At 71.0% G+C, this 57,358-nt stretch carries 46 protein-coding genes and 2 tRNA genes (2 of these 48 cut by a window edge); 23 read left to right on the top strand and 25 right to left on the bottom strand.

Translation table 11 applies throughout. From position 1 onward, the window contains the following. A protein-coding gene (locus ACIQMX_RS22460) for a nuclear transport factor 2 family protein (protein WP_363078558.1) crosses the window boundary here: on the top strand, positions 1–153 show its 3' end. 213 nt of this gene lie to the left of the window's left edge; only the last 153 of its 366 coding nucleotides appear in the window; its start codon lies off the left edge, out of view; it ends in the stop codon at positions 151–153. 61 nt (positions 154–214) lie between these two features. Here ACIQMX_RS22460 and ACIQMX_RS22455 read toward each other — a convergent pair whose 3' ends face one another. After that, on the bottom strand, positions 215–670 hold the full coding sequence (locus tag ACIQMX_RS22455) for a cupin domain-containing protein (protein ID WP_402480762.1): 456 nt from the start codon (positions 668–670) through the stop codon (positions 215–217). 171 nt (positions 671–841) lie between these two features. Beyond that, positions 842–1,516: a winged helix-turn-helix transcriptional regulator gene (locus ACIQMX_RS22450; RefSeq protein WP_402480515.1), complete on the bottom strand. Its 675-nt coding sequence runs from the start codon at positions 1,514–1,516 to the stop codon at positions 842–844. Positions 1,517–1,600: 84 nt separating this feature from the next. On the opposite strand from ACIQMX_RS22450, the gene ACIQMX_RS22445 reads away from it, so the two are divergent. Next, the gene (locus tag ACIQMX_RS22445) at positions 1,601–2,812 is read left to right on the top strand and encodes a pyridoxal phosphate-dependent aminotransferase (protein ID WP_363078554.1); all 1,212 of its coding nucleotides are present in this window, start codon (positions 1,601–1,603) and stop codon (positions 2,810–2,812) included. Between the two features lie 30 nt (positions 2,813–2,842). Next, on the top strand, positions 2,843–3,460 hold the full coding sequence (locus ACIQMX_RS22440; RefSeq protein WP_402480512.1) for a peptidase: 618 nt from the start codon (positions 2,843–2,845) through the stop codon (positions 3,458–3,460). A gap of 326 nt (positions 3,461–3,786) precedes the next feature. On the opposite strand, the gene ACIQMX_RS22435 is transcribed toward ACIQMX_RS22440, so the two are convergent. Then, positions 3,787–3,873, bottom strand: a tRNA-OTHER gene (locus tag ACIQMX_RS22435). A 38-nt stretch (positions 3,874–3,911) separates the two neighbouring features. Further along, the gene (locus ACIQMX_RS22430) at positions 3,912–4,643 is read right to left on the bottom strand and encodes a hypothetical protein (protein ID WP_363078550.1); all 732 of its coding nucleotides are present in this window, start codon (positions 4,641–4,643) and stop codon (positions 3,912–3,914) included. Positions 4,644–4,844: 201 nt separating this feature from the next. On the opposite strand from ACIQMX_RS22430, the gene ACIQMX_RS22425 reads away from it, so the two are divergent. Then, positions 4,845–5,381 (top strand): DUF3574 domain-containing protein, encoded by a 537-nt coding sequence (locus ACIQMX_RS22425; protein ID WP_402480508.1) that lies wholly within the window; start codon positions 4,845–4,847, stop codon positions 5,379–5,381. A gap of 152 nt (positions 5,382–5,533) precedes the next feature. Further along, complete coding sequence (locus ACIQMX_RS22420; protein ID WP_363078547.1) at positions 5,534–5,842, top strand: hypothetical protein; 309 nt, start codon at positions 5,534–5,536, stop codon at positions 5,840–5,842. 13 nt (positions 5,843–5,855) lie between these two features. On the opposite strand, the gene ACIQMX_RS22415 is transcribed toward ACIQMX_RS22420, so the two are convergent. The 3 genes from ACIQMX_RS22415 to ACIQMX_RS22405 all read right to left on the bottom strand — a co-directional run bounded on the left by ACIQMX_RS22415 (position 5,856) and on the right by ACIQMX_RS22405 (position 11,424). Beyond that, the gene (locus tag ACIQMX_RS22415) at positions 5,856–7,157 is read right to left on the bottom strand and encodes an SWIM zinc finger family protein (protein WP_402480504.1); all 1,302 of its coding nucleotides are present in this window, start codon (positions 7,155–7,157) and stop codon (positions 5,856–5,858) included. Further along, positions 7,154–10,102: a DEAD/DEAH box helicase gene (locus ACIQMX_RS22410; protein WP_402480501.1), complete on the bottom strand. Its 2,949-nt coding sequence runs from the start codon at positions 10,100–10,102 to the stop codon at positions 7,154–7,156. The genes ACIQMX_RS22415 and ACIQMX_RS22410 overlap by 4 nt, the downstream gene beginning before the upstream one ends. Before the next feature lie 362 nt (positions 10,103–10,464). Continuing rightward, complete coding sequence (locus ACIQMX_RS22405; protein WP_402480498.1) at positions 10,465–11,424, bottom strand: slipin family protein; 960 nt, start codon at positions 11,422–11,424, stop codon at positions 10,465–10,467. Positions 11,425–11,683: 259 nt separating this feature from the next. Between ACIQMX_RS22405 and ACIQMX_RS22400 the strand changes: the two genes are divergently transcribed. Further along, positions 11,684–12,031: a hypothetical protein gene (locus tag ACIQMX_RS22400; protein ID WP_148015848.1), complete on the top strand. Its 348-nt coding sequence runs from the start codon at positions 11,684–11,686 to the stop codon at positions 12,029–12,031. A gap of 115 nt (positions 12,032–12,146) precedes the next feature. Here the strand turns inward: ACIQMX_RS22400 and ACIQMX_RS22395 are convergent, their stop codons facing one another. The 3 genes from ACIQMX_RS22395 to ACIQMX_RS22385 all read right to left on the bottom strand — a co-directional run bounded on the left by ACIQMX_RS22395 (position 12,147) and on the right by ACIQMX_RS22385 (position 14,755). Next, positions 12,147–12,695 (bottom strand): DoxX family protein, encoded by a 549-nt coding sequence (locus ACIQMX_RS22395; RefSeq protein ID WP_402480495.1) that lies wholly within the window; start codon positions 12,693–12,695, stop codon positions 12,147–12,149. A 69-nt stretch (positions 12,696–12,764) separates the two neighbouring features. Next, on the bottom strand, positions 12,765–13,460 hold the full coding sequence (locus ACIQMX_RS22390; protein ID WP_402480492.1) for a class I SAM-dependent methyltransferase: 696 nt from the start codon (positions 13,458–13,460) through the stop codon (positions 12,765–12,767). Between the two features lie 83 nt (positions 13,461–13,543). Next, complete coding sequence (locus ACIQMX_RS22385; protein WP_402480760.1) at positions 13,544–14,755, bottom strand: PucR family transcriptional regulator; 1,212 nt, start codon at positions 14,753–14,755, stop codon at positions 13,544–13,546. A gap of 183 nt (positions 14,756–14,938) precedes the next feature. Between ACIQMX_RS22385 and ACIQMX_RS22380 the strand changes: the two genes are divergently transcribed. The 3 genes from ACIQMX_RS22380 to ACIQMX_RS22370 are packed head-to-tail and all read left to right on the top strand — an operon-like array spanning position 14,939 to position 18,957. Beyond that, complete coding sequence (locus ACIQMX_RS22380) at positions 14,939–15,838, top strand: SGNH/GDSL hydrolase family protein (protein WP_363078129.1); 900 nt, start codon at positions 14,939–14,941, stop codon at positions 15,836–15,838. 3 nt (positions 15,839–15,841) lie between these two features. Beyond that, positions 15,842–17,833 (top strand): hypothetical protein, encoded by a 1,992-nt coding sequence (locus tag ACIQMX_RS22375; RefSeq protein ID WP_402480489.1) that lies wholly within the window; start codon positions 15,842–15,844, stop codon positions 17,831–17,833. A gap of 47 nt (positions 17,834–17,880) precedes the next feature. Further along, the gene (locus ACIQMX_RS22370) at positions 17,881–18,957 is read left to right on the top strand and encodes a tyrosine-protein phosphatase (protein WP_363078125.1); all 1,077 of its coding nucleotides are present in this window, start codon (positions 17,881–17,883) and stop codon (positions 18,955–18,957) included. 13 nt (positions 18,958–18,970) lie between these two features. Here the strand turns inward: ACIQMX_RS22370 and ACIQMX_RS22365 are convergent, their stop codons facing one another. Further along, positions 18,971–20,089, bottom strand: coding sequence for an ADP-ribosylglycohydrolase family protein (locus ACIQMX_RS22365; protein ID WP_363078123.1), 1,119 nt, complete (start codon positions 20,087–20,089; stop codon positions 18,971–18,973). A 78-nt stretch (positions 20,090–20,167) separates the two neighbouring features. On the opposite strand from ACIQMX_RS22365, the gene ACIQMX_RS22360 reads away from it, so the two are divergent. After that, positions 20,168–20,446, top strand: a complete 279-nt coding sequence (locus tag ACIQMX_RS22360) for a DUF6343 family protein (RefSeq protein ID WP_363078121.1) — start codon at positions 20,168–20,170, stop codon at positions 20,444–20,446. Between the two features lie 13 nt (positions 20,447–20,459). Here the strand turns inward: ACIQMX_RS22360 and ACIQMX_RS22355 are convergent, their stop codons facing one another. The 4 genes from ACIQMX_RS22355 to ACIQMX_RS22340 form a co-directional block, all read right to left on the bottom strand. Then, positions 20,460–20,828 carry a tetratricopeptide repeat protein gene (locus ACIQMX_RS22355; protein WP_350988721.1) on the bottom strand — a complete coding sequence of 123 codons (369 nt, stop codon included), beginning with the start codon at positions 20,826–20,828 and terminating at the stop codon, positions 20,460–20,462. Between the two features lie 173 nt (positions 20,829–21,001). Further along, positions 21,002–21,604, bottom strand: a complete 603-nt coding sequence (gene coaE, locus ACIQMX_RS22350; RefSeq protein ID WP_402480483.1) for a dephospho-CoA kinase — start codon at positions 21,602–21,604, stop codon at positions 21,002–21,004. A gap of 54 nt (positions 21,605–21,658) precedes the next feature. Further along, positions 21,659–22,597, bottom strand: a complete 939-nt coding sequence (locus tag ACIQMX_RS22345) for a PAC2 family protein (RefSeq protein WP_363078117.1) — start codon at positions 22,595–22,597, stop codon at positions 21,659–21,661. 82 nt (positions 22,598–22,679) lie between these two features. Continuing rightward, positions 22,680–24,203 carry a flavin monoamine oxidase family protein gene (locus ACIQMX_RS22340; RefSeq protein WP_402480757.1) on the bottom strand — a complete coding sequence of 508 codons (1,524 nt, stop codon included), beginning with the start codon at positions 24,201–24,203 and terminating at the stop codon, positions 22,680–22,682. 335 nt (positions 24,204–24,538) lie between these two features. On the opposite strand from ACIQMX_RS22340, the gene ACIQMX_RS22335 reads away from it, so the two are divergent. Next, a complete protein-coding gene (locus tag ACIQMX_RS22335) occupies positions 24,539–25,501 on the top strand; it encodes a nitrous oxide reductase family maturation protein NosD (protein ID WP_402480480.1) in 963 nt (320 codons plus the stop codon). A 95-nt stretch (positions 25,502–25,596) separates the two neighbouring features. Here ACIQMX_RS22335 and rpsA read toward each other — a convergent pair whose 3' ends face one another. Continuing rightward, entirely contained in the window at positions 25,597–27,111 is a 1,515-nt protein-coding gene (rpsA, locus tag ACIQMX_RS22330) for a 30S ribosomal protein S1 (protein WP_136330605.1), read from the bottom strand. A 401-nt stretch (positions 27,112–27,512) separates the two neighbouring features. Here rpsA and ACIQMX_RS22325 point away from each other — a divergent pair, with 401 nt between their 5' ends. Then, the gene (locus ACIQMX_RS22325) at positions 27,513–28,325 is read left to right on the top strand and encodes a class I SAM-dependent methyltransferase (protein ID WP_402480477.1); all 813 of its coding nucleotides are present in this window, start codon (positions 27,513–27,515) and stop codon (positions 28,323–28,325) included. A gap of 200 nt (positions 28,326–28,525) precedes the next feature. Continuing rightward, a complete protein-coding gene (gene hrpB / locus ACIQMX_RS22320) occupies positions 28,526–31,027 on the top strand; it encodes an ATP-dependent helicase HrpB (protein ID WP_402480475.1) in 2,502 nt (833 codons plus the stop codon). Here the strand turns inward: hrpB and ACIQMX_RS22315 are convergent. The 3 genes from ACIQMX_RS22315 to ACIQMX_RS22305 form a co-directional block, all read right to left on the bottom strand. Then, positions 31,014–32,012, bottom strand: a complete 999-nt coding sequence (locus ACIQMX_RS22315) for a DUF3068 domain-containing protein (RefSeq protein WP_363078110.1) — start codon at positions 32,010–32,012, stop codon at positions 31,014–31,016. The genes hrpB and ACIQMX_RS22315 overlap by 14 nt on opposite strands. 36 nt (positions 32,013–32,048) lie before the next feature. Continuing rightward, positions 32,049–32,186 carry an SPW_0924 family protein gene (locus tag ACIQMX_RS22310; protein WP_148015833.1) on the bottom strand — a complete coding sequence of 46 codons (138 nt, stop codon included), beginning with the start codon at positions 32,184–32,186 and terminating at the stop codon, positions 32,049–32,051. Between the two features lie 151 nt (positions 32,187–32,337). Next, positions 32,338–34,041 (bottom strand): lytic murein transglycosylase, encoded by a 1,704-nt coding sequence (locus ACIQMX_RS22305; RefSeq protein ID WP_402480472.1) that lies wholly within the window; start codon positions 34,039–34,041, stop codon positions 32,338–32,340. 186 nt (positions 34,042–34,227) lie between these two features. On the opposite strand from ACIQMX_RS22305, the gene ACIQMX_RS22300 reads away from it, so the two are divergent. After that, on the top strand, positions 34,228–35,103 hold the full coding sequence (locus ACIQMX_RS22300) for a DUF4184 family protein (protein ID WP_402480469.1): 876 nt from the start codon (positions 34,228–34,230) through the stop codon (positions 35,101–35,103). Between the two features lie 30 nt (positions 35,104–35,133). On the opposite strand, the gene polA is transcribed toward ACIQMX_RS22300, so the two are convergent. Further along, a complete protein-coding gene (polA, locus tag ACIQMX_RS22295) occupies positions 35,134–37,845 on the bottom strand; it encodes a DNA polymerase I (RefSeq protein WP_363078105.1) in 2,712 nt (903 codons plus the stop codon). A gap of 167 nt (positions 37,846–38,012) precedes the next feature. Here polA and ACIQMX_RS22290 point away from each other — a divergent pair, with 167 nt between their 5' ends. The 7 genes from ACIQMX_RS22290 to ACIQMX_RS22260 all read left to right on the top strand — a co-directional run bounded on the left by ACIQMX_RS22290 (position 38,013) and on the right by ACIQMX_RS22260 (position 47,175). Then, complete coding sequence (locus ACIQMX_RS22290) at positions 38,013–40,286, top strand: FdhF/YdeP family oxidoreductase (protein ID WP_363078103.1); 2,274 nt, start codon at positions 38,013–38,015, stop codon at positions 40,284–40,286. Positions 40,287–40,422: 136 nt separating this feature from the next. Then, complete coding sequence (locus ACIQMX_RS22285; RefSeq protein WP_363078101.1) at positions 40,423–40,893, top strand: hotdog fold thioesterase; 471 nt, start codon at positions 40,423–40,425, stop codon at positions 40,891–40,893. Positions 40,894–41,540: 647 nt separating this feature from the next. After that, positions 41,541–42,755: a branched-chain amino acid ABC transporter substrate-binding protein gene (locus ACIQMX_RS22280; RefSeq protein WP_363078138.1), complete on the top strand. Its 1,215-nt coding sequence runs from the start codon at positions 41,541–41,543 to the stop codon at positions 42,753–42,755. A gap of 100 nt (positions 42,756–42,855) precedes the next feature. Beyond that, positions 42,856–43,785, top strand: coding sequence for a branched-chain amino acid ABC transporter permease (locus tag ACIQMX_RS22275; RefSeq protein WP_363078099.1), 930 nt, complete (start codon positions 42,856–42,858; stop codon positions 43,783–43,785). A 5-nt stretch (positions 43,786–43,790) separates the two neighbouring features. Beyond that, on the top strand, positions 43,791–45,578 hold the full coding sequence (locus ACIQMX_RS22270) for a branched-chain amino acid ABC transporter permease (RefSeq protein ID WP_363078097.1): 1,788 nt from the start codon (positions 43,791–43,793) through the stop codon (positions 45,576–45,578). Between the two features lie 5 nt (positions 45,579–45,583). Further along, the gene (locus ACIQMX_RS22265) at positions 45,584–46,462 is read left to right on the top strand and encodes an ABC transporter ATP-binding protein (protein WP_363078136.1); all 879 of its coding nucleotides are present in this window, start codon (positions 45,584–45,586) and stop codon (positions 46,460–46,462) included. Further along, positions 46,459–47,175, top strand: a complete 717-nt coding sequence (locus ACIQMX_RS22260; protein WP_363078095.1) for an ABC transporter ATP-binding protein — start codon at positions 46,459–46,461, stop codon at positions 47,173–47,175. Before ACIQMX_RS22265 ends, ACIQMX_RS22260 begins: the two co-directional genes overlap by 4 nt. 73 nt (positions 47,176–47,248) lie before the next feature. Here the strand turns inward: ACIQMX_RS22260 and ACIQMX_RS22255 are convergent, their stop codons facing one another. Beyond that, a complete protein-coding gene (locus tag ACIQMX_RS22255; protein ID WP_326735623.1) occupies positions 47,249–47,899 on the bottom strand; it encodes a response regulator in 651 nt (216 codons plus the stop codon). 91 nt (positions 47,900–47,990) lie between these two features. On the opposite strand from ACIQMX_RS22255, the gene ACIQMX_RS22250 reads away from it, so the two are divergent. Beyond that, positions 47,991–48,073 (top strand) — tRNA-Leu (locus ACIQMX_RS22250). Positions 48,074–48,237: 164 nt separating this feature from the next. Here the strand turns inward: ACIQMX_RS22250 and pyk are convergent. Next, complete coding sequence (pyk, locus tag ACIQMX_RS22245; RefSeq protein ID WP_363078093.1) at positions 48,238–49,671, bottom strand: pyruvate kinase; 1,434 nt, start codon at positions 49,669–49,671, stop codon at positions 48,238–48,240. A gap of 345 nt (positions 49,672–50,016) precedes the next feature. Here pyk and ACIQMX_RS22240 point away from each other — a divergent pair, with 345 nt between their 5' ends. Beyond that, positions 50,017–51,816, top strand: a complete 1,800-nt coding sequence (locus tag ACIQMX_RS22240) for a bifunctional metallophosphatase/5'-nucleotidase (protein WP_402480462.1) — start codon at positions 50,017–50,019, stop codon at positions 51,814–51,816. 140 nt (positions 51,817–51,956) lie between these two features. On the opposite strand, the gene ACIQMX_RS22235 is transcribed toward ACIQMX_RS22240, so the two are convergent. From ACIQMX_RS22235 to pepN, 3 genes are all read right to left on the bottom strand, one after another. Continuing rightward, positions 51,957–53,375, bottom strand: a complete 1,419-nt coding sequence (locus tag ACIQMX_RS22235) for a lysine N(6)-hydroxylase/L-ornithine N(5)-oxygenase family protein (RefSeq protein ID WP_402480459.1) — start codon at positions 53,373–53,375, stop codon at positions 51,957–51,959. After that, a complete protein-coding gene (locus ACIQMX_RS22230; protein WP_402480456.1) occupies positions 53,372–54,778 on the bottom strand; it encodes a pyridoxal phosphate-dependent decarboxylase family protein in 1,407 nt (468 codons plus the stop codon). The genes ACIQMX_RS22235 and ACIQMX_RS22230 overlap by 4 nt, the downstream gene beginning before the upstream one ends. Positions 54,779–55,149: 371 nt before the next feature. Then, positions 55,150–57,358: the 3' portion of an aminopeptidase N gene (gene pepN / locus ACIQMX_RS22225; protein ID WP_363070574.1), read on the bottom strand. It continues 320 nt past the right edge of the window; 2,209 of the gene's 2,529 nt are visible here — the last part of the coding sequence; its start codon lies beyond the right edge, outside the window; the stop codon is at positions 55,150–55,152.

Below are 57,358 nucleotides of genomic sequence, written 5' to 3'. Positions count from 1 at the left end.
GAGTTCGAGGTGATGGACGTGCGGGCGGGCGTCGACACGCTGGTGATCGACTACCGCAACCAGATCGGGGGCCGGGTGTACGAGGTACTGACCTTCCGCGACGGCCTCGTGAGCGCCGGCCTCGGCGCGTACGGGGAGACACTCGCCCGCTGACGGTCGGCGCCCGGGGGCCCGGCGGCCGTCCCGGGGCGCCAGAGGGCGGCGCCTGTCACTCCTACTTCTTTCCGCAGTCCGCCGCATCGGCGTCGTCGGAGAGCGGGCTGCCCTCGGGCAGCAGATAGGTCACCCAGAGGACGACGGGTTCGGTGCCCAGATTGCGTCCGACATGGCGGTGCTTCGCGCCGGACGGCTCGATGAAGGACGTGCCCGCAGGGGTCACTTCGACCGTGCAGTCGTCCAGGGTGCGGGTCAGCGTCCCGGACTTGACCACGGCGATCAGCTGGCCGCGGTGGGTGTGCCAGCCCGTGGAGCCGCCCGGCTCGACCGTGATCGTGCGGAAGGTGACATCGGCGCGCCCCTTCGGTGCCTTCACCTTCAGTTTGCCCACCGAGGTGCCTTCCGCGACCACGGTGCCGCTCACCCCGCTGCCGGGGGTGGCGACGGCCGCCGCCGGGACGAGGCCGAGCGCGGCCACGCAGCCCCCGATGACGAGCGCCTTGCCCAGGCGCATCTCCTGCCCCCGCCACCTCCGAGGCCTCTGCTGTACCTGCTGTACCTGCTGTACCTGCTGTACCTGCTGTCTGCCGATTCTCACGGGCGACTCCTTCTCATCAGTGTCCCGGACATCCCAAATGCCCCGACACTACCCAGAAGTTGACCGATCGAATCACGCCATCGTCCGTCACGCGCCGCGCAGCTCCACGGCGAGCGCCCCCTCGCCGGACACCTCGATCCGTCCGCCCTTGACGGCCTCGGCGAACGTCAGCTCTCCCCGCCCGAGCGCCAGACAGAGCTCCGCGTCGAGAGCGATGCGCGCGTCGGCGCGGGCGGCGGGCCCGTCCCCGTAGACCGGCTCGCCCGGCACCGGCGTCCCCGTACGGACATGGAACTCGCCCTCGTCCAGGTGCACATCGACCACCCCGCCGGCCACTCCGCCGAAACCTTCCAGCGCCCGCAGCAGCGGAAGGGCGAACCAGTGGGCCCGGACCGCGTCCGTGGGCCGCCGTTCGGCCAGCGCCGGCGCCCCCCACTCGGCGAGCGCCGCGAGGACGGGCAGCAGCCCGTGCCCGCGCCCGGTCAGTTCGTAGACCGTGGCGGCGGCGGGCGGCGGCAGTCTGCGGCGGGTGACCAGCCCGCCGTGCTCCATGTCCTTGAGCCGGGAGGCGAGGACGTCCGTACTGACTCCGGGCAGGTCGGCGTGGAGATCGGTGTAGCGGCGCGGACCGGCCAGCAGTTCACGGACGATCAGCAGGGTCCACCGGTCGCCGACCGCGTCCAGGGCCCGGGCGCCGGCACAGAACTGGTCGTAACTCCGGCGGCGGGCCGGGCGGGTTGCGGGCTGTGGCTGACGTGGCATGCGACGCAGTCTAGACATGTTGTTGGACTTTCCAAGCCCAAGCTTGGTAAAACCAAGTATCGCAATCGGGTCGGGGAGGCACGCATGGAGTTCCGCCAGTCCAGCAAGCTCAACGAGGTGTGTTACGAGATCCGGGGCCCGGTCATCGAACACGCCAACGCCCTGGAGGAGGCGGGCCACAGCGTGCTGCGGCTCAACACGGGCAATCCGGCGCTGTTCGGCTTCGAGGCGCCGGAGGAGATCGTCCAGGACATGATCCGGATGCTCCCGCAGGCCCACGGTTACACGGATTCGCGCGGCATCCTGTCCGCCCGCCGGGCCGTGGCGCAGCGCTACCAGGCGATGGGGCTCACCGAGGTCGGCGTCGACGACATCTTCCTCGGCAACGGCGTCTCCGAGCTGATCTCCATGGCGGTGCAGGGGCTGCTGGAGGACGGCGACGAGGTGCTCGTCCCGTCCCCCGACTACCCGCTGTGGACCGCGGTGACGACGCTGGCCGGCGGGAAGGCCGTGCACTACGTGTGCGACGAGGAATCGGACTGGAACCCCGACCTCGCCGACATGGCCTCGAAGATCACCGATCGCACCAGGGCGGTCGTGATCATCAACCCGAACAACCCGACCGGTGCCGTCTACCCCCGCGAGGTACTGGAAGGCATCCTCGACCTGGCCCGCCGGCACGGCCTGATGGTGTTCGCCGACGAGATCTACGACCAGATCCTGTACGACGACGCCGAGCACCACAGTGTGGCGGTCCTCGCGCCCGACCTGGTCTGCCTCACCTTCAGCGGGCTGTCGAAGACGTACCGCGTGGCCGGGTTCCGCTCCGGCTGGATGGTGGTGTCGGGACCCAGGCAGCACGCCCGCAGCTATCTGGAGGGGCTGACCATGCTCGCCTCCATGCGCCTGTGCCCCAACGCGCCTGCGCAGTACGCCATCCAGGCGGCCCTCGGCGGCCGTCAGTCCATCCGGGAGCTCGTGGTGCCCGGCGGCAGGCTGTACGAGCAGCGCAACCGTGCCTGGGAGAAGCTGAACGAGATCCCCGGGGTGTCCTGCGTGAAGCCGAAGGGCGCGCTGTACGCCTTCCCGCGCATCGACCCGAAGGTGCACCCGATCGTCGACGACGAGAAGTTCGTCCTGGATCTGCTGCTGCGCGAGAAGATCCAGGTCGTCCAGGGCACCGGCTTCAACTGGTCACGGCCCGACCACTTCCGGATCCTGACCCTCCCGTACGCTGACGATCTTGACGCGGCGATCAGCCGCATCGGCCGCTTCCTGGCCGGGTACCGGCAGTGACCGGCCCCCGGGGATGAACGGAGACCGATCGTGAGCTGTCCCGCCTGCCGGGTCCCCGTGCACACCCAGTTCGCCTCGTTCGACCTGGTCGGGCCGATCGTCGAGGGCGGGCTGGACCCGGCATCCGACCCCGCCTGGGCGGACTCCGGCGCGAAGTCGCCGGCGGAGTACGCGCGCTGGGCCGGTCATCTGTGCGGAATGACCTGTCTGCGCATGGCGCTCGGCGCCGGCGCCCCGTCACTCTTCGCGCTGCGGGACGGAGCGCTGGAGTACAGCGCGTACACCGAGGACGCCGACGGCGGGATCCGGGGACTGGTCTACGCCCCGTTCGCCGCATACGTACGCGAGAGGCACGGCCTGGAGGCCACCGTCCACCGGCATCTCGCACCGGCGGAGATCCTGGAGCTGCTGAACGAGGGACGCTCCGTCATGGCGTCCGTGCACTACGCGATCCGTCACCCGCAGCGGCCCGCGCCGGGACGCGGCGGCCATCTGGTGCTGCTGACATCGCGCACGGCCGACGGGACGGGCGTGCACTTCCACAACCCGTCCGGTACGACGGCCGCGACCCGGGCGGCGGAGCTGCCGCTGGCCGGCTTCGAGCGCTTCTTCGCCGGGCGCGGGGTATCGCTGCGCGCGGCGAGGTGACGCACGCGCCCCGGAAACGGGAGCGGGCCCGAGGGCGTAGCCGGCCCCCGAGCCCTGTGATTGCCGCCTGTACGGCACGCCGGCACTTTTAAAGGTCCCGTGTCAGTTTTATGTCGCCGCGTCCTGCCTTTAGACGACCGCGGACCGAAGCTCCGCGGGCCGGAGTCGAACCGGCATCTCGACGCACACGGGCACGGGCCCGGTTGATCCGGCGATAGGCGGCGCATGCTGAGTCTGGAGCAAGAGTCTGAGATTGATCGCGGCCTGCCTCTGCCATTTGGGCCACCCCGGCCCGTGTCCGTACGGGATGTACGGAGGTGCGGAAGTGCCGGGGGGAGGAATCGAACCTCCACTTGGACCGCGTCGTCACGACAAACTTCAGTTTCAGCTTTGCGCTCCTCGCGCACCCCGGCCGCTTCGACCGCCGCCGGGGATTCCATGGTCGGTCACCTCATCCGAAGAGGTAACCGAAGACCGCATCACCCACCCGCTGGTCCGTGACGTCCACGCCGTTGGCCTCCTCGCGGGCGAACTTGACGGCCTGCTGGAGCTTCTCCACCCGGTCGAGCAGCTCGTTGATCCGCCGCGCGGGCAGCGCACCGGAGAACTTGACCGTGGTCCAGTAGCCGATGGGGATGTCCTCGTAGTACACCTCGACCTGCGCCGGGTGCTTCTCGGTGGCCTCCGCCTTCACGTGGTTGCGGGGGACCTTCTTCGTCCGCAGGGTCCGCACCGGCTCGGTCTTCCAGGAGTCGGTGGAGGGGTCCTGGTTCCACGCCTCGGAGGCGTCGAGCACCGGGAGCTTGCGGACGAAGGTGTTGATGTCCGTGAGCTGCTTCTCCAGGAAGAGCAGATACGACACCGGTACGCCGCTCACCAGGACGCGTCCGTCGACCGAGACGTCGGCACGGGCCGCGCAGTTCGCCCAGTCCTTCGTGGCGGTCACGTCGAAGAGGCGGGTCAGCGTCGCCGCGGTCTCCCGCAGCACGTCCTCGGCCTTGATCTGCACCAGGGTCGACTCGGGCGGCAACTGCTCGCCCTCCTCGTCCTTGGGCTGATAGGTCCGGGAGATGCCGGCCAGCAGACCGGCCTTCTGAAGGCCGTGATGCGCCGCCGTCAGGTCCTGGTGAGCCTTGGACTTGACGCCCTTCTCCACTGCGATGATCTGATTGAGTTTCGCCACGTCCAGGAAGCTAGCAACAGCAACACGCTTCGCACCAGGGGTTTTTGGCGCCCCGGATCCGCCCATGAGGCGCACGCCCCGCCCGTTCGGGTGGTTTCCGCGTGACGCCCCTGCGCCGCCGCTGCCGGGCGGGGGCGGCTTGCCACAGTGAGCCCCGCGCGTCCGCGCCTGCCCCCGCCTCCGGAACGAAGGGCTTCCCCCATGTCCCGCCTGCCCCACCCCACCGCCGCGCACGACCCCGGCTCGCCCGGCGGCGCCCCGGTCGTCCGCCGTCGCCCGCGTCGTCGTGCCGCCCTCGCCGCGGCCACGGCAGGCCTCGCGGCCCTGGCCGTGGGCACACCCGTCGCCTACGCCACGCTGGGAACCGGATCCTCCGCGGACGCCCGGCCGGCGGCTGCCGCGCAGGGCAAGGCCTACATCGAGACGCGGCTGTTCTTCGGCACCGAACGCCCGGACGGCGGGCCGGATGTGACCGACCGGCAGTTCCTGGCCTTCATCGACGCCGAAGTCACCCCGCGCTTTCCCAACGGGCTGACCATCCAGGACGGCCGGGGCCAGTGGCGGGACTCCAACGGGGTCATCGAGCGGGAGCGCAGCTACGAACTGACCCTGCTCTACCCGGTTTCCGAGGCCCGGCTGCGCGATCCGCAGATCGAGCGGATCCGCAACGCCTACGAGAAGGCGTACGCCCAGGACTCGGTGGCGCGGCTGGAGGAGCGCACGACGGCCGACTTCTGATCCCGGGCATCCCCCAGCCCCCTCGGCTCCCCTCGGACGATCCGCCCGGCACAGCATCCGGGCAGCCCGCCCGGCACAGCACCCGAGCCGTCGGGTACTGTTCCGCGGCCGGTGCCGGGGCACCGGACGTCGACCGCCAGGGAGCACGCCAGATGGGCACGCCCGTACGCCACTTCACCGCGACGACCGAGGAGGGACAGGTCTTCACGGTCAACATCGAGCGGGACTTCAGGTACGACCCGTACCGCGACTTCCTCGTCTGTACGCACTGCGACTGGTCGCCGTCGCTCCTGACGACCCGGCGGCTCCTCGACATGGCCGGGGAGCATCTGGCGTCCGCCCACGGTGCCGGCCGGGGGCTGGCCCAGCAGGACGACGAGTCGTTCCGCAAGGCGCGGCTGATCATGCTGCCCGTCGTCGCGGTGCTGCTGATCGGCCTGTTGGTCTTCCTGAACAGCTGAGCCGCCGGCCGGGTCAGCCGCCGCCGAGTTCCAGCAGCGCGCCCACCGGGTCGGAGTCCGGTGCGGCCCTGGGCCACCATGCGTCATCGCCCGCGTCGGACTCGTAGCCGTACCACCGGCCGTCGTGGCCGAAGCGGAGCTGGAGTGTGCCGCCGGGGTGGGTGAGGTGGTTGCGCCAGGGCTGGAAGCGGGGGAAGCCGGCTGCCGCGAGGGCCGGGCGGGCGCGGTCGAACGGGCCGGCCGGGGGGTCCCACGGTGTCTCCAGGACGGCGAGGCCCTCGGCTCCGCCCTGACGCCAGGCGGCGACGGCCCGGGCCAGGTCGGTGGTGTTGCGGCCGGTGGCGGACGCCAGTTCGCGGTAGAGGGCGCGGGTGCTGGCGGTGAGCCCGGCCGTGGGGCGGGCGGCCGCCAGCCGGACCGCGTCCTGCCACGCGGTGAGCCCGGCGAGCGGGTCGGCGCCGGTGACGAGCAGCGTGTGGGCGCGCGCGGCCGCGTCGGTGGCGAGCTGGTCGAGTGCCAGAGGGTCCCGGGCGCCGGGGAACTCGGGGTACGAGGGCGGCCGGCCCGGATGCGGCTCCACCGGGAAGGGTGCGGGCAGCGGCGGCAGGAAACGGTCGGCGAGCGCCTCCTGCGCGGGTACGGACGGGGTGGCGGGTGGAGCGGGCCGCTCCCGGGCGGAGTGGGCGGCGTTGCGACGGCCGAGGTCCTCCACGAGTGCGCGTTCGCCCCGGCCGCGCAGCAGCAGGAGGACGAACGGGTCGGCGTCCAGGATCCGGGCCATCTGGTAGCAGAGCGCCGCCACGTGCTTGCACGGCCAGCCGCGGTCGGGACAGGAACAGCCTGGGTCGAGGTCGTCCGCCGCGGGCAGCAGGGTGATGCCGGCGGCGGCCGCCGTGTCGGCGAGGGAGTGCGGCATCTCCTTGGCGAGCAGGGCGGCGAGGTGGCCGGGGCGGGCGGCGACCGCGTCGAGGAAGGTGTCCCAGTCGGGGTCGGTGAGCGTGCGCAGCCGGAGCTCGGCGCGGTAGGGCCGGGGGCGGCTGCCGTGCACGTAGGCGACGACACGTCCGGGGGTGACGGTGATCGCGGCGACGTTGCCGCTGTCCGCGTACGCGCGTCCGCGGGCCAGCCGGGGCGCGTCCGTCGAGAGGTCCTCCAGCGCCGTCACCCAGGCCCGGCCCCACCAGCTGTCCGCGAACGGCGCGTCGCCGCCGGAGGTACGCGCCGGCACGGCCTCGAAGGTCCGCCGCAGGTCGTCGGGGCCCGGCCGGGACCGGGCGACGGGCCGCGCTGCGGAAGAGGGGGTCCGGGGGCTCATGACGGCCTCCGGAGCGAGACGAGGTCGGCCAGATCACGGTCGCTGAGCTCGGTCAGCGCGGTCTCGCCGGCGCCGAGCACGGCATCGGCCAGTGCCCTTTTGGCCAGCAGCATCTCGCCGATGCGGTCCTCGACGGTGCCTTCCGCGATGAGCCGGTGCACCTGGACCGGCTGGGTCTGCCCGATGCGGTAGGCGCGGTCCGTGGCCTGCTCCTCGACCGCCGGGTTCCACCAGCGGTCGTAGTGGATGACGTGGGCGGCCCGGGTGAGGTTGAGCCCGGTGCCGGCCGCCTTGAGGGAGAGCAGGAAGACCGGGACCTCGCCGGACTGGAAGCGGTCCACCATCCGTTCCCGCTCCGGCACCGGCGTACCGCCGTGCAGGAGCTGGGAGGGAATGGCGCGCGAGGTGAGGTGGGCGGAGAGCAGCCGGGCCATCGTCACGTACTGGGTGAAGATGAGCACGGAGCCGTCCTCGGTGAGGATCGTGTCGAGCAGTTCGTCGAGCAGGGCGAGCTTCCCGGAGCGGCCGGTGAGGCGGGTGGGCTCCTCCTTCAGATACTGCGCGGGGTGGTTGCAGATCTGCTTGAGCGAGGCCAGCAGCTTCATGATCAGGCCGCGCCGGGCGATGCCTTCCGACGCCTCGATGTACGCCATGGTCTCGCGCACCGTGGCCTCGTAGAGCGTGGCCTGTTCGCGGGTGAGGAAGACGGGGTGGTCGGTCTCCGTCTTGGGCGGCAGCTCGGGGGCGATGCCGGGGTCCGACTTCTTGCGGCGCAGCAGGAAGGGCCGGACCAGCCGGGAGAGCCGCTCGACCGCTTCGTCGTTGGCGATGCCGGCTGCGGTTCCGGTGTTCTCCACGATGCGGGCGTGGCGGGCCCGGAAGGCCTTGAGGGGGCCGAGCAGCCCGGGAGTGGTCCAGTCGAGCAGTGCCCAGAGCTCGGAGAGGTTGTTCTCGACGGGGGTGCCGGTCAGGGCGACCCGGGCCGGGGACGGAATGGTGCGCAGCGCCTTCGCGGTGGAGGAGTGCGGGTTCTTCACGTGCTGCGCCTCGTCGGCGACGACCAGTCCCCAGCTGTGGGCGGCCAGCTCGGCGGCGCTGGAGCGCATCGTGCCGTACGTGGTGAGGACGAAGCCGCCGTCGGGCTCGGCGAGGGTGCGGTCGGTGCCGTGGAACCGCCGTACGGGGACGCCCGGTGCGAACCGGTTGATCTCCCGGTGCCAGTTGCCCAGCAGCGAGGCGGGGCAGATCACGAGCGTGGGTGCGGGGTGGGCGCGGTGCAGGTGGAGGGCGATGAGGGTGATCGTCTTGCCGAGGCCCATGTCGTCGGCGAGGCAGCCGCCGAGGCCGAGCGACGTCATCCGGTCCAGCCAGGCCAGACCGCGCAGCTGGTAGTCGCGGAGGGTGGCGTCGAGGCCGGGCGGGGGTGCGACGACGGTGTCGTCCTCGACGATCCGGGCGCGCAGTTCGGCCAGCGCGCCGACCGGCACCGCCTCGACCTGCTCGCCGTCCACTTCGGCGCTGCCGGTGAGGGCGACGGCGAGCGCGTCCACCGGGTCGAGCAGGCCGAGCTCCCGCTTGCGCGCCTTGCGTACGAGCGCGGGGTCGACGACGACCCACTGGTCGCGCAGCCGCACCACGGGACGGTGGGCCTCGGCGAGCACGTCCATCTCGGCCTCGGTCAGCTTCTGGTCGCCCAGTGAGAGCTGCCAGTTGAACGCGAAGAGCTGTTCGGCGTCGAAGAACGAGGTGCCGTCGGTGGCCGATCCCGGCGCGGGCCGCACGACCGCCTGTGCGGTGAGGGAACGGGCGAGTTCCCTGGGCCAGTGCACGCTCACCCCGGCGGCTGCCAGCCGCGCCCCGCCCGCGCCCAGCAGCTCGTACAACTCGTCCTCGGTGAGGGCCAGTACGTCGGGGACCGGCTGGTCCAGCAGTCGTTCCAGCGGGGCCCAGACGCGGGCGGCGCGGCGCAGGGCGAGCACGGCGTCGATCCGGGCCCGCGGGCCGAAGGGCTCGCCGGCCGAGCCGTTCCACAGGGCAGCCGCGTCGACGACGTAGGTGGGGTCGGCGAGGCTGTGCACCTGGGTGAGGGCGGCGCCGGCGTGCCGCGCGGGTGCCGGTGCGCCTTCGTCCCGGTCCTCTGCCGGGCCGGCCGGGTCCTCGGTGTCGAAGAGCTCGTACGCGGAGAGGTCCAGGCGCAGCGACACCCGGACGCCCGCGTCCAGTCCGGCCGCGACCTCCACGGCCCACTCCCGGACGCCGGGCAGATGGCGGCCCTCCCGGGCGGCGAAGGGCGCGCCCATGGCGAAGGCGGCAGCGGGGGTCCGGGGCAGGGTGTCGGCCACCGCGTCGAGGAAGGAGCTGATGAGCGGCTCGGGGTCGGGGACCTGGAGGGGCGTGCGGTCGGGGAGGGGGATCGCGTATCCCTCGGCGGGCATCGCCGCGGCGACCGCGCGCAGATGGGCGACGTCCTCGGCGTCACGCGGTCCGGCCCGCCAGGCGTCGTGATCGTCGGCGGTCAGCCCGGGCAGCATCCGGCCGCGGGAGACGAGGTGGAGCGCGTGCAGGGTGGCGGCGCCCCAGCAGCGGGTGGCGGGGTGCGCGGACCGCAGGTGGCGGGCCCGGACCAGCAGGGGTACGGCCTCGGCCAGGGGAAGCAGCAGGGCGGGCACCGTGCTCCGGTGAACGGCGCCGTGCTCGCCGAGGCGCCGGACGACGGTGATCTCGGACGTGCGCACGCCCGAACCGTCCGCCTCGGCGGGTCCGGACGTGCCTGCCCCGTTCCCGGTGCCGGGCGCCCACAGGTCCGCCCGGTCGGGCAGAGGGTGTCCTTCCGGGTCCCAGAACGCGATGCGGCCCTCGCGCGGGAGCGCGGCCGGCAGGAAGACCGCGGCGCAGCGCAGCAGGCGGCCGGTGGCCGTGTCGTGCGGTGACGGTGCGATGCCCATCGGCCCCTCCTGCTTCCCGTCCGGGCCCGGTGACGGGCCCTGGTGTCCTCGGTCCTCCGTGCCTGGTCAGCGCGGCCGGCACGGGAACCCTTCGACTCGCGAGTCTAGGCGGGGGGTCTGACAGCGAACCGGCCGCCGCCGTGCCCGCAACTCGTACGGGTCCGGGCGGCGGCCGGAGTGTGACCGGGCGCGACCGGTGTGACCGGGCCGTGCGGCGGACCGGTACGCAACCGGGCCGGGGCCGTGCGGCGGACCGACGCGCTACCAGGACCGTGCGGCGGACCGACACGCGACCAGACCGAGCGGCGGACCGACGCGCTACCAGGACCGTGCGGCGGGCCGGCGCCGGCCGGATCGGCGGGTCAGTGCCTGGCGAGGGGCTTCGAGCCGGTGGCGTGGGGCTGCCCCGAAGCCGGGGCGGGGGCCTCCGGCGGGGCGGGACGCGGTTGGCCGGGGGCCGACGCCGACGGGCTGGAGGGTTCGGCCGACGGGGGCGGGGTGGCGGGGTCGGGCGGGGCGGGCTTCTCCGGCGCGCGGTCCACGGCAGCCTGCGGCGGCGCCGCCTGCTGGGCCCGCTCCAGGAAGCGGAGGAGCTCCACCGGGAACGGCAGGACCAGGGTGGAGTTCTTCTCGGCCGCCACGGCCACCACGGTCTGGAGCAGCCTCAGCTGCAACGCGGCGGGCTGGGTGGACATCTCCGATGCCGCCTCGGCCAGCTTCTTTGACGCCTGGAGCTCCGCGTCCGCGTTGATGACCCGGGCACGCCGCTCACGGTCGGCCTCCGCCTGGCGGGCCATGGAGCGCTTCATGGTCTCCGGCAGCGAGACGTCCTTGATCTCGACCCGGTCGATCTGCACACCCCATCCCACCGCGGGACTGTCGATCATCAGCTCCAGGCCCTGGTTGAGCTTCTCCCGGTTGGAGAGCAGATCGTCGAGATCGCTCTTGCCGATGATCGAACGCAACGACGTCTGCGCCATCTGCGAGACGGCGAAGCGGTAGTCCTCCACCTCGACGACCGCGCTCGCCGCGTCGACCACCTTGAAGTAGATGACCGCGTCCACCCGCACGGTGACGTTGTCCCGGGTGATCCCGTCCTGCGCCGGCACGGGCATGGTCACGATCTGCATGTTGACCTTGCGCAGCCGCTCGACGCCGGGCAGCACCATGGTGAATCCGGGCCCGCGCACATCGTTGCGCAGCCGGCCGAGCCTGAGCACCACGCCCCGCTCGTACTGTTTGACGACCTTGGCGGCGGCCGCCATGTACACGGCACCTGCCGATACCGCCGCGACCGCTGCGACCACGAGCTCCTGGACCATGACGGCCCCCTGCCATCCGGGCACACCGTAACGAACGTCTATCTCGCACCGAACAATGCTCTAATGCCACGTTATGCCCCCTTTGGCCGACGGGCGAACCTCCGCCCGCCCTCCCGTCCCCCGCCCGGCCGTCTCCCGGATGCCGGGCCCGCCGGGAGCGGGCAGGGTGACCAGCGTCAGCACGTCGCTCCGCCGCGTACGGGGACGGCGTGACGGAGTGCGTACGGATGAGCCGGACGAGACAGACGAGGACCCGCCCATGCCCGTGATCGACCACCGACGCCGCCGTCTCGGCATCGCCGCCGGGACCGCGCTCCTGACCCTCACCGTCGCAGGCTGCTCGGGCCTCGGCCGGACCGCTGTCGGTCCGGTCATCTACACGACCGAGCGGGACGCCGTGATCATGGTGAACAGTCCCTCGGTGAAGGGATGCCACCGGCTCGCCCCCGCGGGAGCCAAGGAAGTGGTCAACGAGACCCTGATCGACATCATCCTGTACCGCACACGGGACTGCACCGGACCGGGCACGACGTACCTGGCGACCACGCTCTCCGACGTCAACGCGCCCAGCGCACTGCCGTGGCGCAGCTTCACCACCGTGCACTGATCCACCGGGCACTGATCCACCGGGCGCCGACCCGCCGGACACGGGTGCGGACGTGCACCGGGCGCGGCCACGACGGGTCGCGCGCCCGGTGCACACGTCCGCACCGGTGTCCGCCTCACGCACCGCGGCGGACGCGCGCGAGCAGTGCCGCCGTTCCGCCCCGGCGCTCCCGGGCGATGAGGGCCATCACCACGATGAGCAGCGCGGGCATCACCGCGTTCGGCGGGTCGAGCAGCGTCAGCTGGACGATCGAGGCTCCGGCCAGCAGCCCGCAGAAGGCGAGGGCCGCCACCCCGGCGAGGACGGGGACCAGCAGCGCGACGGCTCCGGCCGTCTCCAGGCCTCCGATGACGTACATCGCACCGTGGCCCCAGCCCATCCGGTCGAAGGACTCGACGGCGGACTCATGGGCGATCAGCTTGGCGACTCCGCTGAAGCCCAGGAACAGGGCGAGAACGTAGCGCGACACGCTCAGCGCGACGGCACCCCGCCCACGGCGACCGGCCGCGTCGATGGAAGCAGGAGCGGGACCGGCCGCGGCAGCCGCGGAAGCGGGAGCAGGACCGGCTGCGGGCGAAGCGGGGGCGGCGGACGGGGATGCGGGCGTCGTGATCTCGGCCATGGTGACGGTCTCCTCGGGGAAGCGGTGCGCGGTGTCGCTCACACCAGGTCAGACCGGTCCCCCGCCGAGAACTCATCGCGGAGCCGCCCGCGGATTCGCTCTGGCACCGCACTACTTGGGCACAGCCCTCACCCAGACGCCGTCCTCGGTGAGATAGCGGTCCACCCGCAGCCCGGCCGCGTCCAGGTGGCCCTCGAACTGCTCCTTGGACAGCGGCCGCGAGAGGAAGGTCTGCGTCCAGCGCGCGTCCGGGAACTCGTACACGCAGAGCACCGAATCCACCCCGTCGCCGACGGGTTCGGCGGAGACGATCCGGATCGTGTATCCCGCCGGGTGGACGCGCTCGCGTGGCAGGCCGACGCGGGAGTCCTCGCTCTCGCGCTGGATGAGGACCAGTCCGCCGTCGCGCACGTATCTGCGGCAGGTCCGCAGCAGCCCGTCCCGCACCCGGTGGTCGCCCGAGTGCACCAGGAACGACGCCAGCATGACCACGTCGAAGGTCTCCTCGCCGAGGTCCAGCGACTCGATGGGGCTGCACACCGTGCGCGCGCCGCGCACCTGCTCCAGCATCCGCGCCGACTCGTCCACCGCCGTGACGTCGAATCCGCGCTCGATCAGAGGATGCGTCACCCGTCCCGCACCGCTGCCCAGTTCCAGAACGCTCGATCCGGCCGGAACGGCTGCGGCGATCACATCCGGTTCGTCGTTGACGGCCAGTCGTCGGTACAGCTCGACCGCGCAGCCGTCCGGGGTGATCTCGCCGGGCCCCGTCCCCGAATAGCCCTCACGTACCACTCGTCCGCTCATACCCGGCCGAACGAACGGTCGGCTGCCGCCGTTCCCCGCCACCCCCCGAACGGTTGCCCCGAAGGCCGCCGCCGTTCCCCGCCTCATACCGAACGACGCGCGACCAGCGCCGCGTTGAGGTGCTGGAGGTCCATGGGCCGGGCCGGCGAGAGGCCGGTCAGGCGGCCGATACGGCGGATGCGGTAGTCGACGGTGTTCGGGTGGACGTGCAGGGCGGCGGCCGCCGCCCTGCGGTCCAGGCCGTGCGCGAGATACGTCTCCAGCGTGTGCAGCAGCTCCGGTTTGGCCTCCAGCGGACGCAGAAGCCGCGCGAGTCCGTTCAGGGCCTCGCTCGGCCTGCTCAACTGGTACTCCAGCAGGACGTCGGCCAGGCGGTACAGGCCCGCGGGCCGGCCGGTGCGGGCGACGAGACCGACGATCTCGGCATTACGGGCCACGGCCTCCGGCACCGCCGCCGGTTCCGTGGTCTCGGCCGCCGCGGTGACCGGCACGCCCGCGGCCCGGGTGGCTTCGGCGATCAGGCCGGCCAGCCCGCCCGGCCCGTCCCACGGCGGCGGTTCGGCGACGGGCAGCAGGACCGTGCCGCCGGTCTCGTCGAGAGCGGTCAGCGCGGGCGTACCGGCGAACCGGTCCAGGGCCGCGCGGATCCGGCGGATCTTGCGGCGGGCCGCCACGCCCGCACCGGGCCCCGGGGCCTGGCCCACCTCGTCGTCGTGCGCGCCGAGCGCGAGCGTCATCGCCAGATACCGGGCGGCCGGGCGCAATCCGGTGCGACGGGTGAAACCCTCCAGGTCCTCACCCGTCAGCAGGGCGGCCATCAGGGCGTGCCGGCCGCCGTGTTCCTGGCTGTCGAGGATCTGCCGGGCCTCCAGATACGCGCTGCTCACCGCGGAGGTCAGCTGCTGCTGGAGGACCATGATGCGGTTCATGATCTCCAGGACGGCGGAGAGGTCACCGGGGCCGGCGTCCTGGGCGGTCTCCTCCCAGCACATCGCGATCCCCACCTGATACGCGGTGAGGATGGCGTCCAGCGGTACGCCCTCCTCGGCCCGCTGCGCCGCCGAGTCGCGCTGCTGGGCCAGTTCGGTGTCGGTGGCGGGTCTGCGGTGTTCGACGACATCGGCGAAGAGCCGCAAATTGTGCTGGACGATGTCCGCGATGTCGCCCGCGATCTCCTCGTGCGGCAGCTCCGCGTAGACCGGCAGATCGCTGAGGAGCCGGTCGACGACACGCGTGGTCAGGGCGGGGGCGCGGGCCCGCAACTGGGCGGCCACCGGGCGCCCCCCGATGCACAGAGTCGGTCGAGCACCGGCTCCGCTCCACGCCTCCGGGGCCCTCACGGCGGCCCGCTCTTTGTCATGCGTCACAAAAGCCCCCGCGGAAGTCTGCGTTACCCACCAGTTAAACGACGGCGTCCGAGTCTGCATGATGACCGGCGACACCCGCCATGCCTCGCCCGCCCCCCACCGGAGGTTGCCGTGAACTCAGCGCGTTCTCACACACTCTGTCGGATCGTCAGAACATCAGCAGCCGCGATCGCCCTGGCCGGTCTGGGCCTCGCCACCGGCGCGTCCGGCACCGCGGCGGCGGCCGACGACACGACGTCGTACGTCGCACTCGGCGACTCGATGGCCTCCGGACCCCTCATCCCGGACATCACGGGTCCCGTGGCCTGCGGGCGCTCCACGCACAACTACGCGCACGAGCTGGCGGCGAGCATCGGCGCCTCGCTGCGCGACGTCACCTGCAGCGGAGCCAAGTCCAAGCACATGACGGAGAAGCAGTCGCTCTCCCTGCTCGACATCCCGATGGGCTCGGCGGCGCCGCAGTTCGACGCGCTGCGCCCGGACACCGACCTGGTCACCCTGACGATCGGCGGGAACGACGCGGGTCTGGTCGGCATCGCACAGGACTGCATGCAGCTCGACCCGACCGCCACCCCGTGCAAGGACAAGCTGACCGAGGGCGGGGTCGACCAGGTCGCGCAGCGCATCGCGGAGTTCGCGCCCCGGCTGGCCGCCGTACTGGACGGCATCCACCAGCGGTCGCCGCAGGCCCGGGTGATCGTCACCGGCTACGGGCTCTACATCAAGCCGGGAGGCTGCTGGCCGCTGCAGCCCGTGCTCCCGGTGGACGCCGACTTCCTCCAGGGCAGCGTCGACCGGATGAACGCGGTGATCGCCGAGCAGAGCGCCGCACACGGCGCCGAGTACGTCGACGTCGCCACCCCCAGCAAGGGCCACGACGCCTGCCAGGCCCCCTCGGACAAGTGGGTCGAGGGATACGTGCCGACCGCGGCGGCCGCCCCGCTGCACCCCAACCGGCAGGGTGAGGCGGCCTACGCCCGCATCATCGGCGCACACCTCCAGGGGAGCTGACCCGTGCGGCAGCGGCTGCTCCACGGCCTGCTCGCGGCGGCGCTCGGCGCCGCCGCCCTGCTCGCCCCGCCCGCCCACGCGGCCCGGGCGGGCCACCCCTCGGCGACCGGCTGCGATCCGCTGGCACCCGTGGAGTGCCTGCTGCCGTTCCCCAACGACTGGTACACCCGGCCGGACCCGGCCACCGGCACGGGCCGCCGGGTGGACTTCGCCGCAGCGGCGCTGCCCCGCGCCACGAGCGGGCTTCCCATCGACCCGGCCGCCTGGAACCGGTCCGACGGCTTCTCCCCCGGCTCCGCCCTGATCGCCCAGGTGCCGGGCCTGGACCTGGCGGCGACCGGCGCGGCCCCGCTCACCGACCTCGGCCGCTCCCTCGACGAGAACGCCCCGGTCGTCCTCCTGGACACCACCACCGGTGAGCGGTGGCCGTACTGGGCCGAACTCGACGCCAACGCCTCCGATCCGGCGCGCCGGGCCCTGCTGATCCACCCGGCCCGCAATCTCCAGGACGGCCACCACTACGCCGTGGCCCTGCGCCGCCTCAGGGACTCCACCGGCCGGACGATCCCGGCGGGCACCGCGTTCGCCGCCGTCGCCGGGCGGCGGCTGCCGGCCCATGACCCGCTGCGCGCCCGCCAGGACCGGCTCACCCCGGCCCTCACGGCCCTGCGCAGGGCCGGGGTGAGCACCGAAGGACTCAACCTGGCCTGGGACTTCACCGTCGCCTCCACGCGCAGCCTGACCGGCGACCTCTTCACGATCCGCGACGACGCGTTCCGCCGCCTGGGCAACCGCTCCCCCGGCTTCGCCGTCACCGGCGTCACCGACTTCACCGCCGCCCAGGACGCCCGGATCGCCCGCGAGGTCACCGGGCAGATCACCGTACCCAGCTATCTCGCGCTGCCCGGCGGCCCGTCCGGTTCCGTGCTGAACCGCGACCGCGACGGGGTCCCCCGCAGGCTGCCCCTCAACACCCAGCTCGCCTCGTTCCGCTGCGAGATCCCCCGGTCCGCCTTCCGCCGCCCCTCCCACCCCTCGCTCTACGGGCACGGGCTGCTCGGCTCCCGCTCCGAGGTCGGCGCGGGCAACGTCAAGGACATGGCCGCCGAACACAACTTCACCTTCTGCGCCACGGACTGGATCGGCATGGCCAAGGAGGACATCCCCGTCGTCCTCGCCGCGCTGGCCGACCCGAACCTGTTCCCTGCCGTGCCCGAACGCAGCGAACAGGGCATGCTGAACGCCCTGTTCCTCGGCCGCGCCCTGATCCACGCCGAAGGGCTCGGCACCGACCCCGCGTTCCGTACCGCCGAGGGCCGCCCGCTCGTCGACATCCGGCACGGTCTCGCGTACGACGGCAACAGTCAGGGCGGAATCCTCGGCGGCGCCCTGGTCGCCGCCTCGCACGACATCCGGCGCGGGGTCCTGGGCGTCACCGCCATGAACTACGGACTGCTGCTGAACCGCAGCGCCGACTTCGCGCCGTTCCAGCAGGTCCTGGACGTCGCCTACCCGGACAAGCTGCACCAGCAGCTCGTCCTCCAGCTGTTCCAGATGGTGTGGGACCGCGGTGAGACGAACGCGTACGCGAACCACCTCACCGACCACCACCAGGTGCTGATGCACATCGCCTACGGGGACCACCAGGTCGCGAACGCCGCCGCCGACGTCCAGGCGCGCACGATCGGTGCCCGCCTGCTGTCCCCCGCGCTCACCGCCGGCCGGAGCCCGGACACCGTCCCGTACTGGGGCATCCGCCGCGTCGATGCCGGCCGACTGCCCTACCGGGGCTCGGCCATGACCGTCTGGGACAGCGGAACCCCCACGCCTCCGCTCACCAACACCCCGCCCGCCGGACCCGCGTACGGGCACGACCCGCACGAGGATCCCCGCAACTCGCCCGCCGCACGTCAGCAGAAGGCCACCTTCCTGACCACCGGCCGTGTCATCAATGTCTGCGGCACCCATCCGTGCACCGCCACGCCCACCTCCTGACGCCCCCATCCCCGTCGGCAACAGACGGGGAACAGACAAGGAGCACCATGCGTACGCACCGCATCGCCGGAGCCGCCGTCGCGGCAGCCCTCCTCGCCGGAACGGCACTGGCCCCGTCCGCACTCGCCGCACCGCCCGCCGCCACGGCCACCGCACAGGCCGCGGTCCCGTTCACCTCGGCCGGTGCCGTGCGCGCGGCCGACGGCGGCCACACCCTCTCGTGGGCCTCACCGGCCGCCTCGGTGTCCGTCACCGCCGTCACCTCCCCCGACGCCACGGCCGGTGTCGCGCTCGGCACGGCCCCGGGCACCGGTTCGCTGACCGTGCCCGCCGGAACGCTCCCGGAGGCCGGGCGCTGGTACTTCCGCCTGGTTCCGGACGGCGGCAGCCCGCTGGTCGTCGCCGACCGCTCCCTGGGCCTCGCCTCCGCCCGCAACTTCCGTGACATCGGCGGCTACCGCACCACGGACGGCCGCTGGGTGCGCTCCGGCCTGGTCTACCGGTCCAACAAGCTCAGCAGCCTCACCGACGCCGAGCAGCAGCGGCTGGTCTCCCAGCGCCTCACCCTCGACGTGGATCTGCGCAACATCCAGGAGCGCGTCGAGGCACCCGACCGGCTGCCCGCCGGCGTCACCTACCAGGTCGCCGACGTGGTCTCGTTCAGCCACGGCATCCGGTTCCACGACTCGGCCCTGATGACGCTGGCCGAGGCCATCGCGGCCGGTCTCTTCTCCGGCTCCTCCGACCTCGGCCAGTCCATCGGCTACCCGTTCATGGTCAACTTCGTGGGCGCCGACTACGCGTTCCACGACCTGGTCACCGCCGTCGCCACGAACAGCTCCGGGGCCACGGTCTTCCACTGCAGCGCGGGCAAGGACCGCACCGGCTGGGGGACCGCCGTCCTGCTCACCCTGCTGGGCGTCCCCAGGGCCACCGTCGAGGCGGACTTCCTCGCCAGCAACCAGTACACCGGTGACCCCGAGGCCGTCGAACTGAGCTGGCTGCGCGCGGCGTTCGCCGAGGTCGACCAGATCTACGGCACCTTCGACGCCTACGTGCGCGACGGGCTGAAGCTCGACGCGGCGACCGTGGAGACGCTGCGCGCCAAACTGCTGACCGGCTGACCGGCCCGCCCGGTCAGCATCCCGGGTAGCGGCCCTCCGGCCACTCGGGGGCATGCTCGAACTCCAGGGACAGGTCGTCGGCCACCTCGGCGATCACGGCCCGTCCCTCGGTACGCACCAGCCACGACGGCGGAAGGCAGGTGTCGCCGTGGTGAGCCCCGAGCAGATTGCCGCAGACCGAGCCGGTGGAGTCGCTGTCGCCCGAGTGGTTGACCGAGAGGAGCAGCGACTCGCCGGCCTGGCCGCGCCCCGGCAGGACCAGAGCGCAGTACACGGCGATGGCCAGGGCCTCCTCGGCCACCCAGCCGGCGCCGAGCGACTCCACCTTCCCGGCGCTCGGCGAACCCTGCGCGGCCAGCTCCACGGCGCCGCGCAGGGCGGCGGTCGTCTCCTCGTGCCCCGGGTGCCGGGCGAGCAGGGCCATGGCGCGCAGGACGGAGCCCGGCAGGGAGTCGCCCTCCAGCAGATGGGAGACGATCGCCGCGAGCGCTCCCGCGGCGTAGGCGCCTGTTGGGTGGCCGTGGGTGATCTGCGCGCACCGGGCTGCCAGCGCGAAGCTTCCGGCCGCGCCCTGGCCGGTCAGGCCGAAGGGTGCGGAGCGCATCACCGTTCCGCAGCCCTTGGAGCCGGTGTTGACGGGGCCCGGCTCGCCGACCGGGCCTCTCGGGTCGGGAGTGTGCCCGGCCGCGAGGCCGGTCAGACAGGCGTTTCCGGGGGCCCGGCGTGCGTACAGCCAGGGCTGCTGCCTCAGCCATCCGGTCCGGACCGGGTCGTCCCCGCCGCGGACCGGCGGCGCGGGATGGTTCTGGGTGTCCAGCCAGCGCAGATAGGCGTGCTTGATGATCGCCGTCTCGGCGCCGCCGATGCCCTTGGACATGGCCCGGGAGTGCGCCCTGATCAGCCCTTCGGCGGTGAAGAGGGTCATCTGGGTGTCGTCCGTGACCCGTCCGACGACCCCGTCCTCGTCCGCGGTGAGGCCGCGTACGCCCTGCTCCCCGTGCGCCCGGCGGATGCCGGCGAGCGACAGGAACTCCACCGGGTTTCCCAGTGCGTCCCCGATCGCCCCGCCCAGCAGACATCCGCGGATGCGGGACCTGCGGGCTGCGGAGTCCCCCCATGCTGTGCCGTCCACGGCCGTCCCCCACTCTCTTCCGTCGGAACGCCGCACACGCGCCGTCGCGGGTCCATGCTGGTAGGAGAGGCGATCGCCATGCGTACCGGTAGTGAACCGACGACTGCCCGCAGTTCCCTGCGGATGCGGCTCTGGCTGAGTCTATGGGGCCTGGCCTGGGCCGTCTTCGGCCTGGCGGCGTTCACCTGGACCGGCAGGCCGGGATGGGCGGCGGCCTGCGGGGTGCTGCTCGTGCTGGTGCTGGTGGACCTGACGGTGATCGTCCGCCATCTGCACCAGGGCCCGCACTACCAGCCGGGCCGCTCCATCCCGCCGTACGAACCCGATCACGGGGGCCGGGGGAGGTACGGGCACTGAGCGCGGGAGCCGCTCAGCCCTCCGCGTCGAAGCGGGCCGCCTTCAGGTACTCCGGGTTCGGGTCGAGCGCCGCCGCCAGCCGGAAGTGGCGCGTGGCCCGCTCCGGATGGCCGGACCGCTCGAAGGTGCGGGCGAGGGCGAAGTGCGCGAAGGCGTTGTCCGGTTCCCGCTCCAGGACCAGCTCGAACTCGAGCTCGGCGGGGCGCAGCTGGGCCGCCGCGAAGAAGGCGCGGGCGCGCAGGAGCCGGGCCGCGGTGTTCTCCGGGTGGGCGGCGATCACCGAGTCGAGCAGCTGGACCGCGCCACGGGGGTCGCGCGCCGCGAGCAGTTGCTCGGCCGCGCGGAAGTCGATGACGTGGGTTTCGGGGTTCCTCTCGGGCACGGTCACATCCTTCCCTCGTTCACCGTCGGGTGAACGTCTGCCCCTCAGATGAATGCCGGCTCCACCGTCAGGTGAACGTCTGTCCGGCCGGCGCTGTTCCGGCGCGGGGTCTTCTCGGTGCGGGTCTTCTCGGTGCGGGGAGTTCTGGGCTCCTGGCAGGGAGCGCCGGGGTCTCAGCCGGCCGCGGCCCGCCGCTCCAGTTCCGCCCAGACCTCGCGGACCTGCGGTTCCAGGGCTTCGATCGGTCCGTCGTTGTCGATGACCAGGTCGGCCACCGCACGCCGCTGCTCCCGGGTGGCCTGTGCGGCCATCCTGGCGCGTGCCTCCTGCTCCGTCATCCCGCGCAGGCGTACGAGGCGGTCGAGCTGGGTCTCCGGCGCCGCGTCGACCACGATCACCAGGTCGTAGAGCGGGGCGAGGCCGTTCTCGGTGAGCAGCGGTACGTCGTGGACGACGACGGAATCGGGCCCCGCGGCGCGTTCCAGCTCGGCGGAGCGGGCGCCGACCAGCGGGTGGACGATCGCGTTGAGGGCGGCCAGGCGCTCGCTGTCGGAGAAGACGACCGAGCCGAGCTTCGGCCGGTCCAGGGTCCCCTCGGGAGTGAGGACGCCGGTGCCGAACTCCCCGACGACGGCGTCGAGCCCGGGGGTGCCGAGCTCGACGACCTCGCGGGCGATCCGGTCGGCGTCGATGAGGACGGCTCCGTATCCGGCGAGCATCCGGGACACTTCGCTCTTGCCGGCTCCGATACCACCGGTCAGGCCCACTTTCAGCATGGGCGGCAGCCTAGTGCCCGCCGCCCGCCGCCGCGGAAAGAGGTCCGAACCGGCTCAGCTGTCGCCCTCCCGCTCCGCCAGGAACTTCTCGAATTCGAGACCGATCTCGTCGGCGGAGGGCAGGTCGACCGGCTCGGCGACCAGGTTGCCGCGGGTCTCCGAACCCGCGACGGCGTCGTACTGGTGCTCAAGGCCCTCGACCAGCGAGACGAGCTCTTCGTCGCCCTGGCCGATCTGGCGGTCGATCTCCGTCTGGGTCCGGTGCGCCTCGGTACGCAGGGAGTGGGCGACGCTCGGCAGGACGAGTCCGGTCGCGGCCGTGATCGACTCCAGCGCGGTGAGCGCGGCGTCGGGGTAGGCGGAGCGGGCGACGTAGTGCGGCACATGTGCGGCGACGCCCAGGACGTCGTGTCCGGCCTCCATCAGCCGGTACTCGACCAGCGCCGCGGCGGAACCGGGCACCTGCGCCTCGTCGAACGGGCTGCGGTGGCCCGGCATGAGGTCGGTGCGGTTGCCGTGCGGTGTGACGCCGACCGGACGGGTGTGCGGAACGCCCATCGGGATGCCGTGGAAGGTGACGGCGAGCCGGACACCGAGCCGCTCGACGATCTGCTCGACGGCGGCGGCGAACCGCTCCCACTCCACGTCCGGCTCGGGGCCGGACAGCAGCAGGAAGGGGGCGCCGGTGGCGTCCTGGACGACACGGACGTCCAGGGTGGGAGCCTCGTACGACGCCCAGCGGTCGCGCTTGAACGTCAGCAGCGGGCGCCGTGCGCGGTAGTCGACGAGGCGGTCGTGGTCGAAACGGGCCACGACCTGATGGGGCAGCGATTCGAGCAGCCCGTCGACGATCTGCTCACCGGTCTCACCCGCGTCGATGTATCCCTCGAAGTGGTAGAGCATGACCAGACCGGCCGACTCCTGGGCGAGCGCCATGTCGACGACAGCCAGGCCCTTCGGCTCCCATTCGTACAAACTCTGCGGATCAGGCACGGTTACCGCTCCTCCTTGTGTTCCTGAAGAAGAACGTCCCGGGGGGCACGGGCATTCCCGCCCGTGCCCCTTCACATGGTGTTTACCCAAGTACCCGCGTGTGCAGTGCCGTGACGGCCTTCCGTGCGGAGGTGAACGCGCCGTGCTGCCAGGCGTCGGCGTAGCTCAGGTAGTCGCCGGCGAAGTAGACCCGTCCCGCTGCCTGGTTGAGCGGCGCGAACACCGGGGCGTCGGGGCCGCCGGACAGGGAGTGCCAGGAGGCCTCCAGGTACGGCGTCTGGCGCCAGTGGTGGGAGAACGAGGTGGCCAGTTCCGTACGGTACTTCTCGCCGTGGATCTTCACGCCCTGCGCGACGGCCCGCGCCTCCCGCTCGCGCGGGGTCAGGGCGGCGTACGCGTCGGCGTTGGAGCCGGTGTTGTAGTAGCCGATGAGGGTGCCGCGGCGGCCCTGGTGCCCGTAGGACGGGTACCAGATGTGGGCGAGGTCCATGTCCGTCTCGGTGATGCCGCCGTAGATCTGGTGGTCGCTCTCCCACCAGCGGCTGCGGTACTCCAGCCCGATCTTGCCGGCCGAGGACGGCTTGCAGGCCTCCAGTGCGGTCTGGACGGCCGGGCCCAGGTTGTGGGCCGTCTTGGCGAGGATGTTGGGCGGCAGGGCGGCGACGCAGTAGTCCGCCTCGATGCTGCGGGTGCGGCCGGACTGCGTGTAGGTGACGGTGACGCCGTGGGCGGTGTCGGTGATCTCCGTGACCGCCGCGCCGGTTCGGATCCTGCGCTCGCCGATCGCCCGGGTGAGCGCGGCGGGTATCCGGTCCATGCCGCCGACGGGCTGGAACATCAGCATCGCCTGGTCGTACTCGAACTCGAAGGCGAAGTAGCGCCCGACGCCGCTGGCGAAGACCTCGGACGCCGAGGGAACGGAACCGAGTTCCTCCCCGGGGGTTCCTGCGGCAGCGGGGTCGACGCGGTAGCCGCGCCGGGGGCTTCCCGTGTAGTCGAGGGTGTCGCCGATGTCGCCGAAGTCCTTGAGGAAGTCGAGCAGCCGTTCCTGGTCGTCGGCGGTGATCTGCCGGTCGAGCGCGCCCTTGTCGGTGGCCTTGGAGAGGAGTTCGGCGACGTAGCCGTACACATCGGCCTTGGCGGTGCGGTAGCGCACCGGGGCCTTCATGCCCGCCCTCTCGTTGTAGAGGTAGGCATTGGCGTTCACGTTGGTGAACACCTCGATGGGAACGCCGAGTTCGCGACAGTAGTCGAGGGTGACCATCCACTGCGGTATCCGGCCGGGGCCGGCGTTCATGTACTGCCCGTCGGAGAACCGTGCCGTCTGTGTGACGCCGTGGATGTCGGTGGTGGAATCCCCGCCGCGCACGGTGAAGTTGCGGCCGCCCGTACGGCTGCGGGCCTCCAGGACCGTACAGTCGTAGCCCGCCTTTCCGAGCTCGTAGGCGGTGGCGAGGCCGGCGATGCCGCCGCCCACGACGACCACCTTGGCCGCCCCTTTGCCCTTCAGGTGGAAGTCGCCGCTGCTGGGAGCGCGATAGGCGGGTTCGCGGTTTGCGGCCTGGGCGGTGGGGGCGAGGCCGAGTGCCCCCATGGTGGCGAACATCGCGCCCGCCCCGCCGGAGAGCCCGACGTTGCGGAGGAAGGTACGGCGGCTCGCGCCCGGCGTCGCGGGCGAGTGGTGCGAAGCATGCGTCATGTCCCGGCTCCCCTTCGGATCTTGAGGTTGCCGGGATCCTGGCAAGGGTGTGTTACGAGCCGTCAGCTGTTCGTGTATCCCACACGTTTCCCTGCGTTCACCACACCCCGAACCCCGCGGACAATGGTCCAGACCTTGACATGCCCGCACCCCATCCCTACCGTCACTGGGCAGCAAGTTCAGACACTCGCCCCACATTCATGTACGAGAACGTCCTGAACCTTTCACGGGAAGGCACCCCCATGCGCACCCGCACACCGGTCCCCGCCCTGCTGGCCACCGCCCTCGCCACCGGCATGCTCGCCCTCGCCTCCGCCGGTACGGCAAGGGCCGCGACGGTCATCGAGGTGAGCACCGCCGCCCAGCTCAAGTCGGCACTCACCGCGGCCGTTCCCGGCGACACGATCCACCTCGCGGACGGCACGTACACCGGCAACTTCAAGGCCCTCGTACCCGGAACGGCCTCCGCGCGCATCACCCTGACCGGCTCCGCGGGGGCGGTGCTCACGGCCGGCGGCGGCTACGGGCTGCACCTCAACGGCGCCTCGTACTGGACGGTGCGGGGCATCACCGTCACGGGCGGCCAGAAGGGCATCATGGCCGACGGCGCCAACGGCGTGGTCATCGACTCGGTGACCGTACACAACCTGGACATGGAGGGCGTCCACTTCCGCAGGTCCAGCAGCGACGGCATCATCCGCAACTCCCGGATCTACGACACCGGGCACGACGGCCGCGGCATGGGCGAGGGCGTCTACGTCGGCACGGCGGGCGACCTCTCCGACCGGAGCGACCGGGTACAGATCCTGGACAACACCATCGGGCCGGGCGTCGGCGGCGAGAACGTCGACATCAAGGAAGGCACCACGGGTGCCCGCATCATCGGGAACACCTTCGACGGCAGCGGGCTGACCGGCGCCAACTACGACGACTCCTGGGTCGACGTGAAGGGCAACGGCGTCCTGGTCCAGGGCAACCACGGCTCCCGTACGACCGACAACGGCTACGAGACGCACACCCAGCAGAGCGGCTGGGGCTGCGGGACCGTCTTCAGGGACAACGTCTCGGACCTGTCCGGTTCGACGGGCGCCAAGCGGCTCGCGGTCAACGTCACCAACTACAGCGCGAGTTGTCCCACGACGGTCCACGCGAGCAACACCGTGACCGGCGGCAACGGCCTCACCAACATCGCCGTCACCCCGTAGCGGTTCGCCGGAAGAACGAATGAGGCCCGCCCCCCGAAGGGAGCGGGCCTCACCGTCATCTACTGCAGCCGATGACCGGCCGGAAGGTCAGAGCGTCAGCTCTGGCCGCCCGCCAGCTTCTCGCGCAGGGCAGCCAGGGCCTCGTCCGACGCCAGGGCGCCGGAGTTGTCCGCGGACTCCGAGGAGTACGAACCGCCGCCACCGCTGCCGCCCGAGGCAGCCGGAGCGCTGCCGGCCGGGGCAGCAGCGCCCTCGGCCGCAGCGGCCTCGTCGGCCTCGCGGGACTTGATGACCTGGGCCTGGTGCTGCTCGAAGCGCTGCTGCGCCTCGGCGTACTGGGTCTCCCAGACCTCGCGCTGAGCCTCGAAGCCCTCGAGCCAGTCGTTGGTCTCGGGGTCGAAGCCCTCGGGGTAGATGTAGTTGCCCTGGTCGTCGTACGACGCGGCCATGCCGTACAGGGTCGGGTCGAACTCGACCGAGGCCGGGTCGCCACCGAAGGACTCGTTGGCCTGCTTCAGCGAGAGGCTGATGCGACGACGCTCGAGGTCGATGTCGATGACCTTGACGAAGATCTCGTCGTTGACCTGGACGACCTGCTCCGGGATCTCCACGTGGCGCTCGGCCAGCTCGGAGATGTGGACCAGGCCCTCGATGCCCTCGTCGACGCGCACGAACGCACCGAACGGAACGAGCTTGGTGACCTTACCGGGAACAACCTGCCCGATCTGGTGCGTGCGGGCGAACTGCTGCCACGGGTCTTCCTGCGTCGCCTTGAGCGACAGGGACACGCGCTCGCGGTCCATGTCCACGTCGAGAACCTCGACGGTGACTTCCTGGCCGACCTCGACAACCTCGGAGGGGTGGTCGATGTGCTTCCAGGACAGCTCGGAGACGTGCACGAGACCGTCGACGCCACCCAGGTCCACGAAGGCACCGAAGTTGACGATCGAGGAGACGACGCCGGAGCGGACCTGACCCTTCTGGAGGGTCGTGAGGAACGTCTGGCGGACCTCGGACTGGGTCTGCTCGAGCCAGGCACGGCGGGACAGGACCACGTTGTTGCGGTTCTTGTCCAGCTCGATGATCTTGGCCTCGAGCTCCTTGCCCACGTACGGCTGGAGGTCGCGGACGCGGCGCATCTCGACGAGCGACGCCGGCAGGAAGCCACGGAGGCCGATGTCGAGGATGAGACCACCCTTGACGACCTCGATGACGGTACCGGTGACGATGCCGTCTTCTTCCTTGATCTTCTCGATGGTGCCCCAGGCACGCTCGTACTGAGCGCGCTTCTTCGAGAGGATCAGGCGGCCTTCCTTGTCCTCCTTCTGGAGAACCAGGGCCTCGATCTCGTCGCCGACCTTGACGACCTCGTTCGGGTCGACGTCGTGCTTGATCGAGAGCTCGCGGCTCGGGATGACGCCTTCGGTCTTGTAACCGATGTCGAGGAGGACCTCGTCGCGGTCAACCTTGACGATGACACCGTCAACGATGTCGCCGTCGTTGAAGTACTTGATCGTCTCGTCGATCGCGGCGAGGAACGCGTCCGCGTCGCCGATGTCGTTGACCGCAACCTGCGGAGTGGTGGCGGTGGTCTCGGTGCTGCTCGTCATGTGGGAAAGGGCTCCGGTACGGACAGTGAGTCGAAGTTACTGCTACGCCGTGAGCCCGTATCGCCTCTGCAGAAGCCGGACAGCCTGGGAAGCGCCGGCCCCGATGAACCGGGAGGCGCCTCTCGTGAACCGAGGGGACATACATACAGATGCGAGCGCGGCCTGCTAGGTCTGAGGCGCGCAGGCTCGCAGCGCAACTTGTAGCATACGGGGGCAGCAGGGCACGGTCAATGCGCGAAGGCGCACACCAGGGGCGGAACGGCTCATACCCGGCACAACTCAGGTTCACCGAGGCCACATCGGCCCCGGAGATGTTCCGGACACGCGGGTTCCGCACGCACATGCCCCCTTGGTACGTACCTCGTACGACGGGGTGAAGGCAAACTACAACGACGGGCACGATGAGCCAAGAGATCTACGCGGCCGAACCCGAGGCGACGCGCCGCACCGCCGGCGAGGCCGAGAGCAGCCGGGCCAGCCGCGGCTGGTGGGACCGCAACGCGGACGAGTACCAGAACGACCACGGCGGCTTCCTCGGGGACGACCGTTTCGTCTGGGGCCCGGAGGGACTCGACGAGGCCGAGGCCGGGCTGCTCGGCCCCGCCACGTCGCTGAAGGGCCTGGACGTCCTGGAGATCGGCGCGGGCGCCGCACAGTGTTCGCGCTGGCTGGCCGCGCAGGGCGCCCGGCCGGTCGCCCTCGACCTCTCCCACCGCCAGCTCCAGCACGCCCTGCGGATCGGCGAGGGCATCCCCCTGGTCGAGGCGGACGCCGGGGTGCTGCCCTTCCGGGACGGCTCCTTCGACCTGGCCTGCTCCGCCTATGGCGCGGTGCCGTTCGTCGCCGACCCGGTCCAGGTGTTCCGCGAGGTCCACCGGGTACTGCGCCCCGGCGGCCGCTGGGTCTTCTCCGTCACGCACCCGGTCCGCTGGGCGTTCCCGGACGAGCCGGGGCCCGAGGGCCTGTCCGTCGCCGCCTCCTATTTCGACCGCACCCCCTACGTCGAGCAGGACGAACGGGGCGAGGCGGTGTACGTGGAGCACCACCGCACGCTCGGCGACCGGGTGCGGGACGTGGTGGCGGGCGGCTTCCGGCTGGCCGACCTGGTCGAGCCCGAGTGGCCCTCGTGGAACGACCAGGAGTGGGGCGGCTGGTCGCCGCTGCGGGGCAACCTGATCCCGGGAACCGCGATCTTCGTCTGCGAGCGGGACTGAGCACCGGGACCGCGCTTTCGGCCCGCTCGCGGGACCGAGCCCCGGGCCCACTGTTCCGGCCCCCTTGAGGAACGGCGCACGGGACCACGGTCCTGGCCCGCTCACGGGACCGAGCTCCGGCACCACGGTCCCGGCCCGCTTCAAGGACCGAGACGCCTGCCGGTGCGGGCGGCCGTGTCCCGTCGTACGAGACTGGGGGCGTGATCCGTACCGACGCCCTGGACCAGCTGCCCGTCCGCACCGCCGTGCCCGCGCTGCGGCGGGCGCTCGACGACCGCGGGGTCGCGGTGCTGTGCGCGCCGCCCGGCACCGGCAAGACGACCCTCGTCCCCCTCGTCCTGGCGGGCCTGACCGGTGACGGGCCGGTGCGCCGGGTCGTGGTCGCCGAGCCGCGGCGCATCGCCGCCCGCGCCGCGGCCCGGCGGATGGCGTGGCTGCTGGGCGAGCGCCCCGGCGAACGGGTCGGCTTCACCGTGCGCGGGGAGCGGGTGGCCGGCCCGGACACCGTGGTCGAGGTCGTCACCACCGGGGTGCTGCTCCAGCGCCTCCAGCGCGATCAGGAACTCGCCGGCGTCGACGCGGTGATCATCGACGAGTGCCACGAACGCCATCTCGACGCGGACACCGTGGCCGCCTTCCTCCTCGACGTACGGGAGGCGATCCGCCCCGACCTGCGTCTGGTCGCCGCGTCCGCGACCACCGACGCCGAGGGCTGGGCCCGGCTGCTCGGCGACGCCCCCGTGATCGAGGCGCAGGGCGTCTCGCACCCGGTGGAGGTGGTGTGGGCGCCGCCCGCCCGTCCGGTACGGCCGCCGCACGGGATGCGGGTCGACCCGGCGCTGCTGACCCATGTCGCCGCCGTGGTGCGCCGGGCGCTGGCCGAGCGGGAGGGCGACGTGCTGTGTTTCCTGCCCGGCGTCGGCGAGATCGGCCGGGTGGCGGGGCAGCTGTCCGGGGTGGCCGCGGAGGTGCTCCAGGTCCACGGGCGGGCACCGGCCACGGTCCAGGACGCCGTGCTGGCGGGTTCGTCCCGGGGGCGGCGGGTGGTACTGGCGACCTCGGTGGCGGAGTCGTCGCTGACCGTTCCGGGAGTGCGGACCGTCGTCGACTCGGGGCTGGCCAGGGAACCGCGCACCGACCACGCCCGCGGGCTGAGCGCGCTGACGACGGTACGGGCCTCGCAGGCGGCGGGCCGCCAGCGGGCGGGCCGGGCCGGCCGGGAGGCTCCCGGGACGGTCTACCGCTGCTGGGAACAGGCGGAGGACGGGCGGCTCGCCCGGTTTCCGTCCCCCGAGATCAAGGTGGCGGATCTGGCCGCGTTCGCCCTCCAGGCGGCCTGCTGGGGCGATCCGGGCGCCGCGGGACTCGCGCTGCTGGACCCGCCGCCGGCGGGTGCGATGGGCGCGGCCCGCGAGGTACTGACGGCGATCGGCGCGGTGGACGCCGACGGGCGGGCGACGGACCGCGGTGTGCGGATGTCCCGGCTCGGGCTGCATCCACGGCTGGCCAGGGCGCTGCTGGACGGGGCGGCCGAGGTCGGCGGGCGACGGGCCGCGGAGGTCGTGGCGCTGATCGGCGAGGAGCCGCCGCGCGACTACGGGGACGATCTGGCCGCCGCGTTGCGTACCGCACGGCTGGGCAAGGACGGCTATGCCGCCCGGTGGCGCCAGGAGGTGCGGCGGCTGTCGTCGTCCTTCAAGGGCGCCGAAGCCGGCGGGTCCGGTCCGGACGACGCCGCCGTGGGCCTGGTGGCCGCCCTGGCCTTTCCCGAGCGAGTGGCGCGGGCCCGGGGTGAGGGGGCGTTCCTGATGGCCTCCGGCACGGGCGCGGAGCTGCGGGAGGGCTCACGGCTGCGCAGTGCGCCGTGGCTCGCGGTCGCGGTCGCGGACCGTCCCGCGCACGCGGCGTCGGCCCGGGTCCGGCTCGCCGCGGTCATCGACGAGGACACGGCACGGCTGGCGGCCGGGCATCTGCGGTTCGCGGGCGAGGAGGTCCGCTGGGAGGGCCGGGACGTGGTGGCCCGCCGGGTGGAGCGCCTGGGCGCCGTCGAACTGTCGGCGCGCCCGCTGAAGCGGCCGGACCCCGCGCTGGTGCGGGAGGCCCTGGTGGAGGGGTTGCGGCGGGAGGGCCTCGGGCTGCTGCGCTGGAGCCGCGACGCGGAGCAGCTGCGGGAGCGGCTGGCCTTCCTCCACCGCGAGCTGGGCGGGCCATGGCCGGAGGTGTCGGACGAGGCGCTCCTCGACCGTACCGAGCAGTGGCTGGAGCCCGAGCTTTCGCGGGCCCGGCGCCGTTCGGACCTGGCCGGGATCGACGCCGGGCAGGCGCTGCGCAGACTGCTGCCGTGGGCGACCGGTGAGGCGGCCCGGCTGGACGAGCTGGCACCGGAGCGGATCGAGGTGCCGAGCGGTTCACGGATCAGGGTGGAGTACGGGGGCGCCCAGCCCGTACTGGCGGTGAAGCTCCAGGAGCTGTTCGGCCTCCAGGAGACCCCGCGGGTGGCAGGTGTGCCGGTTCTGGTGCACCTGCTCTCGCCCGCGGGGCGCCCGGCGGCGGTGACGGCGGATCTGGCGTCGTTCTGGCGGGAGGGCTACAAGGCGGTGCGGGCGGAGCTGCGCGGCCGCTATCCGAGGCATCCGTGGCCGGAGGACCCGACGACGGTGGAGGCGACCAGGTTCACGAAGGCGCGGCTCAGGCGGGAGTAGGAGCGGGCTCCGGTTCCTTCCGCCTGGCCGTCTCCGCCTCGCCCGGCCGCCGCGAGCGGGCCTCCAGCCACAGCGACAGGGCCAGCAGCCCGGCACCCAGGACGAGGAAGCCCCAGGGCAGGTACGAGGTCAGCAGCAGGACGAGGAGCCGCTGGGACTTGACCAGGTCGACGATCGAGACGATGTAGTCCTCGCGCATCTTCACATGGCCGGCGAACACCGTCACGGTGTCCTCGGACATGCCCAGCGCCTTCGCGTTCCGCAGCTCCTCCTTGTGGACCTCCTCGCCGTTGACCGGCGCCCCGGTGACGGGGTCGACCCAGAACATCCGCTTGGTGGTGTACCAGCGGGTGATGCCGGTCTCGGCGATCTGCTCCGGGGTGATGGCGATCGGCATGGCCTTCGGCATCGGGACCTTGGTCCACGGGACGGTCTGCTCGAAGTAGTAGACCTCCATGCCGCGGAAGTTCTGCGTGCCCTTGTAGTGGATGGGCGAGCTGGTGCGGGTCTGGGCGTCGAAGTACTCGTAGTCGCGCTTCTCGGTGAGGAAGGGCCACTTGAACTCGATGCCCTCGCGGCTCACCGCGTCGCCGTCGACCGATTCGCCCGTGGCGTGGACCGGGTCCTGGCTGTGGGCGTCGAAGATGTAGCGCTCGGGGATCTTGGAGACCATCTTGCCGTCGGGGCCCTGTACGTAGGACAGGGCGTCCCAGACGACGACGTCGCGGCCGGCGCTGCGCTCGATCTTCTCGGACTCCTCCACATTGCCCTTGAGGGTCTGCACGATAGTGATCCTGTCGACCTTCTCGGCCTTGAGCGTGCTGTAGTTGAGCAGGGTCGCGGGCTTCGCCTCCAGCACGGTCTCCTGGTACTGGTTCGGCGGGATCTTCGCGAGCCGCGGGAAGGCGTACCAGCGCAACAGCGGTGACAGCGCGGCGAAGAAGACGGCGAAGGCCAGGAGTACGAGGCTGGCTCGGCGGCGCATGGGGTGTCCTCCCTCTGCATTCCGTGGTGCGGACGGCTAGTTCTTCGGGCCCGGGACCGTGGTCAGCAGGGGTTTGGGCGAGGTCTCGCCGGGCGGCGCGCCGATCGCGCTGATGGTGAGTACGAGGGCGAGGGCTGCGGCCAGTCCGATGGCTGCGGCGATCAGGGCGCGCATGCTCGGCCTCCCGGGAGCTCGGAGCTGATGGGTCGTCAGGGCTGGGGCACCGTAGCAACCGGGGCGCGAGATGAGAACACGTAGAACAGCCCCTTGGCCGGGTGCCGGCCAAGGGGCTGTCCGGGGCGTGGTGGGCCCGGGTGCGCGTGGGTCAGGCGGCGGGGGCCTCGACCGTGAGCTCGATGACGACGGTGGCGCCGCCCTGGGTGGTCAGGCGCAGCTTGTACGTGCCCGCGGCGCCGTCCGCGTAGATCTTGGGCAGGGTGAGCGTGCCGTCCGCGTCCGTGGTGAACACGAAGGTGCGGACCGGGTTCCCGTCGTCGTCCGTGAAGTACGGGCCCTTGTCGTTCTCGACCGGCTTCTCGTCGTCGGTGATCATGGTGGCGGTGACGTCGACCCGGCCGGCGGCTGCGCCCTTGTACGTGGCCTTGGCCGTGACGTCGGTGAACGTCTGGCCCGCCACGGCGGTCAGCTCCGCGGTGCCCGTCCTGGCGATGGCGTCGGCCTGCCGCGCGGTGACGGTCGCCGTGTACGTGACGGCGGGCAGCGAGGTGCCGGTGGCCGTCGCGCGGACGGTGAACGCGCCCGTCTTCTCGCCCGCCTCCAGTACCGGCGCGGTGGCCGTGCCGTCGGTCCCGGTGACCGCGGTGACGGTCTTCTTCCCACCGTCGAACGCGGCGTCCGTGTCACCGACGACGGTGAAGGTCACGGACACCTTGGCGAGCGGCTTGCCGAAGTTGCTCTTCGCCAGGACCTTGATCCGCTCGGCGAAGGCGTCGCCCGCCGTGGCGGTCAGCTCACCGGTGCCCGCGTTCTGCACGGCGGTCAGGGCCGGGGTCGGCGTGGGCTCGGGCGTCGGGGTCGGCGTCGTGGGCGTGCCCGGCCCGCCCGGGTCCGAGGGCGTCGGGCTCGGCTTCGCCGGCGGCTTGGGCGTCGGCGAACCGGAGGGCGAGGACGACGGGGACGAGGACGGGGACGAGGACGGGTTGCTGCCGTGGGTGCCGGAGCCGGTGTTCCGGTGTGTTCCGGTACTGGACTCGACGGGCAGGATGCCGGTGCCGTCCGGCACCTCGTGCGTACCGCGGTTGTAGTAGTCGAACCAGGTACGGACGGTACGCAGGTACTCGTCGGAGTGGTTGTAGCTCAGGACCGCCCGGTCCAGGTCGGCGGCGAGCGCCAGATCGCGCGAGCCGGCGCAGAGGTAGCGCCCGGCGGCGAGGGCCGCGTCGTAGATGTTGTTGGGGTCCTTGCGGCCGTCGGCGTTGCCGTCCTGGCCCCAGGTCGCCCAGGTGGACGGGATGAACTGCATCGGGCCGACCGCCCGGTCGTGCGTCGAGTCCCCGTCGTAGGCGCCGTTGTCGGTGTCCTTGATCAGGGCGAAGCCCTGGCCGTTGAGGGCGGGGCCGAGGATCGGGGAGAGCGTGGTGCCCTGCGCGTCGACCCGGCCGCCGCGGGCCTGGCCCGACTCGACCTTGCCGATCGCGGCGAGGAGCTGCCACGGCAGCCGGCAGGCGGCGTCCGTACCCGCGATGGTCTGCTGGGCCTTCTTGTACGCCGCGAGGATCGATGCCGGTATGCCCGATTCGGGACTTCCGGTCACCGGCAGGTTGACGGACGTACCCGGCTTGTTGGGCGTGTTCAGCGGCGGCAGGTCGGTGAAGTAGGGCGAGTTGCCGGACGCGGCACCGTCACCGGAGGGCGTCGAGCCCGCCGCACCGGTGGTCGGCTGGTCCCCGTCGGACGCCACCAGGGGCGCACCGGGGGCCTGCGACGCGGAAAGTGCTGCCACAGCGGCAGCGGCCACGGCAGCCGTGGTCGCCCCTCTGCGCAGTCGGCGACCGAATTGCGCTGCCATAACGTGTGGGCCCTCCCCCTCGTCGGCTGTCCGCGCTCCCCTGCGCCTGGACTCAGGCGACCCTACGGCAACTTGTGCCGCGCGGACACAGCGGCCGGACCGCTTCTTACCGGTTTCTCACGATCGGGTCCGCAAGTTGTCCAGTCGGTGAAAGGCACGTAACGGCCGCTCGCGCATACTTCCCCCATGCCGTTCACGCTCAGCCACGCCGCAGCCGTCCTCCCGGGGATCCGCCGCAACGGGACAGGGCGCGGACCGCTCCTGGCCTCGGCACTCGTCGCCGGTTCGTTCGCCCCCGACATGACGTACTTCGCGGACACGGCGATCCCGGGCGCCATGGAGTTCGGACAGGTCACCCACGCGTGGTGGGGTGTGTTCACGGTGGACGTCCTGATCACCGCGGCGACCGTGGCGCTGTGGCTGCTGCTGCGCGAACCCCTCGTGGCGCTGCTGCCCACGGACTGGCAGGGGCGGGTGTACGCCTGGGTGCGAGGCGCCCGGCGCCCGCCCGGACGAGGGCCGCGGGGCCTGCGGGACGGTGTGTGGTTCGCCGTGTCGGCCGTCATCGGAGCCGCCACCCATGTCGTCTGGGACGCCTTCACCCACCACGACCGCTGGGGGGTGCGGCTGGTACCCGTGCTCGGGCAGCACGCGGGCGGCCACCCGGTGTTCCAGCTGGTGCAGTACGGCAGTTCGGCCCTGGCCCTGACGGTGCTGGCGTGGTTCACCGTGTCGGGGCTGCGCCGGACCGGGGCCCGGCCCGCACCGGCGGCCGTACCGGTCCTGGACCACCGGGCACGGTGGTGGGCCGCGGCGTCCGTCGGACTGTGCGTCCTGCTGGGCACCGTGCACCGCTGCGCTCGCTGGTACGCGTACTTCGGGCACGTCGACACACCGCTCGACATCATCCCGACCGCCTGCTTCGGCGCTGGCGCCGGGCTCGCTGCCGGGCTCGTGCTGTACGGGGGGTGGATGCGGCTGCGGATGCGGCACCCGGACACCGGCGCCCCGGCAGGCTCAGTCGCCGGTCCGGCCCGGGGCAGGGGCCGGACCGGCGACTGAGAACGCCCCGCCCCGGGGCGGGGCCCCGCGTCAGTGTGCGGCGGACTCCCAGTCGGTGCCGACCCCGACCGACACGTCCAGCGGCGCCCGCAGCTGCACCGCTGTCGCCATCTCGTGGCGCAGGATCTTCTCCACCTGCTCCCGCTCGCCCTTGGCGATCTCCAGCACGATTTCGTCATGGACCTGGAGCAGCATCCGCGACGTCAGCTTCGCCTCGGTCAGCGCCCGGTCGACGTGGAGCATGGCGACCTTGACGATGTCCGCGGCCGTGCCCTGGATCGGTGCGTTGAGCGCCATCCGCTCGGCCGTCTCGCGGCGCTGGCGGTTGTCGCTGTTGAGGTCCGGCAGATAGCGGCGGCGGCCGAAGACCGTCTCCGTGTAGCCGGTGGCCCTGGCCTCCTCCACCACCCGGTGCAGATAGTCCCGGACCCCGCCGAACCGCTCGAAGTAGGTGTCCATCAGGCCCCGGGCCTCGCCCGCCTCGATGTTCAGCTGCTGGGAAAGGCCGAACGCGGACAGTCCGTACGCCAGCCCGTAGCTCATGGCCTTGATCTTGCGCCGCATCTCCGGGTCGACCGCGGACTTGTCGACGCCGAAGACCTGGGAGGCGACCGTGGTGTGCAGGTCCTCACCGGACGTGAACGCCTCGATCAGGCCCGCGTCCTCGGAGAGGTGCGCCATCACCCGCAGCTCGATCTGGCTGTAGTCAGCCGTCATCAGCGTCTCGAAGCCCTCGCCGACGACGAACCCGCGGCGGATCGCCCTGCCCTCGTCCGTCCGCACGGGGATGTTCTGCAGATTGGGATCCGTGGAGGACAGCCGGCCGGTCGCCGCCACGGTCTGGTTGAACGTGGTGTGGATACGGCCGTCCGCCGCGATCGTCTTCACCAGGCCCTCGACCGTCACCCGCAGCTTCGCCTGCTCGCGGTGGCGCAGCATGATGACCGGCAGCTCGTGCTCGGTCTGCGCGGCCAGCCAGGCCAGCGCGTCCGCGTCCGTCGTGAATCCGGTCTTCGTCTTCTTCGTCTTCGGCAGGCCCAGCTCGCCGAAGAGGACCTCCTGGAGCTGCTTGGGCGAACCGAGGTTGAACTCACGGCCCACCGCCGCGTGCGCCTCCTTCACGGCCTGCTGCACGGCGCCCGCGAACTGCTGCTCCATGCCCTCCAGATGGGCCCGGTCCGCCGCGATGCCGTGCCGCTCCAGACGGGCCAGCAGGATCGACGTCGGCAGCTCCATGTCGTGCAGCAGTTCGGCCGCGCCGACCTCCTTCAGCCGCGCCGTGAACGCGTCGCCGAGGTCCAGGACCGCACGGGCCTGCGTCATCAGCGCGTCCGCCTCGGCCTGGTCGTCCGCGCCGAACGCCAGCTGGCCGTCGGACGACGCCGCCGGAGCGAGCTCGCGGCCCAGGTACTCCACGGCCAGCGCGTCCAGCGCGAAGGAGCGGCGGCCCGGCTTGACCAGGTACGCGGCGAGCGCGGTGTCCATCGAGACGCCCTCGGTCCGCCAGCCGTGCTCCGGGAAGACCCGCATCACGCTCTTCGCGTTGTGCATGACCTTCGGCCGGTCCGCGTCCGCGATCCACGCCGCGAACGCCTGCTCGTCGGCCGCGTCGAGCAGGGCCGGGTCGAACCAGGCCGCGGCCCCGCCGGCCGCGGCGAGCGCGATCTCGGTGACCGTGCCGCTGCCGAGCGCCCAGGTGTCGACGGTGGCCACACCGAGCGGCTGCGCGCCGTGCTCGGCCAGCCACGGGGCGAGCTCGCCCGCGCCCAGCACCGAACCGTCCAGCTCGATACCCGCGGCCGGCGCCGGAGCCTCGTCCTCGGCCTTGCCCGGGTCCACCGCCAGCAGCCGCTCGCGCAGGCTCGGGTTACGGATCTCCAGCACATCGAGCACCCCGGTGACCGCTGTGCGGTCGTACGGAGCACGTTCCAGATCGGACGGGGTCTTCGGCAGCTCCACGTCGCGGACCATCTCGGTCAGCCGCCGGTTCAGCCGCACCGCGTCGAGGTGGTCGCGGAAATTCTGCCCGGCCTTCCCCTTGACCTCCTCGGCCCGCGCCACCAGCTCGTCGAACGAACCGAACTGGTTGATCCACTTCGCGGCCGTCTTCTCGCCCACCCCCGGAATGCCCGGAAGGTTGTCCGACGGGTCACCGCGCAGCGCCGCGAAGTCCGGGTACTGCTGCGGGGTGAGTCCGTACTTCTCCTCGACCTTCTCCGGGGTGAACCGCGTCAGCTCCGACACGCCCTTGGTCGGGTACAGCACCGTCACGTTGTCCGTGATCAGCTGGAAGGAGTCACGGTCACCGGTGACGATCAGGACCTCGAAGCCCGCCGCTTCCGCCTGCGTGGCCAGCGTCGCGATGACGTCGTCCGCCTCGAAGCCGTCGACCGCGAAACGGTCCGCGTGCATCGCGTCCAGCAGCTCACCGATCAGCTCGACCTGGCCCTTGAACTCGTCCGGCGTCTTCGAACGGTTCGCCTTGTACTCGGGGAACTCCTGCGAGCGCCACGTCTTGCGCGACACGTCGAACGCCACGGCGAAGTGCGTCGGCGCCTCGTCACGCAGCGTGTTCGCGAGCATCGAGGCGAAGCCGTACACCGCGTTCGTCGGCTGCCCCGCCCCCGTCGTGAAATTCTCCGCAGGCAGCGCAAAGAACGCCCGGTACGCCAGGGAGTGCCCGTCCATGAGGAGCAGGCGCGGTCGGTTGTCTGCCGTCTTCTTCGATGCCGTCTCAGCCACACCCCGATCCTGCCACGTACCACTGACAATCCGGACCGGCCACCGCCCGCCGCCGCCCGGTGACCGCTCACCGGGCGGCCGGTCCGCACCCCGTGCCAGGATCGAAGGAGACGGAATCACGCACAGCGGACCACGCGAGGTCCGCGGCAGGCCCGAAGGGGAGCACGATGGCCACCAAGCCGCCCGCAGGAGACCCGGTCCAGGACGCACCCCGGATCGAGCCGGCCCAGCACGCCGCCGCCGGGCTGCCCGCCGTCGCCCACAGCCTGCGCATCGCCCAGCAGCAGATGGGCGTCCGCCGCACCGCGCAGACCCTCCTCAAGGTCAACCAGAAGGACGGCTTCGACTGCCCCGGCTGCGCCTGGCCCGAGGGCGACAAGCGGCACACCGCCGAATTCTGCGAGAACGGCGCCAAAGCCGTCGCCGAGGAAGCCACCCTGCGCCGCGTCACCCCGGACTTCTTCGCCGCGCACCCCCTCGCCGACCTCGCCACCCGCAGCGGCTACTGGCTCGGCCAGCAGGGACGCATCACGCAGCCCATGTATCTGCCCGAGGGCGCGGACCGGTACGAGGCCGTGACCTGGGAACGCGCCTTCGCCGTCATCGCCGAGGAACTCCGCGCGCTCGCCTCCCCCGACGAAGCGCTCTTCTACACCTCCGGACGCACCAGCAACGAGGCCGCTTTCCTCCTCCAGCTGTTCGCCCGCGAATTCGGCACCAACAACCTGCCCGACTGCTCCAACATGTGCCACGAGTCCTCCGGCTCGGCACTCACGGAGACGATCGGCGTCGGCAAGGGATCCGTCTCCCTGGAGGACCTCCACCACGCCGACCTGATCATCGTCGCCGGACAGAACCCCGGCACCAACCACCCCCGGATGCTCTCCGCGCTGGAGAAGGCCAAGTCGGCCGGAGCGAAGATCATTTCGGTGAACCCGCTCCCCGAGGCGGGGCTCGAACGCTTCAAGAACCCGCAGACCCCGCTCGGCATGGTCAGGGGAGCGGCCCTCAACGACCTCTTCCTCCAGATCCGCATCGGCGGCGACCAGGCCCTCTTCCGGCTCCTCAACAAGATGATCCTCGCGACCGAGGGCGCCGTCGACGAGACCTTCGTGGCCGCACACACCCACGGCTACGAGGAGTTCGCCGCCGCGGCCGCCGAAGCCGACTGGGAACAGACCCTCGCCGCCACCGGCCTGGAGCGCTCCGCCATCGAGGAGGCCCTGGCCATGGTCCTCGCGTCCCGGCGCACCATCGTGTGCTGGGCCATGGGCCTGACCCAGCACAAGCACTCCGTGCCGACCATCCGCGAAGTCGTCAACTTCCTCCTGCTGCGCGGGAACATAGGCCGTCCCGGTGCCGGAGTCTGCCCCGTGCGCGGCCACTCCAACGTCCAGGGCGACCGCACCATGGGCATCTTCGAGCGCCCGTCGACCGCGTTCCTCGACGCCCTCGACAAGGAGTTCTCGATCACCTCGCCGCGCCACCACGGCTACGACGTCGTCCGCTCCATCCGCGCCCTGCGCGACGGCGACGCCAAGGTCTTCTTCGCGATGGGCGGCAACTTCGTCTCCGCCTCCCCGGACACCGACGTCACCGAGGCCGCGATGCGCACCGCACGCCTCACCGTCCACGTCTCCACCAAGCTCAACCGCTCCCACGCGGTCACCGGCGCCCGCGCCCTGATCCTGCCGACCCTCGGCCGCACCGACAAGGACGTCCAGGCCGGCGGCCGGCAGTTCGTCACCGTCGAGGACTCCATGAGCATGGTCCACGCCTCCCGCGGCAACCTCACCCCCGCGAGCCCCCACCTGCTCTCCGAGCCCGCCATCGTCGCCCGCCTCGCCCGCGCCGTGCTCGGCCCCGCCTCCGCCACCCCCTGGGAGGAGTTCGAGAAGGACTACGCGACGATCCGCGACCGCATCTCCCGCGTCGTCCCCGGCTTCGAGAACTTCAACCAACGCGTCGCCCACCCCGGCGGATTCACCCTCCCCCACGCCCCCCGCGACTCCCGCCGCTTCCCCACCGCCACCGGCAGGGCCAACTTCACCGCCGCCCCCGTCGAGTACCCCGAACTCCCCGAGGGCCGCCTCCTGTTGCAGACGCTGCGCTCCCACGACCAGTACAACACCACCATCTACGGCCTCGACGACCGCTACCGCGGCATCAAGGGCGGCCGCCGCGTCGTCCTCGTCAACCCCGAGGACGCCACCGCACTCGGGCTCGCCGACGGCACCTACACCGACCTCGTCAGCGAAGCCGGGGACGGCACCGAACGCCGTGCCCCCGGCTTCCGCGTCGTCCACTACCCCACCGCCCGCGGCTGCGCCGCCGCGTACTACCCCGAGACCAACGTGCTGGTCCCCCTGGACTCCACCGCCGACACCAGCAACACCCCTGCCAGCAAGTCCGTCGTGGTGCGCTTCGAGAACGCGCACTGACACCCGGGGGCGGGCGCGACGTGGCCCGATCCGAGAGGCGGTCCCTAAGCGCCCGCTCAGTCGTCTGATAAGAACAGTGCACACACAAGCACGTGCACACAGCAGCAACCCACCGCAGACGATCGGAGCCGGACCCATGGGCGAGCACACCACACCCCAGTTCCCCCAGGAGATCATCGACGAGTACGCCGCCCTCGGCGTCGACCTGCCCGCGCTCTTCTCCGCGGGCCACCTCGGCGAACGCATGGGCGTGACGATCGTCGAAGCCTCCGCGGACCGCGTCGTCGCCACCATGCCCGTCGAGGGCAACACCCAGCCGTACGGACTCCTGCACGGCGGCGCCTCCGCCGTCCTCGCCGAGACCCTCGGCTCCATCGGCTCCATGCTGCACGGCGGCGCCACCAAGGTCGCCGTCGGCGTCGACCTGAACTGCACGCATCACCGAGGGGTACGAAGCGGCCTCGTCACCGGCACCGCCACCCCCGTACACCGCGGCCGCACCACCGCCACGTACGAGATCGTCATCACCGACGAACAGGACAAGCGGGTGTGCACCGCCCGCCTCACCTGCCTGCTGCGCGACCTCCCCCAGGGTGAGCCCTCCTGACCTCGCACCACCCCGAACCATTCCTGCCCGGCCGGATCGCCAATCCGGCCGGGCAGTGTCATACCCGGGCACAACCACCGCCCCATACACAGAACTTGCACAACAGCGGCAGCCAACACCCTTGACCGCCCGCCCCGTTCCGTGGCCCACTCATCTGCCACGCCCGGCCTGCACGCCCACCACACCGCGTCGACCACACCACCCCGGCTGTAACACAGCGTAACAATCCCGCAATGTGCGCCCGCCCGACGCCACACGAACAGCCCGGCCCCGCAGGCACCGGGCCCTCAGGCGTGCCCGCCCGCGCCACCGCACCCCCCTCGCCCCGCGACAGCACCAAGATCGCCCCAAGCCCCTTAGCAGAGCTGCGCGTTCTCAGCATGCGGTCATTTCACCGTCCGGTAAAAAGCCGTACATGTCCACACAGCCACCTCAAGCCTTGCTCAAGGGCATAACAAGACAGTCACATCCTGCTCCACCCCCATCCCCGACCCCCACCCCTGCCCTTAGAGTCACCGCCAGTCACCGCGCCGCCGGGCGCGTCTGCAGCACGGCCCTGTACCAACCAGTACGGCCCGGCGAACGACACGGCACCTCAAGCAGAGGAGGCCGCGCCAGGGAAAGGACTTTTCGTGCGACACCGTTCTTTGCTCATCCTCACCACAGTGCTGACCACAGGGGCACTGACACTCACCGCCTGCGGGTCGCGCGACGACGACAAGAAGGGCAGCGACAGCGGCGGCGGCAACCAGACCGTCGTCATCGGCGTCGACGCCCCGCTGACCGGTGACCTCTCCGCGCTCGGCCTCGGCATCAAGAACTCCGCCGACCTCGCCGCCAAGACGGCGAACAAGGACAAGACGGTTCCGGGCATCACCTTCGAGGTCCAGCCGCTCGACGACCAGGCGCAGCCCTCCGTCGGCCAGCAGAACGCCACCAAGTTCATCGACAACAAGAAGGTCCTCGGCGTTGTCGGCCCGCTGAACTCCGGCGTCTCCCAGTCGATGCAGAAGCCGCTCAACGACGCGGGTCTCACCCAGGTCTCCCCCGCCAACACGGGCACCGAGCTGACCCAGGGCGACAACTGGAAGACCGGCGACAAGAAGCGCCCCTTCAAGACCTACTTCCGCACCGCCACCACGGACCAGATCCAGGGCGCCTTCGCCGCGAAGTACCTGTACAACAACGCGAAGATCAAGCAGGTCTACCTCATCGACGACCAGAAGCCCTACGGCGCCGGTCTCGCGGCCTCCTTCAAGGCGACGTTCACCGGCCTCGGCGGCAAGATCGCCGGCTCCGACCACGTCAACCCCGACGACCGCGACTTCAACGCCGTCGTCACCAAGGTCAAGAAGTCCGGCGCCAAGGCCGTCTACTACGGCGGTGAGTACCCCGCCGGCGCGCCCCTGAGCCAGCAGCTCAAGGACAGCGTCCAGATCCCCCTCATGGGCGGTGACGGCATGTACAGCGCCGACTTCATCAAGCTCAACAAGAAGGCCCAGGGCGACATCGCCACCTCCGTCGGCAAGCCCGTCGAAGAGCTGGAATCCGCCAAGACCTTCATCGCGAACTACAAGACCGCCGGGTACAAGGACGCCTACGAGGCCTACGGCGGCGGCACCTACGACGCCACCTGGTCGATCATCGAGGCCGTCAAGGCCGTCGTCGCGGCCAACGACGGCAAGCTCCCCGACGACGCCCGCGCCAAGGTCCTCGAGGCCATGAGCAAGGTCAGCTTCGAGGGCGTCACCGGCCCCGTCTCCTTCGACGAGTACGGCGACACCACCAACACCATGATGACCGCCTATCAGGTCGACGGCGGCAAGTGGGTCTCCAAGCTCAGCGAGGCCTACAAGCCGTAACAAGCTCCCGGTCACTCCCTGACTGACACCAGACCGCGCGGGAGCGCTACGAGCGCTCCCGCGCGGTGCCATATCCGAACCACTCCACGGAGGCCCTGCGGTGCACGAACTGCCGCAACAGCTGGCCAATGGACTCATCCTCGGCGCGATGTACGGACTCATCGCGATCGGTTACACGATGGTCTACGGAATCATCCAGCTCATCAACTTCGCCCACGGCGAGATCTTCATGATCGGAGGCTTCGGAGCTCTCACCGTGTACCTCTGGATGCCGGCCGGCTCCAACCTCCTCGCAATCGTCCCCCTCATGATCATCGGCGGCGTCATATGCTCCGTCGCCGTCAGCGTGGCAGCCGAGCGCTTCGCCTACCGCCCCCTGCGCACCGCCCCCAGGCTCGCCCCGCTGATCACCGCGATCGGGCTCTCCCTCGCGCTGCAGCAGGCCATCTGGAAGTGGTACCCCAACGCCACGAAGGACCGGCCCTTCCCCCAGTTCAAGGGCGAGGCCTTCGACCTCTTCGGCGCCCACATCCAGCGCGGTGACCTCTTCGTCCTGATCGCCGCCCCCGTCTGCATGGTCGCCCTCGGCCTCTTCGTCTCCAAGACCCGCTCCGGCCGCGGCATGCAGGCCACCTCGCAGGACCCCGACACCGCCAAGCTCATGGGCATCAACACCGACCGCATCATCGTCATGGCCTTCGCCATCGGTGCCGCGTTCGCCGCCGTCGCCGCCGTCGCCTACGGGCTCAAGAACGGCCAGATCGGCTTCAAAATGGGCTTCATCATGGGTCTGAAAGCCTTCACCGCAGCCGTACTCGGCGGCATCGGCAACATCTACGGCGCCATGCTCGGCGGAGTCGTGCTCGGCGTCGCCGAATCCCTCGCCACCGGCTACATGAGCGACGTCCCCGGCATGGACCTCTTCGGCGGCGGCGCCTGGAAGGACGTGTGGGCCTTCGTCCTCCTCATCGTCGTCCTGCTGCTCCGGCCACAGGGCCTGCTCGGCGAACGCGTCGCGGACAGGGCGTGATACGGATGACCACCCAGAAGGCACTCATCCCGCTGCCCACGCCGGTCGCCCGGATCGCCACCGCTGCAGGCGCGGCCGTCGCCCTGGCCGGCACCTTCCTCCCCTGGACCTGGACCTCCGAGTTCCCCGGCGACCTCACCGTCACCGGCTATCCCGGCGGCCTCCAGATCCTCACCCTCACCGCCGCGATCCTCACCCTCCTCTTCACCCTCTGCGGATACGGCATCCGAGGCCTGCGCTGGCTCACCCCCGGCGGCACCAACAGCCCCGTACGCCTGCTCGCCCTGGCCACCCTCGGCACCACCGGCTACACCATCGGTGCCATCGCCTACGAACTCGGCGGCGTGGTCAACCTCGAACCCGGAGCCTGGGTCAGCGGCATCGGCGCGCTCATCGCCTTCGTCGCCGCACTCGGACTCCCCAGCGACGAACCGCTCCCCGCCAACGGCCCCCCGGCCAACGCCTGGCAGCGCTTCCGCAACAGCCTCGCCGCGCCGTCGGCCCGCCGCGCCCAGCCTCTCCCCGCCTGGGCCGAGATCCTCATCATCGCCGCCGCCTTCGGCGCCGCGCTGTACTTCTTCACCTACGGGATCGACATCCCCACCGAGGAATCCGAACAGTTCATCGGCTTCCTCATCACCGCGGGCTTCACCTTCACCGCACTCACGCGGGCCGGACTCATCGCCCGCATCACCGCGCTGACCACGAAGCACCGCAACGTCACCCTCACCGCAGCCCTGGTCGCGGCCTTCTGCTTCCCCTTCACCCAGGACACCGCGGAATACGCCCTCATCGGCGCGAACATCCTCATCTTCGCCACGGTCGCACTCGGTCTCAACGTCGTCGTCGGCCTCGCCGGCCTCCTCGACCTCGGCTACGTCGCCTTCCTCGGCGTCGGCGCCTACACCGCGGCCCTCGTCTCCGGTGCGCCCCTCTCCGCGATCGGCGTCCACTTCCCGTTCTGGGCCGCCGTCCTCACCGGAGCCGCGGTCTCGCTGATCTTCGGCGTCCTCATCGGCGCCCCGACCCTGCGGCTGCGCGGCGACTACCTCGCCATCGTCACCCTGGGCTTCGGAGAGATCTTCCGCGTCACCGTCAACAACCTCAACGGCAACAGCGGACCCGACCTCACCAACGGCTCCCAGGGCATCCCGAGCATCCCGGACCTCAACCTCTTCGGGATCGACTTCGGACTCAGCCACGACATCGGCCCCTTCACGCTCAGCAGGCCGGCCAACTACTACCTGCTGATGCTCGTCGTCACCGCCGTCGTCGTCCTGGTCTTCCGCCGCTCCGGGGACTCCCGCATCGGCCGCGCCTGGGTCGCCATCCGCGAGGACGAGACCGCGGCCACCGCCATGGGCATCAACGCCTTCCGGCTCAAGCTGCTCGCCTTCGCCCTCGGCGCCACCCTCGCCGGGCTCGCCGGTACCGTCCAGTCACACGTCAACTACACCGTGACGCCGGAGCAGTACCAGTTCGCCGGCTCGGTGCCCCCGAACTCCGCCTTCCTCCTCGCCGCCGTCATCCTCGGCGGCATGGGAACCCTCAGCGGACCCTTCGTCGGCGCCGCACTGCTCTACCTCATCCCGGCCAAGCTGCAGTTCATGCAGGACTACCAGCTCTTCCTCTTCGGCGTCGCGCTCATCCTCCTGATGCGCTTCCGCCCCGAGGGCCTGGTCGCCGACCGCCGCAAGCAGCTCGAATTCCACGAGAACGACGAACCCGTCCTCGTACCCGAACCACGGCAGTCCGAAGAAGCCGACGCCGGCATCACCAAGGCGGGGGCGTGACCACCATGACCACCACCACGAAAACCGCGACCACCGTCCTCGACGCCAGCGGCGTCACCATGCGCTTCGGCGGACTCACCGCCGTACGCAACGTCGACCTCACCGTCAACGCGGGCGAGATCGTCGGGCTGATCGGCCCCAACGGCGCCGGCAAGACCACCTTCTTCAACTGCCTCACCGGCCTCTACGTCCCCACCGAGGGCAAGGTCAGCTACAAGGGCACCGTCCTGCCGCCCAAGCCCCACCTCGTCACCAAGGCAGGCATCGCCCGCACCTTCCAGAACATCAGGCTCTTCGCCAACATGACGGTCCTGGAGAACGTCCTCGTCGGACGCCACACCAGGACCAAGGAAGGCCTCTGGTCCGCGCTCCTGCGCCTCCCCGGCTTCACCAAGGCCGAACAGGCCAGCCACGAACGCGCCATGGAACTGCTGGAGTTCATCGGCCTCCAGGACAAGGCCGACCACCTCGCGCGCAACCTCCCCTACGGAGACCAGCGCAAGCTGGAAATCGCCCGCGCCCTCGCCAGCGACCCCGGCCTCCTCCTCCTGGACGAGCCCACCGCCGGCATGAACCCCCAGGAAACCCGCGTCACCGAAGATCTCATCTTCGCCATCCGGGACCAGGGCATCGCCGTCCTCGTCATCGAGCACGACATGCGCTTCATCTTCAACCTCAGCGACCGCGTCGCCTGCCTCGTCCAGGGCGAGAAGCTCGTCGAAGGCACCGCCGAGGTCGTCCAGAGCGACGAACGCGTCATCGCCGCCTACCTCGGCACCCCCTTCGAAGGCGCCCCCGGCGCCGAGGAAGTCGCCGAAGTCGAAGCGGCGGAGGCAGTGGCCGAGGCCGCGGCACCCACCACCGAGGAGGAGGACACCCGATGACCGCACTGCTCGAGGTCGAGGACCTCCGCGTCGCCTACGGCAAGATCGAAGCCGTCAAGGGCATCTCCTTCACCGTGGACGCCGGCCAGGTGGTCACCCTCATCGGCACCAACGGCGCCGGCAAGACCACCACCCTGCGCACCCTCTCCGGACTGCTCAAGCCCATCGGCGGACGCATCCTCTTCGAGGGCAGGCCACTCGCCAACATCCCCGCACACAAGATCGTCTCCCTGGGCCTCGCCCACTCCCCCGAGGGCCGCCACATCTTCCCCCGGCTGACGATCACCGAGAACCTCCTCCTCGGCGCCTACCTCCGCAACGACAAGGCAGGCATCGAGAAGGACATCCAGCGCGCCTACGACCTCTTCCCCATCCTCGGGGAGCGCCGGAAGCAGGCCGCCGGAACCCTCTCGGGCGGCGAGCAGCAGATGCTCGCCATGGGACGCGCCCTCATGTCCCAGCCCAAACTGCTCATGCTCGACGAGCCCTCCATGGGCCTCTCCCCGATCATGATGCAGAAGATCATGGAGACCATCGTCGAGCTCAAGGCGTCGGGCACCACGATCCTGCTCGTCGAGCAGAACGCCCAGGCCGCCCTGTCCCTCGCGGACCGGGGCCACGTCATGGAGATCGGCAAGATCGTCCTCTCCGGCACCGGAGCGGACCTCCTCCACGACGAGTCCGTCCGCAAGGCGTACCTCGGCGAGGACTGACGTCCCTGCGAAGAAGGCCCGTGCCCCGGTGAACCGGGGCACGGGCCTTCTTCATGTACGTGTACGAGTACGGCTACTCCGCCGCCCGCTTCTTCTCCTCGGCGTCCTCGATCAGCGCCTCCGCCAGCTGCTGCATCGACAGCCGACGGTCCATCGACGTCTTCTGGATCCACCGGAACGCGGCCGGCTCCGAAAGCCCGTAGTCCGTCTGCAGAATGCTCTTCGCCCGGTCCACGAGCTTCCGCGTCTCCAGCCGCTGCGACAGGTCCGCGACCTCGCCCTCCAGCGCCTTCAGCTCCGCGAACCGCGACACCGCCATCTCGATGGCCGGCACCACGTCGCTCTTGCTGAACGGCTTCACGAGGTACGCCATCGCCCCGGCGTCCCGGGCCCGCTCCACCAGGTCGCGCTGCGAGAACGCGGTGAGCATCAGGACGGGCGCGATGGACTCCTCGGCGATCTTCTCGGCGGCGGAGATGCCGTCGAGGACCGGCATCTTCACATCGAGGATGACCAGGTCCGGCTTGTGCTCCCGGGCCAGCTCGACGGCCTGCTGCCCGTCCCCGGCCTCACCGACGACCGAGTACCCCTCTTCTTCGAGCATCTCTTTGAGGTCGAGGCGGATGAGGGCCTCGTCCTCGGCGATGACGACGCGGGTCGTCAGCGGCGGGACGTGCGACTTGTCGTCGTCGGCGGCGGGCTGGGGCGACTCGGGGGTGGTCACGGGGCTCCTTGATTCAGGGCAGGACTGCTGCCCCTGAGCCTACCTAGCTGCACCTGCATGTGGTGACCCGGTACACTGCGAATCGCACCCAGCCGGGTTGGCGGAATGGCAGACGCTGATTGCTCAAACCAATCTGCCCGAAAGGGCGTGCGGGTTCGACTCCCGCACCCGGCACAGCAAAGCGGATGTTCACCCTCTCGTGAACATCCGTTTTCTGTTGCCTGCGGCGATGCATGCTCGCTCATCGTGGCCCCACGACCGCTGGAAGGGGTCGCCGTCGCCCGACGGGGGCATCCGTCGCGTCATGGATGCACACGTCGGGCCGGAACCGACGCGCCCTACTTCGGGCTGTCGTCCTCTCCGATGTGATGCACGCGCACCAGGTTCGTCGAGCCCGCGACGCCCGGCGGCGAGCCCGCCGTGATGACGACCACGTCACCCTTCTGACAGCGGCCGATCTTGAGCAGTTCCTCGTCGACCTGCGCCACCATCGCGTCCGTCGAGTCCACGTGCGGCCCCAGGAACGTCTCCACGCCCCACGTGAGGTTCAGCTGGGAGCGGGTGGCCGGATCCGGGGTGAAGGCCAGGAGCGGGATGGGTGAGCGGTAGCGGGACAGGCGCTTGACCGTGTCACCGCTCTGGGTGAAGGCCACCAGGAACTTCGCGCCGAGGAAGTCACCCATCTCCGCTGCCGCGCGGGCGACAGCGCCGCCCTGGGTGCGGGGCTTGTTGCGCTCGGTGAGCGGGGGCAGGCCCTTGGCGAGGATGTCCTCCTCCGCCGCCTCCACGATGCGGGACATCGTGCGTACCGTCTCGATGGGGTACTTGCCCACGCTCGTCTCGCCGGAGAGCATCACCGCGTCCGTGCCGTCGATGACGGCGTTGGCGACGTCGGAGGCCTCGGCGCGGGTGGGCCGGGAGTTGTCGATCATCGAGTCGAGCATCTGGGTGGCGACGATGACCGGCTTGGCGTTGCGCTTGGCGAGTTTGACGGCGCGCTTCTGGACGATCGGGACCTGCTCCAGCGGCATCTCGACGCCGAGGTCGCCCCGGGCGACCATGATGCCGTCGAAGGCCGCGACGATGTCGTCGATGTTCTCGACGGCCTGGGGCTTCTCGACCTTGGCGATGACGGGGAGGCGGCGGCCCTCCTCGTCCATGATGCGGTGGACGTCCTCGATGTCGCGTCCGCTGCGGACGAAGGACAGGGCGATGACGTCGGCGCCGGTGCGCAGGGCCCAGCGGAGGTCTTCGATGTCCTTCTCGGAGAGGGCGGGGACCGAGACGGCGACGCCGGGGAGGTTCAGGCCCTTGTGGTCGGAGACCATGCCGCCTTCGATGACGGTGGTGTGGACGCGGGGGCCGTCGACCCGGGTGACCTCCAGGGTCACGCGGCCGTCGTCGACGAGGATGCGTTCCCCTGCGGTGACGTCGGCGTTGAGGCCGGTGTAGGTGGTTCCGCAGGTGTGGCGGTCGCCTTCCATCGGTTCGACGGTGATGGTGAAGTCGTCGCCGCGTTCAAGGAGTACGGGGCCTTCACGGAAGCGTCCGAGGCGGATCTTCGGGCCTTGAAGGTCGGCGAGGATGCCGACGCTGCGTCCGGCTTCGTCGGATGCCTTGCGTACACGGTGGTAGCGGTCTTCGTGTTCGGCGTAGGTGCCGTGGCTGAGGTTGAGGCGGGCGATGTCCATTCCCGCGTCGACCAGCGCTTTGATCTGGTCGTATGTGTCGGTGGCGGGTCCCAGTGTGCAAACGATTTTGGCTCGGCGCATAGGGCGAGCCTAAACCTTACCTACGGGTAGTTAATTGGTCGCACATGACGGGTCAACGGCCTTTGGGTGAAGGGTTTTTGACAAGTGTTGAATTGTGCGGCGGAGTGCTCGGATGAGCGTTCGGCGGCGGGCGCCAGGGGGTGGGGGGTGAGTGGTCCCGGCTGCGGGTTCGCGGTGGCAACCGGGTGGGGGTGCGGAGGTCACCGAATAGAAACCTGTCGGGGGTGTTGCCCGGGGCGGTGCGTGGGTGATTATCTACGCGCGTTGTCCACGCGTGCGTGGGGTCTACGCGCGTTGTGTACGGACAGAACTGTGCACGGAGAGAACAGAGATGTGGGAGACGAGATGCCGCTGAACCGAAGGACGTTCCTGGGCACATCGGCCGCGGCCGGTGCCGGCGTGGCGATCGCGGGCGGTACCGCGGTGCCGGCCGAGGCGCATGGCCGGGGGCACGGGCGTCCGCCGAAGCGGTACTCGTTCACCGTGATGGGGACGACGGACCTGCACGGGAACGTCTTCAACTGGGACTACTTCACCGACAAGGAGTTCGACGACAAGGCGCACAACGACGTCGGCCTGGCGAAGATCTCGACGCTGGTGGACCAGGTGCGCCGGGAGAAGGGCCGCCACAACACCCTGATGATCGATGCGGGTGACACGATCCAGGGCACGCAGTTGTCGTACTACTACGCGAAGATCGATCCGATCACCGCGAAGCGCGGGCCGGTTCACCCGATGGCGCAGGCGATGAACGCGATCGGCTATGACGCGGCGGCGCTGGGCAATCACGAGTTCAATTACGGCATTCCGGTGCTGCGGAAGTTCGAGGAGCAGTGTGATTTCCCGCTGCTGGGTGCGAACGCGCTGGATGCCAGGACGCTGCGGCCGGCGTTCGCCCCGTATGTGATCAAGAAGCTGCGTACGCCGCACGGCCGGGACGTCAAGGTGGCGATCCTGGGTCTGACCAACCCGGGCATCGCGATCTGGGACAAGGCGAACGTGGGCGGGAAGATGGTGTTCCCCGGCCTTGAGGAGCAGGCGGCAAAGTACGTTCCGCGGCTTCGTTCGATGGGTGCGGACGTGGTGATCGTGTCGGCGCATTCGGGGAACAGCGGGACGTCGTCGTACGGCGATCAGATTCCGTACGTCGAGAACGCGGCGGGTCTGGTGGCGGAGCAGGTGCCGGGGATCGACGCGATTCTGGTGGGTCACGCGCATCTGGAGATTCCCGAGTACTTCGTGGAGAACAAGCAGACCGGCAAGAAGGTCGTGCTGTCGGAGCCGTTGAAGTGGGGGCAGCGGCTGACGTTGTTCGACTTCGATCTGGTGTGGGAGAAGGGCCGCTGGGTGGTCGAGAAGGCCGGTTCGCAGGTGTTGAACTCGAACACGGTGGCCGAGGACCCGAAGATCACGAGGATGCTGGCGGACGAGCACAAGAAGGTGGTCGCCTACGTCAACCAGGTGATCGGTACGTCGACCGCCGCGATGACGACGGCCGAGGCGGCGTGGAAGGACGAGCCGATCATCGACCTGATCAACGTCGTCCAGGCGGAGACGGTGAAGGCGGCTCTGGCAGGTGGCGCGTACGCGGCGCTGCCGGTGCTGTCGCAGGCCTCGTGCTTCTCGCGTACGGCGCAGATTCCCGCGGGCGATGTGACGATCAAGGACGCCGCGGGTCTCTATCCGTTCGAGAACACGCTTGAGGCACGGCTGCTGACGGGCGCGCAGATCAAGGACTATCTGGAGTTCTCGGCGCGGTACTACGTACAGACGGCGGCGGGTGCGCCGGTGGACACGGCGAAGCTGACGAACGCGGACAACACTCCCGACTACAACTACGACGCGGTGTCCGGTCTGACGTACGACATCGACATCGCGAAGCCGAACGGTTCGCGGATCGTGGGTCTGTCGTTCGAGGGGAAGGCGATCGATCCCGCGGCGCAGTTCGTCCTGGCGGTGAACAACTACCGGGCGAGCGGTGGGGGCAACTTCCCGCACGTGCCGGCCGCCAAGCAGCTGTGGGCGAATTCGGAGGAGATCCGGAACACGATCATCGCGTGGGTGCAGGCGAAGGGTTCGGTGGACGGTGCCGAGTTCGCTTCGGTGGACTGGCGTCTGACGCGGGACGGTACGCCGGTGTTCTAGTACCGCGGCGGGCAGTGCTGGTGCGACAGGGCGAACGTCGCCTGCCACGGCATCAAGGGCTGTCCCGGCTGGTGTGCGCGGGCGGCCGCTCTGCTTCCTTCGTGGGAGGTGGGCGGCCGCCCTTCTGTGTGCGCCGGGGGTCAGTTGCCTTGGGCGAGAGGGATGAGAACGGGGTTCTGTGGGGGGATGCCGGTGTTCTGGGGGGCGAGGCCGAAGGTGGTGAAGGCGGTGCGTCGCGGGAGCGGGTAGGGGGTGGTGCCGGTGAGGTGGTTCAGGATCGTGGCGCTGCGCCAGGCGGCGAGGCCGAGGTCGGGGGCGCCGACTCCGTGGGTGTGGCGCTCGGCATTCTGTACGTAGATGCTGCCGGTGATGGCGGGGTCGAGGTCGAGGCGGTAGTGGTGGTCGATGCGGGGGCGCCCGGCGGTGTCGCGGCGCAGATGGGTGCCGAGACTGTCGAGCATCGGGTCGAGGGGGCGTTCGCGGTAGCCGGTGGCGAGGACGACGGCGTCGGTGGTGAGGCGGGTGCGGGTGCCTTGCTGGGCGTGTTCGAGGTGGAGCTCGACGCGGGTGGCGGCGACGCGGCCCGCCGTACGGACGGTGACGCCGGGGGTGAGGGTGGCGTCGGGCCATCCGCCGTGGAGGGTGCGGCGGTAGAGCTCGTCGTGGATGGCGGTGATGGTGTCGTGGTCGATGCCCTTGTGGAGTTGCCACTGGTGGGGCACGAGTTGGTCGCGCACGGCCTCGGGGAGGGCGTGGAAGTAGCGGGTGTAGTCGGGGGTGAAGTGTTCGAGGCCGAGTTTGGAGTACTCCATGGGTGCGAAGGCGGGGGTGCGGGCGAGCCAGTGGAGTTTCTCCCGGCCGGCAGGGCGGGCGCGGAGGAGGTCGAGGAAGATCTCGGCACCGGACTGCCCTGAGCCGATGACGGTGATGTGTTCGGCGTCGAGGAGCTTCCGGCGGTGCTCGAGGTAGTCGGCGGAGTGGATGACGGGGACGGTTCCCGCGTCGGCGAGGGGCTTGAGGGGCTCGGGGATGTGGGGTTCGGTACCGATCCCGAGGGCGATGTTGCGGGTGTGGGCGCGGCCGAGCGCTTCGGCTTCGCCGTGGGCGTCGAGCTGGGTGAAGTCGACTTCGAAGTAGGCGTTCTCGGGGTTCCAGCGGATGGCGTCGACCTGGTGGCCGAAGTGGAGGCCGGGGAGTTCCTGGCTGACCCAGCGGCAGTAGGCGTCGTATTCGGCGCGTTGGATGTGGAAGCGCTCGGCGAAGTAGAAGGGGAAGAGCCGGTCGCGGGTGCGCAGGTAGTTCAGGAGGGTCCAGGGGCTGGTGGGGTCGGCGAGGGTGACGAGGTCGGCGAGGAAGGGGACTTGGAGGCTGGCGCCGTCGATGAGGAGGCCGGGGTGCCAGTGGAAGGCGGGGCACTGGTCGTAGAAGGTGGCGGCGAGGGGGTTGGGGAGGCCGTGGGTGAGGGCGGCGAGGGAGAGGTTGAACGGGCCGATGCCGATGCCGACGAGGTCGTGGGGCTGATCGGTCTCGGGGGTGGGCCGGTCGGTCCGGGCTGTCATCGGTTCGGGCTGCTCTCTGTGAGTTCGGTGGTGAGGCGGGTGACGAGGCCGAGAAGTCTGTCGAGGTCGTCGGGGGTGGTGTGGGGGTTCAGGAGGGTGGCTTTGAGCCAGAGGTGGCCGTGGGCATGGGTGCGGCCGAGTACGGCGTGGCCTCGGGTGAGGAGGGTGCGGCGGATGGTGGCGACGGTGTGGTCGTCGGCGTCGCTGGGGCGGAAGAGGACGGTGGTGAGGGTGGGGCGGTCGTAGAGGTCGAGGGTGGGGTGCTTGGTGATGAGGTCGGCGAGGTGGTGGGCGGCGGTGCAGGTGCGGTCGATGAGGTCGGCGAGTCCGGTGCGGCCGAGCGCTTGGAGGGTGACGGCGATCTTGAGTACGTCGGGGCGGCGGGTGGTGCGCAGCGACCGGCCGAGGAGGTCGGGAAGTCCGGCTCGGGTGTCGTCGTCGGCGTTGAGGTAGGGGGCCTGGTGGTGGAGTGCGTCGAGGCGGTGGTGGTCGGGGACGGCGAGGATGCCGGCTGACGCGGGTTGCCAGCCGAGTTTGTGGAGGTCGAGGGTGACGCTGTGGGCGCGGTCGAGGCCGGCGACTTTGTGGCGGTGGGTGGGGCTGAGGAGGAGGGGTCCGCCGTAGGCGGCGTCGATGTGGAGTTCGGCGCCGTGGGCGTCGCAGAGGTCGGCGATGGCGGTCAGGGGGTCGATCTGGCCGGTGTCGGTGGTGCCCGCCGTGGCGGCGACGAGGAGGGGGCGGTGTCCCTGCTGGTCGGCGAGGGTGTGGTGGAGTGCGGTGAGGTCGATGGTGCCGTCGGGGGCGGGGACGGTGAGGGGTGTGGGGAGGCCGAGGAGCCAGGCGGCGCGGGTGATGCTGTGGTGCGCGTTGGTGCCGGTGACGGTCTGGAGGGTGGGGCCGTGGCGTTCTCGGGCGAGGAGGAGGGCGAGTTGGTTGGCTTCGGTGCCGCCGGTCGTGATGAGGGCGTCGGGGCGGGGGTGGTGGGGGTAGATCTCGGCGGCCAGCGCTGCGGTGGTGTCGGCTTCCAGGGCGGAGGCGGCGGGGGCCTGGTCCCAGGAGTCCATGGAGGGGTTGAGTGCGGAGGCCGCGAGGTCGGCGGCGGTGGCGAGGGCCAGGGGCGGGGTGTGGAGGTGCGCCGCGCAGAGGGGGTCCGCGGGGTCGGCGGCACCTTCGGTGAGGGCGCCGATGAGGGTGGCGAGGGCGTGATGGGGGCCCGTGCCGTGCTCGGGGATGAGGGGGTCGAGGGCGGTGCGCATGTGGGCGGTGACGGTGTCGGGCCCACCGGCGGGAAGGGGGCCGTCGCGGCGGCGGGCGCCTTCTTGGAGTGCGGTGAGGACGGTGTCGATGAGGGGGCGCAGGGCGGTGGCGCCGGTGGTGGAACCGGCGAGGGGCGGGGTGGGCATGGCTGGGTGGCCCTTCGGGTGCACACGGGTGGACATGCAGCTTGTCCGGGTTTCGGTGGGCGTTGCCGAGGAGCCTGGTGATCTGAACTCGAAAGGGGGATGGGTGGGCGCTTGGGGGCTTTGAGGAGGGGGCCGGGTGGTAGGGGTGCGCGGGGGTGTGGGTGTCTGTGTCGTTGGGGTTCGGGAGGCGGTGGGTGGGTGTCTGTGCCGTTGAGCTGGGTGGGTGCCTGTGCCGTTGAGGTGGCTGCGTATCCGGAGATGGGTGTGCTCGGCTATGGCTGTGCCCGGCTATGGCTGTGCCCGGCCCGCCCTCGGGATGAGGACGGGCCGGGCACAGGTGGTGCGGTTGCGCGTGGTGTGCGGGGGTGGGGTCAGTGCGCGTTGCGGACCGTGAGGGCGCGGCGCAGGTCGTCGATCTGGTCGGTGAGTTTGCGGCGCAGGGCGGGGATGAGTGCTTGGTCGTCGAGGGCCTGCTCGCCGAGGCGGAGGCTCTCTGCGTCGACGGCGAAGGCGGGGAAGGCGTAGCGCCCGGCGGCTTCGGCGATCGCGGGGCCGCGGCGGACGGCCAGTGCGGTGGCGTCCGGGTAGTAGCGGGGCACGTACGAGGTGACGAGGTCGGCCTGTTCGGGCTGCCAGAAGCCTTGGGCGGTGGCGGTGAACAGGTAGTTGGAGAGGGTGTCCTCGGTGAACATGGCGTGCCAGGCTGCGGCCTTGGCCTCGGGGGTGGGCAGGGCGGCGCGGCAGCGGGCGGCGCCTTCCTGGCCGGTGGCACTGGGGTCGGCTTCGAGCGCGGCGGCGATGGCCTGTTCGTCGGTGGCGCCGAGGACGGCGAGTCGGGTGAGGATGCGCCAGCGGAGCTCGGGGTCGAGCTCGGGGCCGCCGGGGACGGTGCCTTCGGTGAGCCAGCCGTGGATGGTGTCGGGCTGGGTGGCGGCGTCGATGAAGTGGCGTACGGCGGTGAGGCGGAGGCCGGGCCGGGTGCCGTCCTCGGTGCGGCGGATGAGGTCGCGGGTGAGGGCGGTGAGGGTGGCGAGGGCGGCGGGCCGGTCCTGGGGGGTGATGTAGCGGGCGGCGACCTGGGTGTCGGCGAAGGCGAGAACGCCTTGCAGGAGGGCGAGGTCGGTTTCGTGCGGGAGGTGGGTGCGGGCGGCTTCGAGGTAGGTGGCGGGGGCGAGTTCGCCGTCGCGGACCATGTCGCGGGCGGCGTTCCACACGACGGCGCGGGTGAGGGCGTCGGGGATGCCGGAGAGGCCGGCCTGGAGGGTGGTCCAGGAGTCCGGGTCGAGGCGGATCTTGGCGTAGGTGAGGTCGTTGTCGTTGAGGACGACGAGGGCGGGCCGGCGGCCGGGGCGGGTGGTGGCGCCGTCGCCGTCCTGCGGGGTGGCGTCGCCGTCCTGGGGGATGCCGATGTCGAAGCGGTCGCGCAGGACGAGGCGGTCGGGGCCGGACTGGGTGTCGATGGCGTGGTCGTAGGTGCCGACGGTGATGCGGTGGGGGCGGGTGCCGCGGTGGTCGACGGTGAGGGACCAGGTGGTGTCGCTCTCGGCGATGCGGGGCGTGAGGGTGTCGACTCCGGTGGTGCGCAGCCACTGGTCGGCCCAGGCGTGGACGTCGCGGTCGGTGGCGGAGGCGAGGTTGTCGATGAAGTCGGCGAGGGTGGCGTTGCCGAACTTGTGGCGGGCGAAGTGGGTGTTGATGCCGGCCAGGAAGTCCTTCTCGCCGAGCCAGGCGACGAGCTGGCGCAGGGCGGACGCGCCCTTGGCGTACGAGATGCCGTCGAAGTTGAGCATCGCGGAGGCGGTGTCGGGGACGGCGGCGGGGTCGGGGGCGACCGGGTGGGTGGAGGGGCGCTGGTCGGCGTCGTATCCCCAGCCCTTGCGCGCGACACCGAAGTCGACCCAGGTGTCGGTGAAACGGGTGGCTTCGGCGAGGGTCTGGTAACCCATGTACTCGGCGAAGGACTCGTTCAGCCAGATGTCGTCCCACCAGGCGAGGGTGACGAGGTCGCCGAACCACATGTGGGCCATTTCGTGGGCGATGACCATGCCGCGGGTCTGGCGTTCGGTGTCGGTGACGGCGGAGCGGTAGACGAACTCGTCGCGGAAGGTGACGAGGCCGGGGTTCTCCATGGCGCCCGCGTTGAATTCGGGGACGAAGGCCTGGTCGTAGGAGTCGAACGGGTAGGGCTCGTCGAACTTCTCCTGGAACCGGTCGAAGCAGGCGCGGGTGATGTCGAGGATCTCGTCGGCGTCGGCGTCGAGGTGGGGGGCCAGGGAGCGGCGGCAGTGGATCCCGAAGGGCAGTCCGGCGTGCTCGGTGTTCACGGAGTGCCAGGGGCCTGCGGCGATGGCGACGAGATAGGTGGAGACGAGGGGGGTGGGGGCCAGGGTCCAGTGTCCGTCGCCGGTGTGACGGGCGATGCCGTTGCCGAGGACCGTCCAGCCTTCGGGGGCGGTGACGGTGAGGGCGAAGACGGACTTGAGGTCGGGCTGGTCGAACGCGGCGAAGACGCGCTGGACGTCTTCCATGAAGAGCTGGGTGTAGACGTAGGTCTCGCCGTCGGTGGGGTCGGTGAAGCGG

Origin of the sequence: Streptomyces sp. NPDC091416, from assembly GCF_044756845.1 — a bacterium.
Lineage (GTDB): Bacteria > Actinomycetota > Actinomycetes > Streptomycetales > Streptomycetaceae > Streptomyces.
The sequence above is the reverse complement of the archived record's forward strand: the minus strand, read 5'-3'. Positions and strand labels throughout refer to the sequence as shown.

Bases quoted from the DNA above. Each gene is read 5' to 3' on its own strand.
- ACIQMX_RS22455 (WP_402480762.1), bottom strand. From the start codon at position 670: ATGCGCCTGGGCAAGGCGCTCGTCATCGGGGGCTGCGTGGCCGCGCTC.
- ACIQMX_RS22450 (WP_402480515.1), bottom strand. From the start codon at position 1,516: ATGCCACGTCAGCCACAGCCCGCAACCCGCCCGGCCCGCCGCCGGAGT.
- ACIQMX_RS22445 (WP_363078554.1), top strand. From the start codon at position 1,601: ATGGAGTTCCGCCAGTCCAGCAAGCTCAACGAGGTGTGTTACGAGATC.
- ACIQMX_RS22425 (WP_402480508.1), top strand. From the start codon at position 4,845: ATGTCCCGCCTGCCCCACCCCACCGCCGCGCACGACCCCGGCTCGCCC.
- ACIQMX_RS22420 (WP_363078547.1), top strand. From the start codon at position 5,534: ATGGGCACGCCCGTACGCCACTTCACCGCGACGACCGAGGAGGGACAG.
- ACIQMX_RS22415 (WP_402480504.1), bottom strand. From the start codon at position 7,157: ATGAGCCCCCGGACCCCCTCTTCCGCAGCGCGGCCCGTCGCCCGGTCC.
- ACIQMX_RS22410 (WP_402480501.1), bottom strand. From the start codon at position 10,102: ATGGGCATCGCACCGTCACCGCACGACACGGCCACCGGCCGCCTGCTG.
- ACIQMX_RS22405 (WP_402480498.1), bottom strand. From the start codon at position 11,424: ATGGTCCAGGAGCTCGTGGTCGCAGCGGTCGCGGCGGTATCGGCAGGT.
- ACIQMX_RS22400 (WP_148015848.1), top strand. From the start codon at position 11,684: ATGCCCGTGATCGACCACCGACGCCGCCGTCTCGGCATCGCCGCCGGG.
- ACIQMX_RS22390 (WP_402480492.1), bottom strand. From the start codon at position 13,460: ATGAGCGGACGAGTGGTACGTGAGGGCTATTCGGGGACGGGGCCCGGC.
- ACIQMX_RS22370 (WP_363078125.1), top strand. From the start codon at position 17,881: ATGCGTACGCACCGCATCGCCGGAGCCGCCGTCGCGGCAGCCCTCCTC.
- ACIQMX_RS22360 (WP_363078121.1), top strand. From the start codon at position 20,168: ATGCGTACCGGTAGTGAACCGACGACTGCCCGCAGTTCCCTGCGGATG.
- coaE (WP_402480483.1), bottom strand. From the start codon at position 21,604: ATGCTGAAAGTGGGCCTGACCGGTGGTATCGGAGCCGGCAAGAGCGAA.
- ACIQMX_RS22340 (WP_402480757.1), bottom strand. From the start codon at position 24,203: ATGTTCGCCACCATGGGGGCACTCGGCCTCGCCCCCACCGCCCAGGCC.
- ACIQMX_RS22335 (WP_402480480.1), top strand. From the start codon at position 24,539: ATGCGCACCCGCACACCGGTCCCCGCCCTGCTGGCCACCGCCCTCGCC.
- rpsA (WP_136330605.1), bottom strand. From the start codon at position 27,111: ATGACGAGCAGCACCGAGACCACCGCCACCACTCCGCAGGTTGCGGTC.
- ACIQMX_RS22325 (WP_402480477.1), top strand. From the start codon at position 27,513: ATGAGCCAAGAGATCTACGCGGCCGAACCCGAGGCGACGCGCCGCACC.
- ACIQMX_RS22315 (WP_363078110.1), bottom strand. From the start codon at position 32,012: ATGCGCCGCCGAGCCAGCCTCGTACTCCTGGCCTTCGCCGTCTTCTTC.
- ACIQMX_RS22310 (WP_148015833.1), bottom strand. From the start codon at position 32,186: ATGCGCGCCCTGATCGCCGCAGCCATCGGACTGGCCGCAGCCCTCGCC.
- ACIQMX_RS22305 (WP_402480472.1), bottom strand. From the start codon at position 34,041: ATGGCAGCGCAATTCGGTCGCCGACTGCGCAGAGGGGCGACCACGGCT.
- ACIQMX_RS22300 (WP_402480469.1), top strand. From the start codon at position 34,228: ATGCCGTTCACGCTCAGCCACGCCGCAGCCGTCCTCCCGGGGATCCGC.
- ACIQMX_RS22290 (WP_363078103.1), top strand. From the start codon at position 38,013: ATGGCCACCAAGCCGCCCGCAGGAGACCCGGTCCAGGACGCACCCCGG.
- ACIQMX_RS22285 (WP_363078101.1), top strand. From the start codon at position 40,423: ATGGGCGAGCACACCACACCCCAGTTCCCCCAGGAGATCATCGACGAG.
- ACIQMX_RS22270 (WP_363078097.1), top strand. From the start codon at position 43,791: ATGACCACCCAGAAGGCACTCATCCCGCTGCCCACGCCGGTCGCCCGG.
- ACIQMX_RS22265 (WP_363078136.1), top strand. From the start codon at position 45,584: ATGACCACCACCACGAAAACCGCGACCACCGTCCTCGACGCCAGCGGC.
- ACIQMX_RS22260 (WP_363078095.1), top strand. From the start codon at position 46,459: ATGACCGCACTGCTCGAGGTCGAGGACCTCCGCGTCGCCTACGGCAAG.
- pyk (WP_363078093.1), bottom strand. From the start codon at position 49,671: ATGCGCCGAGCCAAAATCGTTTGCACACTGGGACCCGCCACCGACACA.
- ACIQMX_RS22240 (WP_402480462.1), top strand. From the start codon at position 50,017: ATGCCGCTGAACCGAAGGACGTTCCTGGGCACATCGGCCGCGGCCGGT.
- ACIQMX_RS22235 (WP_402480459.1), bottom strand. From the start codon at position 53,375: ATGACAGCCCGGACCGACCGGCCCACCCCCGAGACCGATCAGCCCCAC.
- ACIQMX_RS22230 (WP_402480456.1), bottom strand. From the start codon at position 54,778: ATGCCCACCCCGCCCCTCGCCGGTTCCACCACCGGCGCCACCGCCCTG.